General features: G+C 70.3%; 48 protein-coding genes, 3 rRNA genes and 1 riboswitch (2 of these 52 running past the window's edge). Of the genes, 16 read left to right on the top strand and 35 right to left on the bottom strand.

Going from position 1 to position 57,002, the window contains the following annotated elements; all coding sequences use genetic code 11:
- From OG904_RS27070 to OG904_RS27050, 5 genes are all read right to left on the bottom strand, one after another.
- On the bottom strand, positions 1-1,228 hold the 5' portion of the coding sequence (locus OG904_RS27070) for an NAD-dependent epimerase/dehydratase family protein (protein WP_405495270.1). The gene continues 23 nt to the left of window position 1, outside the view; the window shows 1,228 of its 1,251 coding nt (coding positions 1-1,228); it begins with the start codon at positions 1,226-1,228; its stop codon lies off the left edge, out of view.
- Complete coding sequence (locus OG904_RS27065; RefSeq protein ID WP_405495268.1) at positions 1,225-3,255, bottom strand: fatty acid CoA ligase family protein; 2,031 nt, start codon at positions 3,253-3,255, stop codon at positions 1,225-1,227. Before OG904_RS27065 ends, OG904_RS27070 begins: the two co-directional genes overlap by 4 nt.
- A gap of 4 nt (positions 3,256-3,259) precedes the next feature.
- Positions 3,260-4,141 carry a hypothetical protein gene (locus OG904_RS27060; protein WP_405495266.1) on the bottom strand — a complete coding sequence of 294 codons (882 nt, stop codon included), beginning with the start codon at positions 4,139-4,141 and terminating at the stop codon, positions 3,260-3,262.
- A gap of 3 nt (positions 4,142-4,144) precedes the next feature.
- Entirely contained in the window at positions 4,145-5,098 is a 954-nt protein-coding gene (locus OG904_RS27055; protein WP_405495264.1) for a 3-oxoacyl-ACP synthase III family protein, read from the bottom strand.
- A 485-nt stretch (positions 5,099-5,583) separates the two neighbouring features.
- Positions 5,584-6,069 (bottom strand): SRPBCC family protein, encoded by a 486-nt coding sequence (locus OG904_RS27050; protein WP_405495262.1) that lies wholly within the window; start codon positions 6,067-6,069, stop codon positions 5,584-5,586.
- A gap of 63 nt (positions 6,070-6,132) precedes the next feature.
- Here OG904_RS27050 and OG904_RS27045 point away from each other — a divergent pair, with 63 nt between their 5' ends.
- Positions 6,133-6,723, top strand: a complete 591-nt coding sequence (locus OG904_RS27045; RefSeq protein WP_405495260.1) for a TetR/AcrR family transcriptional regulator — start codon at positions 6,133-6,135, stop codon at positions 6,721-6,723.
- 5 nt (positions 6,724-6,728) lie between these two features.
- Here OG904_RS27045 and OG904_RS27040 read toward each other — a convergent pair whose 3' ends face one another.
- From OG904_RS27040 to OG904_RS27030, 3 genes are all read right to left on the bottom strand, one after another.
- The gene (locus OG904_RS27040; protein WP_405495258.1) at positions 6,729-7,148 is read right to left on the bottom strand and encodes a subtilase-type protease inhibitor; all 420 of its coding nucleotides are present in this window, start codon (positions 7,146-7,148) and stop codon (positions 6,729-6,731) included.
- 612 nt (positions 7,149-7,760) lie between these two features.
- Positions 7,761-8,510, bottom strand: a complete 750-nt coding sequence (locus OG904_RS27035) for a GAF domain-containing protein (RefSeq protein WP_405495256.1) — start codon at positions 8,508-8,510, stop codon at positions 7,761-7,763.
- Positions 8,507-9,226: an ANTAR domain-containing protein gene (locus tag OG904_RS27030; protein ID WP_405495254.1), complete on the bottom strand. Its 720-nt coding sequence runs from the start codon at positions 9,224-9,226 to the stop codon at positions 8,507-8,509. Before OG904_RS27030 ends, OG904_RS27035 begins: the two co-directional genes overlap by 4 nt.
- Positions 9,227-9,737: 511 nt before the next feature.
- On the opposite strand from OG904_RS27030, the gene OG904_RS27025 reads away from it, so the two are divergent.
- Positions 9,738-10,151: an STAS domain-containing protein gene (locus OG904_RS27025; protein WP_405495252.1), complete on the top strand. Its 414-nt coding sequence runs from the start codon at positions 9,738-9,740 to the stop codon at positions 10,149-10,151.
- A gap of 61 nt (positions 10,152-10,212) precedes the next feature.
- Here the strand turns inward: OG904_RS27025 and OG904_RS27020 are convergent, their stop codons facing one another.
- Positions 10,213-10,827, bottom strand: a complete 615-nt coding sequence (locus OG904_RS27020) for a cysteine hydrolase (protein WP_405495250.1) — start codon at positions 10,825-10,827, stop codon at positions 10,213-10,215.
- A 199-nt stretch (positions 10,828-11,026) separates the two neighbouring features.
- Between OG904_RS27020 and OG904_RS27015 the strand changes: the two genes are divergently transcribed.
- Entirely contained in the window at positions 11,027-11,452 is a 426-nt protein-coding gene (locus OG904_RS27015) for a pyridoxamine 5'-phosphate oxidase family protein (protein WP_405498293.1), read from the top strand.
- 14 nt (positions 11,453-11,466) lie between these two features.
- Here OG904_RS27015 and OG904_RS27010 read toward each other — a convergent pair whose 3' ends face one another.
- The gene (locus OG904_RS27010) at positions 11,467-12,384 is read right to left on the bottom strand and encodes a LysR substrate-binding domain-containing protein (RefSeq protein WP_405495248.1); all 918 of its coding nucleotides are present in this window, start codon (positions 12,382-12,384) and stop codon (positions 11,467-11,469) included.
- Between the two features lie 74 nt (positions 12,385-12,458).
- Between OG904_RS27010 and OG904_RS27005 the strand changes: the two genes are divergently transcribed.
- Complete coding sequence (locus OG904_RS27005) at positions 12,459-13,415, top strand: DMT family transporter (RefSeq protein ID WP_405495246.1); 957 nt, start codon at positions 12,459-12,461, stop codon at positions 13,413-13,415.
- A gap of 22 nt (positions 13,416-13,437) precedes the next feature.
- Here OG904_RS27005 and OG904_RS27000 read toward each other — a convergent pair whose 3' ends face one another.
- On the bottom strand, positions 13,438-14,769 hold the full coding sequence (locus OG904_RS27000; protein WP_405495244.1) for an aminotransferase class I/II-fold pyridoxal phosphate-dependent enzyme: 1,332 nt from the start codon (positions 14,767-14,769) through the stop codon (positions 13,438-13,440).
- 37 nt (positions 14,770-14,806) lie between these two features.
- On the opposite strand from OG904_RS27000, the gene OG904_RS26995 reads away from it, so the two are divergent.
- Complete coding sequence (locus OG904_RS26995; RefSeq protein WP_405495242.1) at positions 14,807-15,526, top strand: pyridoxamine 5'-phosphate oxidase family protein; 720 nt, start codon at positions 14,807-14,809, stop codon at positions 15,524-15,526.
- On the opposite strand, the gene OG904_RS26990 is transcribed toward OG904_RS26995, so the two are convergent.
- On the bottom strand, positions 15,508-16,572 hold the full coding sequence (locus OG904_RS26990; protein WP_405495240.1) for a DMT family transporter: 1,065 nt from the start codon (positions 16,570-16,572) through the stop codon (positions 15,508-15,510). The genes OG904_RS26995 and OG904_RS26990 overlap by 19 nt on opposite strands.
- 164 nt (positions 16,573-16,736) lie before the next feature.
- Positions 16,737-17,696, bottom strand: coding sequence for an EamA family transporter (locus tag OG904_RS26985; protein WP_405495238.1), 960 nt, complete (start codon positions 17,694-17,696; stop codon positions 16,737-16,739).
- A gap of 181 nt (positions 17,697-17,877) precedes the next feature.
- Here OG904_RS26985 and OG904_RS26980 point away from each other — a divergent pair, with 181 nt between their 5' ends.
- Positions 17,878-18,306, top strand: coding sequence for an SRPBCC family protein (locus tag OG904_RS26980; protein WP_405495236.1), 429 nt, complete (start codon positions 17,878-17,880; stop codon positions 18,304-18,306).
- 118 nt (positions 18,307-18,424) lie between these two features.
- Here the strand turns inward: OG904_RS26980 and OG904_RS26975 are convergent, their stop codons facing one another.
- Together OG904_RS26975 and OG904_RS26970 are read right to left on the bottom strand one after the other, a co-directional pair.
- Complete coding sequence (locus tag OG904_RS26975) at positions 18,425-19,045, bottom strand: PadR family transcriptional regulator (protein WP_405495234.1); 621 nt, start codon at positions 19,043-19,045, stop codon at positions 18,425-18,427.
- A gap of 165 nt (positions 19,046-19,210) precedes the next feature.
- Complete coding sequence (locus OG904_RS26970; protein ID WP_405495232.1) at positions 19,211-19,858, bottom strand: hypothetical protein; 648 nt, start codon at positions 19,856-19,858, stop codon at positions 19,211-19,213.
- 165 nt (positions 19,859-20,023) lie between these two features.
- Between OG904_RS26970 and OG904_RS26965 the strand changes: the two genes are divergently transcribed.
- On the top strand, positions 20,024-20,842 hold the full coding sequence (locus tag OG904_RS26965) for a PhzF family phenazine biosynthesis protein (RefSeq protein ID WP_405495230.1): 819 nt from the start codon (positions 20,024-20,026) through the stop codon (positions 20,840-20,842).
- 21 nt (positions 20,843-20,863) lie between these two features.
- Here OG904_RS26965 and OG904_RS26960 read toward each other — a convergent pair whose 3' ends face one another.
- Together OG904_RS26960 and OG904_RS26955 are read right to left on the bottom strand one after the other, a co-directional pair.
- A complete protein-coding gene (locus OG904_RS26960; protein WP_405498291.1) occupies positions 20,864-21,667 on the bottom strand; it encodes a CPBP family intramembrane glutamic endopeptidase in 804 nt (267 codons plus the stop codon).
- 120 nt (positions 21,668-21,787) lie between these two features.
- Positions 21,788-23,323, bottom strand: a complete 1,536-nt coding sequence (locus tag OG904_RS26955) for a glutamate-cysteine ligase family protein (RefSeq protein WP_405495228.1) — start codon at positions 23,321-23,323, stop codon at positions 21,788-21,790.
- Between the two features lie 514 nt (positions 23,324-23,837).
- Here OG904_RS26955 and OG904_RS26950 point away from each other — a divergent pair.
- Positions 23,838-24,458: a hypothetical protein gene (locus tag OG904_RS26950; protein ID WP_405495226.1), complete on the top strand. Its 621-nt coding sequence runs from the start codon at positions 23,838-23,840 to the stop codon at positions 24,456-24,458.
- A gap of 269 nt (positions 24,459-24,727) precedes the next feature.
- Entirely contained in the window at positions 24,728-24,934 is a 207-nt protein-coding gene (locus OG904_RS26945) for a DUF5999 family protein (protein WP_405495224.1), read from the top strand.
- A gap of 96 nt (positions 24,935-25,030) precedes the next feature.
- On the opposite strand, the gene gcvP is transcribed toward OG904_RS26945, so the two are convergent.
- Positions 25,031-27,916, bottom strand: coding sequence for an aminomethyl-transferring glycine dehydrogenase (gene gcvP / locus OG904_RS26940; protein WP_405495222.1), 2,886 nt, complete (start codon positions 27,914-27,916; stop codon positions 25,031-25,033).
- 198 nt (positions 27,917-28,114) lie between these two features.
- A riboswitch (glycine riboswitch) is annotated at positions 28,115-28,213 on the bottom strand.
- A 118-nt stretch (positions 28,214-28,331) separates the two neighbouring features.
- On the opposite strand from gcvP, the gene OG904_RS26935 reads away from it, so the two are divergent.
- Positions 28,332-28,697: a PRC-barrel domain-containing protein gene (locus tag OG904_RS26935; RefSeq protein WP_405495220.1), complete on the top strand. Its 366-nt coding sequence runs from the start codon at positions 28,332-28,334 to the stop codon at positions 28,695-28,697.
- A 64-nt stretch (positions 28,698-28,761) separates the two neighbouring features.
- On the opposite strand, the gene OG904_RS26930 is transcribed toward OG904_RS26935, so the two are convergent.
- The 13 genes from OG904_RS26930 to OG904_RS26870 form a co-directional block, all read right to left on the bottom strand.
- Positions 28,762-30,351 carry a DNA polymerase IV gene (locus OG904_RS26930; RefSeq protein WP_405495218.1) on the bottom strand — a complete coding sequence of 530 codons (1,590 nt, stop codon included), beginning with the start codon at positions 30,349-30,351 and terminating at the stop codon, positions 28,762-28,764.
- Between the two features lie 110 nt (positions 30,352-30,461).
- On the bottom strand, positions 30,462-31,118 hold the full coding sequence (locus OG904_RS26925) for a MerR family transcriptional regulator (RefSeq protein ID WP_405495216.1): 657 nt from the start codon (positions 31,116-31,118) through the stop codon (positions 30,462-30,464).
- Between the two features lie 180 nt (positions 31,119-31,298).
- On the bottom strand, positions 31,299-31,772 hold the full coding sequence (locus OG904_RS26920; protein WP_007262890.1) for a bifunctional nuclease family protein: 474 nt from the start codon (positions 31,770-31,772) through the stop codon (positions 31,299-31,301).
- Positions 31,773-31,858: 86 nt separating this feature from the next.
- Entirely contained in the window at positions 31,859-32,632 is a 774-nt protein-coding gene (locus OG904_RS26915) for a MerR family transcriptional regulator (RefSeq protein WP_405495213.1), read from the bottom strand.
- 19 nt (positions 32,633-32,651) lie between these two features.
- Positions 32,652-33,194, bottom strand: a complete 543-nt coding sequence (locus OG904_RS26910; protein ID WP_405495211.1) for an FHA domain-containing protein — start codon at positions 33,192-33,194, stop codon at positions 32,652-32,654.
- Between the two features lie 483 nt (positions 33,195-33,677).
- Positions 33,678-34,634: a DUF881 domain-containing protein gene (locus tag OG904_RS26905; protein ID WP_405495209.1), complete on the bottom strand. Its 957-nt coding sequence runs from the start codon at positions 34,632-34,634 to the stop codon at positions 33,678-33,680.
- Between the two features lie 5 nt (positions 34,635-34,639).
- Positions 34,640-34,972 (bottom strand): small basic family protein, encoded by a 333-nt coding sequence (locus OG904_RS26900; RefSeq protein WP_243342106.1) that lies wholly within the window; start codon positions 34,970-34,972, stop codon positions 34,640-34,642.
- Positions 34,969-35,898 carry a DUF881 domain-containing protein gene (locus OG904_RS26895; RefSeq protein ID WP_405495207.1) on the bottom strand — a complete coding sequence of 310 codons (930 nt, stop codon included), beginning with the start codon at positions 35,896-35,898 and terminating at the stop codon, positions 34,969-34,971. Before OG904_RS26895 ends, OG904_RS26900 begins: the two co-directional genes overlap by 4 nt.
- A gap of 129 nt (positions 35,899-36,027) precedes the next feature.
- The gene (locus tag OG904_RS26890; RefSeq protein WP_405495205.1) at positions 36,028-38,523 is read right to left on the bottom strand and encodes a sugar phosphate nucleotidyltransferase; all 2,496 of its coding nucleotides are present in this window, start codon (positions 38,521-38,523) and stop codon (positions 36,028-36,030) included.
- Positions 38,524-38,623: 100 nt separating this feature from the next.
- Entirely contained in the window at positions 38,624-39,214 is a 591-nt protein-coding gene (locus OG904_RS26885; protein ID WP_405495203.1) for a CDP-alcohol phosphatidyltransferase family protein, read from the bottom strand.
- Positions 39,215-39,361: 147 nt separating this feature from the next.
- A 5S ribosomal RNA gene (gene rrf / locus OG904_RS26880) occupies positions 39,362-39,479 on the bottom strand.
- Between the two features lie 73 nt (positions 39,480-39,552).
- Positions 39,553-42,675 (bottom strand): 23S ribosomal RNA (locus OG904_RS26875).
- Between the two features lie 285 nt (positions 42,676-42,960).
- A 16S ribosomal RNA gene (locus OG904_RS26870) occupies positions 42,961-44,485 on the bottom strand.
- The 16S, 23S and 5S rRNA genes sit together here, the layout of an rRNA operon.
- Positions 44,486-45,238: 753 nt before the next feature.
- Here OG904_RS26870 and OG904_RS26865 point away from each other — a divergent pair.
- Together OG904_RS26865 and ptsP are read left to right on the top strand one after the other, a co-directional pair.
- Positions 45,239-45,688: a PTS glucose transporter subunit IIA gene (locus tag OG904_RS26865; protein WP_405495201.1), complete on the top strand. Its 450-nt coding sequence runs from the start codon at positions 45,239-45,241 to the stop codon at positions 45,686-45,688.
- 74 nt (positions 45,689-45,762) lie between these two features.
- The gene (ptsP, locus tag OG904_RS26860; protein WP_405495199.1) at positions 45,763-47,433 is read left to right on the top strand and encodes a phosphoenolpyruvate--protein phosphotransferase; all 1,671 of its coding nucleotides are present in this window, start codon (positions 45,763-45,765) and stop codon (positions 47,431-47,433) included.
- 96 nt (positions 47,434-47,529) lie between these two features.
- Here ptsP and OG904_RS26855 read toward each other — a convergent pair whose 3' ends face one another.
- Positions 47,530-48,447 carry a hypothetical protein gene (locus OG904_RS26855; protein WP_405495197.1) on the bottom strand — a complete coding sequence of 306 codons (918 nt, stop codon included), beginning with the start codon at positions 48,445-48,447 and terminating at the stop codon, positions 47,530-47,532.
- Between the two features lie 69 nt (positions 48,448-48,516).
- Entirely contained in the window at positions 48,517-50,496 is a 1,980-nt protein-coding gene (locus OG904_RS26850; protein ID WP_405495195.1) for an acetoacetate--CoA ligase, read from the bottom strand.
- Between the two features lie 257 nt (positions 50,497-50,753).
- Here OG904_RS26850 and OG904_RS26845 point away from each other — a divergent pair, with 257 nt between their 5' ends.
- Positions 50,754-53,249: a glycoside hydrolase family 31 protein gene (locus OG904_RS26845; protein ID WP_405495193.1), complete on the top strand. Its 2,496-nt coding sequence runs from the start codon at positions 50,754-50,756 to the stop codon at positions 53,247-53,249.
- 117 nt (positions 53,250-53,366) lie between these two features.
- Here the strand turns inward: OG904_RS26845 and OG904_RS26840 are convergent, their stop codons facing one another.
- Positions 53,367-55,088, bottom strand: a complete 1,722-nt coding sequence (locus tag OG904_RS26840; protein WP_405495191.1) for a M1 family aminopeptidase — start codon at positions 55,086-55,088, stop codon at positions 53,367-53,369.
- 188 nt (positions 55,089-55,276) lie between these two features.
- Positions 55,277-55,786, bottom strand: coding sequence for an NUDIX domain-containing protein (locus OG904_RS26835; protein ID WP_405495189.1), 510 nt, complete (start codon positions 55,784-55,786; stop codon positions 55,277-55,279).
- A 29-nt stretch (positions 55,787-55,815) separates the two neighbouring features.
- On the opposite strand from OG904_RS26835, the gene OG904_RS26830 reads away from it, so the two are divergent.
- From OG904_RS26830 to OG904_RS26820, 3 genes are all read left to right on the top strand, one after another.
- Entirely contained in the window at positions 55,816-56,511 is a 696-nt protein-coding gene (locus tag OG904_RS26830) for a M15 family metallopeptidase (RefSeq protein WP_405495187.1), read from the top strand.
- Between the two features lie 13 nt (positions 56,512-56,524).
- A complete protein-coding gene (locus OG904_RS26825) occupies positions 56,525-56,863 on the top strand; it encodes an Mpo1-like protein (RefSeq protein ID WP_405495185.1) in 339 nt (112 codons plus the stop codon).
- Positions 56,864-56,936: 73 nt separating this feature from the next.
- A protein-coding gene (locus OG904_RS26820) for a Zn-ribbon domain-containing OB-fold protein (protein WP_405495183.1) crosses the window boundary here: on the top strand, positions 56,937-57,002 show its beginning. 399 nt of this gene lie beyond the right edge of the window; the window shows 66 of its 465 coding nt (coding positions 1-66); it begins with the start codon at positions 56,937-56,939; its stop codon lies off the right edge, out of view.

The following is a 57,002-nucleotide window of genomic DNA, read 5'->3' as shown; positions in this document are numbered from 1 at the left end:
CGGAAAGGGCGGGTGCGGTGCCGGCGGTGCCCGGCGGTACGGACGCGGACCCTCCCGCGGGCTCGGTCGCCGGCGCGGGCCCGAGTACGGTTTCGCCGGGACGCACGGGCGCGGCGGGGCCGGGCGCGGGCTGGTCGCAGTGCCCGCGTGCGGGCTCGCGCGGACGCAGGGGCGCCGGGCGGGATCCGGGCGCCGGGCGGGTCCAGGCGTCCACCCCGCCGATGTCCTGCACCCACCGCACCAGTTCGAGGACGCCCTGCGCCTGCCCGAGCGGCGCCTCGTAGCCGAGGTCGCGTCGGGCCGCACCGGTGTCGTAGGTCGTGGACCGGGTGAGCAGGGCCATCATGTAGCGGCTCATCGGCGGTGCGGTGTCCTCGGGACCGGGCCGCAGCCGCCACAGCGCCTCCACGGCGCCGGCGAGCGCGCGGCCGACCGGCAGCGGGATCCTCGGTCCCGGCGGTGCGCAGCCGAGGAGCCGGCCGACCTCGGCGAGGAAGGCCCACAGGTCGGTCCGCTCCCGGTCCGCGACGAAGTACGCCCGGCCGCCGACGCGTTCGGCCGGTGCCGTGGCCGCCCGCAGGCAGGCGGCCACGGCGTTGTCGCTGTGGCACAGCGAGACCAGGACCCGCTTGCCGCCCGACAGGTCGGGCAGCCGGCCCGCGTGCATCGCGCCGATCATGCGGGGCAGGAAGCCGGCGTGGTCGCGCGGTCCCCAGATGCCGCGCGGGCGCAGGGCGAGGGTGGTGAACCGTTCGGTGTGGGCCGCCAGTACGTCCTGTTCGGCGCGCGCCTTCGTCTCGCAGTACAGGTTGAAGAAGCGGTCCGGGTAGGGCGTGGTCTCGTCGATGTCGAGGCGGTCGCCCTCGCGGATCCGCATCAGTGCGCTGGGGCTGGAGACGAAGACGAACCGTCCGGCGCCCGCGGCCCGCGCGGCGACCATGAGCCGCCGGGTGCCGGCGACGTTCGCCTCGTGGAACTGGGTGCGGCTGCCGTGGTCGACGACCCGGGCGGCGCTGTGCAGCACGGTGTCGCGGTCCGCGGCGGCCGCGCGCAGCGAGTCCTCGTCCGTCAGGTCGCCGACGGCGAGTTCGACTCCGGGCAGGGAACGCAGCCGTGCGGTGTCGCTGCCCTCGCGCACCAGGACGCGTACGTGGTGTCCCTCGCGCAGGCAGGCGTCGACGAGGTGGCCGCCGAGGAAACCGGTGGCCCCGGTGATCAGGATGTTCACAGGGCCCGCCACCAGGTGGCGCCGTAGAGCATGGTGAGCGCGACGGTGGCCGCCCGCCCGTGTCCGGCCGCCCGGGCGCGGGGCAGCGCGAGGGGGATCTGCGCGGCGTGCACGCCGATGCTGAGGACGGCGTCGATCCACCACAGCCACTGCAGGACGGGAAGCTCGGGTGCTCCGGCGGTCGCGGCCAGGACCGCGCCGCCGATGAGGTAGGCCCATCCGGCGAGCGGGACCAGTTTCGCGGCTCCGGCGCGGGACCACGGGCGCGCCGGGGGCCCGAGGCGGCGTTCGGCCCACCGGCCGAGCTCCTCGCGGCCGATCTTGGCGTTGTGCCGGATGTCGACGGGGAATCCCGCGTGGCGCAGGAACGGCGCGGATCCGAGCACCGGGACGTGCTCGGCGGCCGCTGCGCGCAGCTCGGCGACGAGGTCGCGCCAGGCCTCCGCGTCGAGGGGGCGCTCGGTCTCCACGCAGACGACGGGCTGCTGGGTGCCGGCCGGGCCGATGCCGACCAGTGCGCTGCGGCGGACCAGCGGATGGGCGTTGAAGACGCCCTCGCAGAGCACGGTGTACAGGTCGTTCCCGGCGGTGCGCACGCGCTGCGCCGCTCGTCCGCAGAACCACAGCCGACCGTTGCCGTCGAGGTAGCCGAGGTCCCCGGTGCGGTGCCAGAGGCGGGGCGCGGGTCCGTCGGGCGGTTGGAGGCCCGCGCGGGTCGGGTCCTCGTACGGCTCCTCGGCCACCTTGTGGAGGGCGTCGGCCTGCGGGGCGGCGTGGTAGCGGGGGCTGACGGAGTCTCCGGCCACGAGGATCTCCCCGACGCGCCCGGGCTCCGGGTCCGTGTCGGTCCCGGGGGCGAGGGCCCGCATCGGGCCGTCGGTGACGGGCTCGATCCGCAGGAAGGTGCCGGGTACGGGCCGGCCGACGCAGGTTCCGGCGCCCAGCGCGGCCCGGCCGGCGGTTTCGGCCAGGATCTCCTCGGACTCGATCGAGGTGATCGGGAGGACTTCGGTGGCCCCGTAGGTGACGTGGATCCGCGCCTTCTCGTCCAGGACGTCCCGCAGCGCGGCGACCACGGAGGGCGGCACGGGCGCCCCGCCGGACACCACGCAGTGCAGGTCGGGCAAGGGGTGCGGGTGGGTCTTGAGATGGTCCGCGAGGCGGCGCAGCAGGGCGGGCGAGGCGAACATCGTGCTGACGGCGAAACGTTCCAGCGCGTCGACGAGCAGGCCGGGATCGGCGTGCGCGACCTTCGCCGGGGCGAGCGGGGCGAGGACGACCGTGGAACCGTAGACCAGGTCGAGCATGCCGTAGAAGGGCATGGTGACCAGGGAGACGTCGTCCCGGGTGCGTCCGTGCGTGTCCTCGATCTGGTGGGCGATCGAGAGCGCCATCCGGTGGGTGTACTCGACTCCCTTGGCGGGGCCGGTGGATCCCGTGGTGAAGCCGATCATCAGCAGGTCGTCCCCGCCGACGGCGGGGGGCGCGGTGCGCGGGCCCGGGGCGGACCGCAGGCGCGCGAGGGTGTGGCCGCCCCACAGCCGGTGGCGGCCCAGCGTGACCGGGATCCGTACGGCCTCGAAGGTACGACGCCCCAGGACGCGCACCAGGTGGGCGAGCGGCGGGCCTATGAAGGCCTCGGCGCCCACGGCCCGGTAGCAGTGGAGCATGCGGCGCAGCCCCATGCCGGGGTCGACGACGACGGGGACGGCGCCGATCCTGAAGAGGGCGAAGACCAGGGCGAACAGCTCGGCTCCGGGCGGGGCCATCAGCACCGTCCTGGTTCCCCGGCCGATCCCCGCGTGGGTCAGTCCGTGGGCGAGTCGCTCGACCTCCTGCTGCAACTCCCCGTAGTTCAGGGTGTGGTAGCGGGGGCGGCCGTCGGGTTCGCGGCCGCCGTCGGGGTGGATGACGGCCGGCTTGTGCGGGAAGGCGCGGGCGTTGTCTTCCAGGCGGGAGGCGAGGCCCGCGGCGGCGCCGGCCGCCGGGGCCCAGGTGGTGGTGCGTCGTTGGCTCGCGGTGGTCACCGGATCACCGGCCTTCGGGTCGGTAGCTCGCGCAGGCCGCGCTGGGACCGGCGCCGGCCGTGACGAACAGCAGTTGGTCGCAGTCCTCGGGCAGGCCCGCCGCCAGGGCGTGGAGGTAGCCGAGGACGGGGGCCGCGGTGTGCGGTTCGCCCGTCTCGCCCGGGGGAAGCGCGTCCGCCTCGGTGCCCGGGCCGATCACCAGGGTGCGGTCGAGGTCGAGCCCGTACGCGGCGGCGTAGTCCGCGACGGCGGTGGCGGCGAGTTCGGCGCGGCGGCGGTCGTGGTCCGGGGAGCGCCGCACGGTGATCAGGGTCCGGCCTTCGGCGCCCATGCCGGCGGTGTCCAGGTAGCCCTCCGTGTCGGTGGGACCGTCGCCCGTGTAGTGCCGTACGGGGCCGAATCCGGCATCGGGGTCGGCGCTGCGCTCCAGCAGGAGGGCGCCGGCCAGGTCCGCGTACGGGTAGTCGGGGTCGCGGCGGGCGTCGCCGCCGGGGTGCACGTCGGCGGCGGTGACCAGGAGGCGATCCGTGCTGCCCGTTTCGAGGAGCGCCTGACCGACCTGGACCGCGTTCAGTACGCCGCAGGCGCCGTTCATGAGGTCGAAGGAGAAGCCGGCCGCCGGATCCACGAGGTAGTCCAGACTGATGCCGACCTCCTTCTGCACCAGGGCCGCGAGAGCCGGTTCGAAGGTGTTGGACTCCCGGTAGACGCCCACGTTGACGAGGACGCCGACGCCCGAGGGGGACAGACCGGTCTGGCTGAGGCAGTCGCGGGCGGCCCGGCCGGCGAGCTCCACGGAAGAGGCCGTACGGGCGTCGGTGGCGTCGGTGCCGGTGGCGGGTGTGCCGACGGTGGCGGTGCCCGCGGCGGTGATGATCATTCCCATGGTTCAGACCCCCAGGTTCGTGACGGTGGCCGACAGGGCTCCGGTGACCAAGCCGGAGGCGGCGGGGACCAGCAGGAAGGTGGAACCGCGCCGGGCGGTGCCCGCGGCGAGGTGTTCGCGCAACGTCAGGAAGTGCGAGGTGGTGGCGGTGTTGCCGTACTTCTCGACGACGGCGAGCGAGGTGGGCATCGGCGTGCCGAACTCCGCCTCGCCCGTCTGGTTCACGTAGTCGATGAACCGGGCGCCGACCTGGTGCTGAATGACGTAGTCGAATTCCTCACCCGCGAAATCGCGGCCGTTCTTGGACAGCAGATCGCCGTGGAATCTGGGCCAGAGGGCGAGCCGGTCCTTGTTGTGCATCTTCTTGTTGTCCGTGTAGAGCGCGATTCCCTCGGTGCGATCGCTCGGCATTCCCATGCACAGGTGCGAGTACTCCGCACAGGTCATCAGGTCGATGTAGTGGATCCGGTCGGACTCGTCCACGGACCGGTCCATGATGACCGCGGCGGCGGAGTCGCCGACGGAGAGGGCGGCGAACTGCGCGTCGTAGGAGTCGCCGATCTCACGGGCCGCCGTCTCGGCGACGCGGGTCGCCTGCTCACCGCTGACGACCATGCCGCTGCGGACCGCGCCGGAACGGATCATCCGGTCGAGCACGTACACGCCGGTCATCATTCCGGCGCAGGCGTTGGAGACGTCGAAGTGCAGGGCGGAGCGGGCGCCCATTTCCCGGGCGAGGGAGCCCGCGAAGGACGGTTCGAAGTAGAAGCGGTCAGCGTCCTTGAAGCGGGTGATCGACGCCGATATGACGATGTCCAGGTCGGCGGCCTCGTATCGGGACGCCGCGAGGCAGTCGCGCGCGGCGCGCAGGGCCAGCCCGAACGAGTCCTCGCCGGCCTCGGGACGCGGGTCGTAGACCCGCCTCTCGGCGACTCCGGTGATCCTCTCGACGTCCACGTCCCGCAGATTCGGGGTTCGCCCGGTCAATTCCCGGGTGGTCAGCGTGGTGGCCGGCATATGGGATCCGATTGATTCCATGCGGCTGTGTAAAGTATTCGTGCTCAATTTTCACTCCGTGGTGGGCGCACGCGGGCAGCACTCATGGCTCCGGCGGAAAGGCGCAGTGTTTCGCTGGTGACAGACAGCGAAGTTACCGTAGCGTACGGATTTGCCAGTTCTGTTACGCAGCCACCCGAAGCGGACCGACGGGGCGGATATCGGCCATTCACCCTGGACCGGGCATTCCCTCGCCCCCGAGGCCGCTCGCACCGCACAACGGCCCGCCCTGCGCGCCCTTTCGGGGCTGCGCCACCCCGTCGGCCCGCTCCCCCGCCACACCTGCGCCCGCGCCACCCCCCGGGGTGCAGGCCCTCGAAAACCTGTCCGGAATCACACGGTCCGCCTTGACCGCCCCTCCCCCCGGCCCGCGGTCGGGTACGGCCCTAGCGTTCGAGCCCGCGCAGCAGGCGCACGTACGGAGTCCAGCGGGCCGGGCGGGCCACCCTGCCCGTGCAGGCGAGCTCGGCGCGGTCCAGGCTGTCCTCCAGACAGGCGTCGTGCATCGGGCGATAGGCCGCGGGCCAGGTCAGGCGGGCCAGGCCGCTGGTCTTCATCGCGAGGGTGTGCCGCAGCACGGTGCGCCCTTCGTCGACGGGCAGCACCGCGTACTCGTGGAAACCGTGGAATCCGCGCGGCCCGCCGAAGGCGAAGCGGATCCAGACCCCGGGCACGTACGCGGTGACCGTGTAGCGGACCGGGCCGTGGCCGCCGCTCGCTCCGACCGCCAGTGGACGGTCGAACTCCACCGCGGGCCAGTCCGGGTGCGGCCAGAGCCGGTCCGCCGCGCCGCCGGCCAGGCTGTCGATGAGCGCGCCCACCTCGCTCGCCTTGGCGGCCAGCAGGCGCTCGTGCACGTTGTAGACGCCCATGCGTCCTCCCCTTGAGATTATTAGAGACTGCTCTCTAATAATCTGGAGGGTACTCTCTGATTCATGGCGAGACCACCCCGCTTCGACACCGACCAGATCCTCGACGCCGCCGTCCGGCTGGCCGCCTCCGCCGGACCGACAGGCGTGACCATGTCCGCCGTCGCCCAGGCGATCGGCGCACCGAGCGGGTCCATGTACCACCGCTACCCCGGCCGTACGGCATTGCTCGCCGAGGTGTGGCTGCGTACCGTGGAGGGCTTCCAGGAGGGGTACTTCGCCGCACTGGGCAGCACCCCCGACCCCTGCCCGGCAGCCCGAGCGGCCGCCCGGCACGTCGTCTCCTGGAGCCGCGCCCACCCACAGGAAGCCTCGCTCCTCCTTTACGGCGCCGAGGAGTTCGGCCGCGCCGACTGGTCCGAGGAGCACAAGGAGCGCGCGGATCTGGGCAACCGGCGCGTGTTCGGCCGCCTCCGCTCCCTCGCCGAGGACCTCGGCGCGACGGGCCCCCAGGACCACGAGCGCATCGTCCTGGCCCTGATCGACCTGCCGCTGTCCGTGGTCCGCCGCCATCTGCGCGCCGGACAACCGCTGCCGCCACACGCGGAGGACCTCGCCGAAGAATGCGCAGCGGCTCTGCTGACTGCCGCCGGGTAGTCGGGTCAGAAGGCGAAGACAGGACTGCTGCTCACGGCCGTGGACATGACGCAGGCATTGGAGAAGGTGTGCGTCCAGGCGACGCGGCTCCCCTGCCACACGCCGACCGCGGCGATGGTGACGGGGTCATAGATCATCGGACACATGCGGCGCGCCTGGGGAGCGGCCAGCAGACGGTCGAACGAGCCGCCGGTTGAGTTCAGGGCCGCACAAGCGGCTTTCGGGTCACGGTGAGTGCCCTGCGGGGTCGGTGTACAGCTGAGGGTGGCTGCCCGTAAGACGGTGTCCTCGATGCTGTCCCCTTGGGCAAAGGTCAGGACCATCGCAGATGGGGCGTATTTGTTTGCGGGCTGGGCCTCTGCCGTGCCGGATGCTCCGGTGAGGCAAATCAGTGCGGCGGCCGAGACGACAACGATGCCACGCATAGGGAGACTCGCTTTCGATATCACGCTGAAGGGCGAAATACCCTTTGGGATACATCGCCTCGAATTGGCAGCCGGCACGCAGCACCGGGCCCGGTTTCGGTGCCGAATTGGCGCGATCTGGCACAGAGTTCGCCGGCCGCGCCGATCGGAACCAAGGGTCTGTGTCCGAGCGGCCGGGTGAGGCGGCTTTCAGTGCTGTCGCAGAGCCCCGTCCGCACGGCCGCCCCCTCCCCCGGCGACCGTGCGTATGAGGGCGTGACATCGCGGATCGCGCCCTCATGGGGTGTCCCCACCACAACGGGACCGGGGAGTGCCCCGTCTCGAACGCGGAAAGGACGGAGACTGGAAGGCAGTAAGACTGCGATGGCTCTCCAGCCAGGCCTCGGTGTGTACCGGCTCGGGGGCTGGGAGCCTGGAAGGGCGATGCTTCGCGGGAGATGGACCCCGTCGCCGCTTCCTCGGGTTGAACATTAGGTGGGGGGCACCCGGGAAGATAGACCGCGCGGCGTAGTGATCTTGACATGGTAAGGAAGGCTGAATTACAGGGGGTGCTGCCCCCTCTCGGGCCGACCGTGGTCGGATGGTTTGTCCGGTGAGAATTCGGACGAGGATTCAACGCTTGGCGGCATCTGCCCCTGGGTGGGGGATGGCGGTCGTGTCGAAGGTGCCATCGGCGATTTCGGACGCCAGCTTCGTGAGTTGGCGGTTGTGGGCGCGCGCGTAGGAGCGGAGGGTGAAGAACGCGTCGTCGACGGAGGACTGCCAGCGTTCCGCGAGGATTCCCTTGGCCTGCTCGAGAATGATGCGGCTGGTCAGAGCCTGTTGGAGCTGCGCGTTCTCGATCTGACCGTGGTCCACGGTCCGCTGTTGCAGGATGGCGATGGTCGCCACGTCGGCCAGGGCCTGGGCCAGTGCGATGTCCGCGTCCGTCAGACGGGCGGGGTGCTTCTGGAAGAGGGCGAGGGCGCCGATGACACGGCCGCGCAGACGCAGCGGGAGCACGCTCATCGCCACGAAGCCCGTCCGGGTGGCCCGGGCGGCGAATTGCGGCCAGGGCAGGGTGACCACCGGGTCCGTGAGGTTGATGGCGATGCGGGACTGCCCGGTGTTGTAGCAGTCCACACAGGGTCCCTGGCCGTGCTGGAGGGCGAACAGTTCCAACAGGCGGGTGTGCTCGTCGGAGGCTGCCATCGTTTGGAGGCTGTCGTGCTGATCGGCCAGCAGGATGCCCACCGCGGCGACCTGGAGCAGTTCCGCGCAGCGCACCGACAGGCGCTGAAGGAAGTCGATGAGGTCGAAATCGTCGGTCAGGGAGTCGGCGGCCTCAACGAAGACTTCGGTCATAAGACGTTCTCGGGTCATGGCGAGCCATCCTTGTCTGTAACGGTCGGGGGCGGCCCTGCATGGTCCAGGCGCAGCCGCCGGTCGACGATGTCCTGGGCCGTGTCGGTGAGGGAGCGTCCGCTGCCGTAGGCGTGCGCGCGCAGGCGCAGGAGTGCCTTGGGCAGGGTGAGGGACAGTTGGACGCTGAGCATGCCGGTCGCCTGGTGGACCACTGCCCGGTGCAAGGCGGGCGGGAAATCCGCAGATCTGGCGGCGTCGGTCTGCGGTGTGTCGCCTTGCAGGATGTGTGCGGTGAGGGCCGCGGCCAGGGCGAGGGCGTCACCTGTCTGGCCCGGGGTGAGCGTTCCGGGAGTGTGGCGCAGGGCGGTCAGGACGCCGACGCGGATGACCCCCACACCCATCGGGAAGCAGAACACCGCGCGGACCCCGGTCCCCGAAGCCTCGGCCGCGAGTGCCGGCCAGCGATCCGACCGGACCTCCGCGAGATCGGGCGCCCACACCATCGCGCGGTTGCGGACGGCCTCGGGCCCGGGGCCTTCCCCCAGGGTGAACTGGAGGTCTTCGAACCGGCCGGTTCTCTCGTCGGTGCACCACATGAGTTCACTCGCCTCATCGGTGGTGAGCAGGGACAGGGCCAGGCCGTCCACGCCGAGGAGTACGGCACCGATGGCGATGACGGATTCCACGACATCGGATGTACCGGGCTGATGGAGCAGGGCGAGCGCCTGAGCCATGCGCGAACTGATCATCTGGGACCGATCTCGGGAAGGTTCCCGTGAGCCATGCCGGTGAGGCCTCGCGGCCGGCGTGAAGCGGGTACGACCGGCTCAGTCCCTGGTCACTTCCTTCTTGGCTGCGGTCACGCCAGCCTCACGGACCGATCGGCTCGGTACGCGCGCCGCCAGAGGGTCCGAGTGGAGCCGTCGCCGACGCGGGTGCATTGCCGTGTTTCCCACAGCATAGGCTCACGGATCACCCTCGGACGTGCAGGAACCACAGCTTCAGGCCGCTGCCGGGCACCCGGAACCGCTTGAGGATGTGAACCGGAGCGACCGGACCCGAGCCCACCCGGCTCATCGCGCACGTGTTCGTCAATTCACTCGCCCGGGTTGATCTTTCCTCGCGATACGTTCATTTGCTCCCCGGCCTTCTACCGTCGGGAAAGTCACTCCGGACCCTGGTGTCTGTCCCAATTCTCTGGGCGATCTCGCCATCGCGAGCGCCCGCGAAATCAGGGGGAACCCGATGGGTGACCACATCCGGCTCGACCACGAAGCGGCCCTGTCCCTGCCCCGGCCGGTTCCACCGACGGGGCCCTGCGCACGCAGTCGCCGGGTGAACGGCTTCATCGTGCTCGAGCTCCACGGCGAGATCGACCTGGCGGCCGACCTGCAGGTCAGGGCACACGTCGACGCCGCCACGGAGATCGACGAACCCAGAGTGGTCGTAGACCTGCGCACGGCAACGTTCATCGACTGCTCCGCGCTGCGCATACTGTGCTACGCCCGCAGGAAGGCCCTGGCGAGCCGCGGCGGTATGGGCCTCGTCTGCACATCCCCCCGACATCTGGCCCTCCTCGCAGCAGTCGGGCTGACAGGCGTCCTCCGTCCGGTCGCCACGCTGAAAGCAGCGTACGCAGCAGCCCTGCGCGGCACCTGACCACGGCGGGAACCAAGGGACCGGCCTCGTCCCCCGACAGCAATCGCGCAGGTCACGGGGGTCAGCGTGCGGGAGCCCACTGGGTGATGAGCGCTTCGGCCGTGGTGATGGCGGCGACCAGGGAGAGGGAGTTGCGGATCACCTCGGCGGTGCAGGAGGCCGGCACCCCGGCGATGGCATCGGAGGGCACCACGACCTGGTAGCCGAGGTTCACGGCGTCGAAGACGGTGTTCGGGATCGCGATGTTCGAGGAGACCCCGGTGACCACGAGGGTGCGGATGCCCAGATTGCGCAGCAGGGCGTCCAGGTCGGTTCCGGCCATCGGGGACAGGCCGTGCAGGCGGCGCACCACCAGGTCCTGCTCGGCGACGGTGATGGGGGCGGCGACCTCGACGGCCGGGCTGCCGGTCAGCTGGCGCACCGGGAGCTTCCCGGCGGCCCGGAACAGCCGTGCGTTGGTATTGGCCCCGAGCCCGTCCGGCCGCCGCTCGGCGACCGCGTGCAGCACCTGTACGCCGGCCCCGCGCGCGGCCTCGACCAGGGCCGCGACCCGGTCCAGCATGCCGGAGTCCCGGGCCTCCTTGGCGAGCTCCGGCAGGGCGCTCTCCTCGCCGACGACGCCGCTCTGGCACTCGACGGTGAGCAGTGCGGTGGTGGCGGGATCGAGTTCGGCCATGGCTCCCCCTGGCGTGGTGACGGAAGAGCACGCATGATTCCTGACACACAGTCAGATGTGAAGGGGCGCGGAGCGGATGGACGAGACACGCTTGGACGGGACCCGCTCGGACGGGCCGACCACCGACAGGACGCCCGCCGGCGGGACGCCCGTGGACGGGGCCCGCCCGGACGGGGCGCAGCGGCGGGGCCGGCGCATCATGATGACCCCAGGGGAGACGGACGCCTTCCTGCGCGAGCAGCGCACCTGCCGGGTGGCCACGGTCTCCCCCGACGGCCGCCCGCACGTGGGCGCGCTCTGGTTCGCCTGGGACGGCACCTCCCTGTGGCTGTACTCGATCACCCGCAGCCGGCGCTGGTCCGACCTGCGCAAGGACCCCCGCGTCTCGGTGATCGTGGACGCGGGCGAGGCCTACGACGAACTGCGCGGGGTGGAGCTGTCCGGCAACGCCGTCTTCGTGGGCGAGGCCCCGCGCACCGGCGAGCCGTGCGAGGAACTGGCCGAGCCGGAGCGGATCTTCCCGGTCAAGAACTTCGGCATCGAGGAGATGCCGCACGACGGCCGGCACGCCTGGATCCGGCTGACCCCGGACTCGATCGTGTCCTGGGACTTCCGCAAGATCTGAGCGGAGCCGGCCGCTCAGGCCGCCGCCCCGGCCCCCTCGGCGGACGCGGCCCGCTTCAGGGCCTCGACGGCGGCCCGGATCGAGGGCCGCCGGTCGGCGTCCGCCCGCCAGACCACGTACACGTGGCGGCGGACGCTGTCGCACACCGGGAGCAGCCGGACCCCGGCGGGCACGGGCCCGCGCCCCAGCCGGGGGGCCACGCAGACGCCCAGTCCGGCCTCCACGAAGGCCAGCTGGGTGTGGTGCTCCTCGGCGATGTGCGCGATCCGGGGTTCGATGCCGGTGCCTCGCAGGGTGTAGACGAGCCACTCGTGGCAGAACTGGCCCTCGTTCCAGGAGATCCAGTCGTCCTCGCCGAACTCGGCCAGGGAGATCGCGGCGCGGCCGGCCAGCGGATGTCCGGCCGGCACGGCGATGTCCACGGAGTCGTCCAGGAGGTGCGTGCGGGTGAGCTCGGACGGCACCGGCATCCGCTTGTTGTGCCAGTCGATGGCGAGGGCCATGTCGAGGTCGCCCCGCACCACGGCGGCCATGCTCTCCTCCGGCTCCTGCTCCCGCACGCGGGTCCGCAGTTCGGGGTGGTCGGCGCGCAGAGCGGCCAGCGCCCGGGGCAGCAGCCCGCGCATGGCGGTCGGGAAGGCGCCGATCCGCAGTTCACCGACCGCGCAGCCGCGCCGGGCCTCGACGTCGGCCTGGGCGAGCTCGACCTGGGAGATGATCCGGGCCGCATGGTCGGCCAGGAGCCGGCCCGCGTCGGTGAGCCGGACCCCGCGCCCGTTCTTGGCCAGCAGCGGCTGGCCGATCTCCCGCTCCAGCTTCGCCATCTGCTGGGACACGGCGGAGGTGGTGACGTGGAGGCCGTCGGCGGCGCCGCTGACGGAGCCGTGGCGGGCGAGGGCGTCGAGGGTGCGCAGGCGCTCCAGGTTCAACATGTAAGTGATGCTACGCCGTCACCCCCAACAACTCTCGCTTGTCCTAAGAGGTCGCGGGGGACAAAGTAGCTGTCATGAGCGCACCCGCCACCCCCAGCCCGCCCCTCTCCCCCACTCCCACCCGCACCCCCGCCCCGGTCACGACGGCTCCCGCCGCCGCCCGGCTGGACTGGCGCCTGCGCTTCGCGATCCTCTCGGTCATCTGGGGCTTCAGCTTCCTGCTGATCAAGGTGGGCACGGAGGCCTACGCCCCGTTCCAGGTCGCGCTCGGCCGGGTCTTCTTCGGCGCGCTCGCCCTGCTCACCGTGCTCCTGGTCCGCCGCGAACGGCTCCCCCGCGGCCGGCGCACCTGGGTCCACCTGACGGTGGCGGCACTGCTGCTCAACACCGCCCCGTTCTCGCTCTTCGCGTACTCGGAGCTGAGCATCCCCTCCAGCCTGGCGGGCATCTGCAACGCCACCTCACCGCTGTGGGGCATGGCCCTCTCCCTGATCGCACTGTCCGAGGACCGCCCCACGCGCCGCCGCTTCGCGGGCCTGGGCCTGGGCTTCCTCGGCGTGCTCACCGTCCTCGGGGCCTGGCAGGGCTTCTCGGGCGTCGACGCCAAGGGGACCGCGCTCGCCCTGCTGGCCTCGCTCTGCTACCCGATCGGCTGGATCTACGTGCGCCGCACGCTGGCCTCCACCCCGGGCTCCCCGGTGGCCCTGACCGGTGCCCAGCTCATGGTCTCGACCCTCCAGCTGGCGGCGGTCAGCGCCCTGTTCACCTCGGCGCCGACCTCCTTCCCGCTCTGGCCGACCCTGTCGGTGATCGCCCTGGGCGCACTGGGCACGGGCCTGGCGCTGCAGATGCAGTACGGCCTCGTCACGGAGATCGGCCCGACCACCGCGCAGATGGTCACGTACTTCATCCCGGTGATCGCCACGACGGCGGGCGTCCTGCTCCTGGGCGAAGAGCTCCACTGGAACACCCCGGTGGGCGCGGCCGTGGTCCTGGCCGGCGCAGCCCTCACCCAGCCCCGGCGCCGCTAGGCCGCCCCGCCACGATCCCCGGTCAGTCCAGCCGGCCCCCGCTCGCCGGCCGGACCGCCGCGGCCACCGCGTCCGCCAGCACCGGGACGTCCGGCAGGGACAGCAGCGACACCGTCATCCGCACGGCCGGCCCCGATTCCACCCGGAACCGGGCCCCCGGGGCGACCGCCCAGCCCGCGCCCAGCAGCCCCGTCACCACGGCCGTCTCGTCCGCGACCGGCACCCACACGTTCAGCCCGCTGCGCCCGTGCGCCCGTACCCCCCGCCGGGCCAGCTCCGTGACCAGCCCGTCCCGGCGCTCCGCGTAGGACCGCGCGACCGCGGCGTGGTCGACCGACCCCGCGTTCCACAGCTCCACCACCGTGTACTGCAGCAGCCGGCTCACCCAACCCGGCCCGAGCCGCTGCCGCCCCCGGACCCGGTCGAGCGTGACGGCGTCACCGGTCAGCACGGCGAGCCGCAGGTCCGGGGCGTACGCCTTCGCGGTGGACCGGATGAGGACCCAGTGGCGGGTCACCCCGCCCAGTACGTTCAGCGGCAGGTCCACGATGCCGTGCCCGTGGTCGTCGTCGATGACCAGCACCTCCGGGTACCCGGCCAGCACCGCCCGCAGCTCCGCCGCCCGCTCCGCGCTCACCGCCGCCCCGGTCGGGTTCTGCGCGCGGGCCGTCACGAGCAGCGCCCGCGCGCCCTGCGCCAGCGCCCGGGCCACCGAGTCGGGCACCGGCCCGTCGTCGTCCACGGACACCGGCAGCACCCGCAGCCCCAGTGCCGGGACGAGGTCCAGGACGCTGCCCCATCCCGGGTCTTCGACCGCCACCGCGTCCCCGGGCCGCAGGTGCGCGGCCAGCACCCGTTCGATGCCGTCCAGCGCGCCCGAGGTGACCGCCACCGGCCCGGCCGGCACCCCGTCCGCGTCGAGGCCGGCCCGGGCCAGGCGCGCCAGTTCCGGTACGACCGGGTCGTGCCCGTAGAGCGTGGGTTCCGCGGCGTACCGGCGGGCGGCGCCCGCCATCGCGGCGTCCAGCGCCGGCAGCAGCCGTACGTCGGGGTTGCCGGAGGTGATGTCGCGGACCCCCGCCGGGACGGCCATGCGCAGCTCGTCGCGCGGCGCGGTCGCCGGGCGGGCCCGCACCCGGCTGCCGCGCCGCCCGTCGGTCTCGATGACCCCGCGCTCGCGCAGGGTGTGGTAGGCGGCGGCCACGGTGTTGGGGTTCACCCCCAGCGCCCCCGCGAGCTCCCGCATCGGGGGCAGCAGAGCTCCCGGCGCGAGCGCGCCCGATCCGACGCCCGCTTCGACACTGGCCGCGATTTCCGATGCGCGGCGCCCGCTGATCAGATAGTCTCCTAGCACAAAGCTAAGTATGCACTAATACAACGGAGTCCGCATCATGAGCCTCACTCCCGCCCCGGACAGCACGACGGAGACGGCCACGGCAGCGGCCGCGGATGAAGCGGCCGCCGGGTACGCCCCCACCGACCGCACCGTCCCGACCCGGTCCCGCGACCGCGCGCGCTACGACCGCGAGACCGTCCACTCGATACTCGACCAGGCCTACCTCTGCCACCTCGGCTTCGTCCGTGACGGCGCGCCGGTGGTCCTGCCGACGCTCTTCGGCCGGGTCGGCGAGACCCTCTACGTCCACGGCTCCACGGGCTCGCGCCCGCTCCTCGCGGCGGGCAAGGCCGACCCGGGACTGGCGGTCTGCCTGACCGTGACGCACGTCGACGGCCTGGTCCTGGCCCGCTCCGCCTTCCACCACTCGATCAACTACCGCTCGGTGGTCGTCCACGGCACCGCCTACGAGGTGACCGACCCGGACGAGCGCCGGATGGCCCTCGACGCCCTCGTCGACCACGTGGTCCCGGGCCGCTCCGCCGACTCCCGGCCGGCGAACGCCAGGGAACTGGCCGCCACCGCCGTGATCCGCCTGGACCTGAACGAGGTGTCCGCGAAGCTCCGTACCGGCGGGCCCAGCGACGACCCCGAGGACCTGGGCCTGCCGTTCTGGTCGGGCGTGGTCCCGGTCGCGCCGGCGTACGGGACCCCGGTCCCGGCCGCCGACCTGACTCCCGGCACGGCCACCCCGGACTACCTCAGCGCGCTCTGAGGCGGCACCTCGGCGACGGGGGCGGGCCGGACCTGCGGCCCGCCCGGCTCCGCGGCCGACTCCGCATCCGCCTCCGCGTCCGCGGGCCGCCGCGACTCGGCCGCGATCAGCGAACCCACCGCCGTGAGCAGCAGTACGGTGCCCAGCGCCACCGCGCCGGTCAGCCGCTCCCCGAGCACGAGGACGGCGATCGCAGCGGCGCCGACGGGCTCGATCAGCATGATCACGGACACCGTGGCGGCGCGCACCGCGGCGGCACCGCTGAAGTAGAGGGCGTACGCCAGCGCCGTCGGCACGGTGGCCATGTACGCGAGCAGCAGGAGCACCCGCAGGGGCTCCGCGGTGTGCGGCACCAGCCCCTCCACCGCGGCGAGCGGCAGCAGGCAGACCGTGCCCACCCCGACCGACCAGACGGTGGTGACCAGCGGGTCACCGCCGGCCCCGCGCTGCCCGAGCAGCCTGGCCCGCAGGGTCATCCCGCCGTACCCGGCTGCGGACAGCAGCGCCCAGCCGACCCCGAGCGGCCGGACCTCGCCCCCGCCGCTGCCGAGGACGAGCACGGCCAGCCCGGCCAGCGCCCCGACGACCGCGACGGTCCCGCCCCGGCCGAGCCGCTCCCCCATCCAGTACCGGGCCCCGAGCGCGATGAGCACGGGGCCGGCCCCCAGGGTGACCACGGTGCCGACGGCGAGGCCGGTCTCGCGCACGGCGGCGAAGTACGCGGACTGGAAGAGGGTGAACAGCAGCCCGGTCCCGATCAGCGATCCCACCGAGGCCCTGGCCCGCGGGTCGCGCACCCGGGCCTCCTCGGGCACCCGGGCCCCCTCGGACCGCCGGGACGCGCGGGGCCGCCGGGAGCGGCGTACGGCCAGTACCGCGAGCAGCACCACCAGCCCGCCCGCGCACCGCCAGAACGACAGGGCGACCGGGCCGAGATCACTGGCGAGGAAGAGGAGCGAGGCGGCCGCCCCGGCGGTTCCCCAGGCGGCTCCGGCGATGACGAGATGCAGCAGACTGCGCCCGGTGGCGGGCGAATGGTTCGACACGAGAGGTCTCCGCGCTTGCGTGAAGGATGAGAAGGGGCAGGTCATCGCTTCGCGGGCAGCGCGAACCCGCCCGGGACACGGCCCGGGCCGGTTCTCGTAGGTGGTGGCAGCCGCCCGCGCTAGGCGGCGGGAGGCGGAAGCACGGTCGACGGCATGATCGGATGTTAGACCTTGCTCGGATCGCGGTCCAGGGCGGCAACGGGCTCCGCGACCCCGGGCGCGGCGGGCCGGGAGGTCTGCGCGATGAAGGCCCCGCCCAGCACCAGCGCGCCGCCGACGATCTGCCAGGTCGCGAGGTGCTCGCCGAGCAGCACCCACGCCAGTACGGTCGCCACGACCGCCTCCAGGCAGGCCACCACGCCCGCGACCTGCGGGGACAGCTTGCGCACGGAGACCACTCCGGTGAGGTACGCGAACACGGTCGCGATCAGCACCACCCACCCGAGCAGCACCGGTGCGGGCACCATCAGGTCGCCGACCGCCGCGTCGCCGCCCAGAACCCGCCAGTCGATCTGCCAGGGCCGGGCGATGACGGTCATCACGAGGGTGCCGACGATCATGCCGTGCGCGATCATCCCCATCGGGTCGGGCACGTCGTCCCCGTCGCTGCCCTGGTCGGCGAAGACGAAGTAGAAGGCCTGGCAGCAGGCCGCCGCGAGCCCGAGCAGCACGCCGAGCAGGTCCAGGCTCAGCCCCGACCAGATCTGCACCACGCAGGCGAGGCCCACGACGGCCACGGCCGCGCCGGCCGCCGCGGCCCGGGTCACGGGCTTGCGCTGCACGAACCGGATCCAGCCGAGCAGCAGCGCCGGGCCGAGGTACTCCAGCAGCAGGGCCACGCCGACCGGGATCCGGGACAGCGAGGCGAAGTAGAAGGCCTGGACCCCGGCCACGGCGACCAGTCCGAACCCGGCGAGCAGCAGGGGTTTGCGCCGTACGAGATCGCGATGGCGCCAGGCCAGCGGGGACAGCACGAGCGCCGCCCCGGCCACCCTGAGCCAGACCATGTGGAGCGGGTCCAGACCCGCTTCGATCAGCGGCTTCGCCGCCACACCCGAACCACCGAACGCGATCGCCGAAACGAGGGCGAGGCCCAGTCCGGCGTGTCTCCCTGACGCTTGCATTCGGACATCATGGCAGGGCTCGTCAGGAGCGACGAGGCCGTGACGCCTGTTGAGACGGAGCCGACACCGGCCGTGGTCGCATCCGGGCCGTTCCGCAATATCTGACAGGTCGTCAGTCTTGAATGTTGCGTCCGCCGGGACTACGTTCCGCCGCACGTACCTGACGAGAAGGGGTGGTCGCATGGCTGAAGTCACCGCGGAATCACGCATCGAGGCGTCCGCCGCGAAGCTCTGGTCCCAGCTGACCGACTGGGACGCTTACGGCCAGTGGAGCATGACCCACACCAACTTCCCGAAGGGCGGTCCCGAGACCCTCGCGGTGGGGTCCACCTTCACCGAGAACATGAAGATGATGGGCTTCCCCGCCGAGGTCCTCTGGACGGTCTCGGAGCTGGAGGACGGACACGTCTTCGCCCTGACCGGCAAGGGCCCGATGGGCGTGGCCATCCTGACCCGCTACACCCTGACGCCGGACGGCGGGGCCACCACGGTCCGCATCGACGGGGAGTTCACCGGCGCCGCGGTCGCCCTGATGGCCGGCAAGCTCAAGGACTCGGCCACCGCCGCACTGAACGAGTCGCTCCGCAAGCTCTCCGGCCTGGTCGCCTGAGCGCCTCTCCCGAGCGCGGACACGTCCGTACGGCAGCACCCCGCACGCACGCCGGCGCGCCCCGCGAGATTTCTCGCGGGGCGCGCCGCTTGGTGCGGGAGGTCCCGCCGACGAGGACTCAGTGCTCGTCGGCCAGGATCAGGTAGAGCTTCTTGCGGGCGTCGTTGATGACCGCGAGGGCCTTGTCCCGCTGCGCGGGGGTGCCGGTCTTGAAGACCTGACCGAAGGCTTCCATCAGGCCGAAGCCGGCCGTCCGGATCTCGCTCATCGCCTCGAAGTCGAAGCCGCGGCCCGCTTCCGCCCAGGGGGCGTCCGGGCCGGACCCGGCCTCGGTGCGGCCGGCGTCGGTGAGCGTGAACAGCTTCTTGCCGCCCTCGCTCTCGCTGGTGATGAGGCCCTCGTCCTCGAGCAGCTGGAGGGTCGGATAGACCGACCCCGGGCTGGGCTTCCAGACCCCGCCACTGCGCTCGCCGATCTCCTGGATCATCTCGTAGCCGTGCATCGGCCGGTCGGTGAGCAGCGCCAGGATGGAGGCGCGCACATCACCCCGCCGGGCCCGGCCGCGCGGTCCGCCGCGCCCGCCCCGCCCGCCGAAGGGTCCGCCGCCGAAGGGCGGCCCGAACGGTCCGAAGGCGGCACGCCGCCCCTGGAACTCCTCCCGACGGTCCGGCCCGCAGTGGCCGTGACCCCGTCCGTGCTCATGTCCGTGGTCGTGTCCGTGCTGTCCGTGTGAACGCATGACTGCGCTCCTTTCGCCATTCGGTGATCTGGTTGTCGCTGTTGCGATGTCTCTACTATCGCTGACCCATCGCGATGCGTCAACGATATATCGGAAACTCCTTCAACGAACAGCACACGGGACGGGTGGACGGACGGGCGGCCAGCCCGCGGGGGGGGCGGCGGTCTAGTACGGGCCGCCCCGGAAGAGCACGCTGCCGTGGTGGCGCGGGCGGTCGCCGCGTTCGTGAGCCGCGTCGGAGCGGTCGGCGGGGGCCTGGAGCCGGGCGAGTCCGCGCAGGGTCTCGAGCCCGGCCAGCACCTCGTCACGGCGCCGCCCGGACTTCATCCAGGCCGGCAGCCGGGCGAACATCGCCCTCGTCGGGGAGGCCCGGCGCTCGCGCAGCCGGGCACCCACGTAGGCGGCGAGGGCCTCGACGTGCTCCTCGTCGTAGGCCCACAGGATCCGGCCCGCGCAGCGGGTCTGGAGCCACAGCGGCCGCCGGAAGAAGGGGTCCTCGGTACCACCGGGGACCGCGCCGACCAGAGCGCCGTCCCGCTCCCCGGCCGACCATTCGGCCACCGCGCCGCAGCCCGCGCAGGCGAGGCGGCGGGGCTGGAAGAGCAGGGCGCTGAAGTACTTCGGCTCCGCGAGGCGGGGCAGCGGCACGACGAGCGCGCGGCCACCGCACCTGGGGCAGACGACGAGGATCCGGCCGGTGAACCGGACGAGCCACGTGCCGTGGTCGTGGTGGCGGACCGGGCCCGGCCGCGCCGGCTCGGGGGGCGTTTGTCCGGGACGCGCCGGCTCGGGGTGCGCTGGTCGGGAGTTCATGACGATCACCCTGCCAGTCCCGCGGCACTCGGCCCCCGCCCCGTCCCCACCCCGTCCCTGACCATCCCCACCCCGTCCCTGACCAGGCCTGACCATCCCTGACCAGGCCAGTCATCCCGGATTGGCCTTTGCCGCCCGCTCCGCCGCCTCCCTACGGTCGAGGGCATGCGCATCCGAATCGTCGACGCCTTCACCGACCGCCCCTTCGGCGGCAACCCCGCCGGAGTCCTGCTCCTCGAAGACGGGTTCCCCCGGGACGCCTGGCTCCAGCAGGTCGCCGCCGAGCTCAACCTCTCCGAGACCGCCTTCGCCCACCCCCTCCCGCCCGGCGGCGAGGCGGACTGGGCGCTGCGCTGGTTCACCCCGGCCGCGGAAGTCGACATGTGCGGCCACGCGACCCTCGCCACCGCCCACGTCCTCGTCACGAGCGGTCTCGCGACCGGGACGATCCGCTTCTCCGCGCGCTGCGGCATCCTGACGGTCACGGCCGGGGAGGACGGCACGCTCGTCATGGACTTCCCGACCTCGTCCCTGACCGAGGTCGAGCCGGAGGCCGCCGTGGAGCGCGCGCTCGGCGCCCGGATCGCGTCGGTCCACGACACCTCCGCCCACATCGGCGACCTGATGGTGGAGCTGGCCGACGAGCGGGCCGTGCGCGAACTGCGCCCCGATCTGGCCGCCCTGCGCGGCTACGCCCGGCGCGGGGTGATCGTGACCGCGGCCGCCGAGGACCCCTCGCACGGGTACGACTTCGTCTCGCGCGGCTTCTTCCCGGCGTTCGGCATCGACGAGGACCCGGTCACGGGCAGCGCCCACACCGCCCTGGCCCCCTTCTGGGCGCGGCGGCTGGGCCGCACCGAACTGGTCGGCCTCCAGGGCGGTGCCCGCACCGGCCTCGTCCGGGTCAGGCTGATGGGCGACCGTACGCTGCTGACCGGTCGGGCCGTCACCGTCGTCGACGGGGAGCTCCTCACCGCGCCGTGAGCGGCCGACCCCGCCGGCCGTCTACGGGGTGGGCAGCCAGCCCACCTTGCCCGCCAGCAGGGCGTATCCGCCGAAGGCCACGATGTCGAGCAGCGCGTGCGCGACGACGAGCGGCCCGACCCGGCCCCAGCGCCGGTAGGCGAGGACGAAGACGACGCCCATCACCATGTTGCCGATGAAACCGCCGATGCCCTGGTAGAGGTGGTACGAGCCGCGCAGCACGGAGCTGGCGAGCAGCGCGGCCGTCGGCGTCCAGCCCAGCTGGCCGAGCCGGCGCAGCAGGTAGGCCAGCACGATGACCTCCTCCACCACGGAGTTCTGCACCGCGGAGAGGATCAGCACCGGGAACTTCCACCACACGTCGGGCAGGGCCTCCGGAACCACCGTCAGGTTGAAGCCGGTCGCCCGGGCCACCAGGTAGAAGGCGAGCCCCGCGCTCCCGATGCAGGCGGCGACGAGCGCGCCCCGGCCCAGGTCCCACCAGGGCCGGGTGCGGTCGAAGCCCAGTACCTTCAGCCCGGGGGCGCCCTCGCGGGTCAGCAGGTGCGCGACGAGCAGGACGGGGACGAGCGCGGTCGCGATGCCGAACAGCTGCCAGGCCAGGTCCAGCCAGGGCCGCCCGGGCGCGTACGAACCGTTGAGCGTGGCCGCCTGGTCCTTGAGCCCGCCCGGCTTGGTCAGCGAGCCGATGAAGCTGATCAGCGCCGAGACGCCGCTCGCGCCCAGGGACAGCGCGAGCACGAGCAGCGTCTCGGAGCGCAGGACCCTGCGCCCGTCCAGGCCCTCGCCGAGCTCCCCGACCACCGGTTCCGGCTCCGTCCGCACGCCCGTCTCCCGTCCCGCCACCCGCTGCGCCAGCTCGCGGGGGCATCCCGTTCCGATCACCCCATACTGCCTCCTCGGCGGGGCGGGGGGATCACCGGGCGGGACCGGTCGTGGCCGGGATCAGCCTTCGGCGGCCACCGACGCGCTCACCTCCGCCCCCGCCAGGCCCACCGGCCAGGTGTGCACCGGGTCGCCCTTGTGCATCAGCTCGCTGTAGCGGCGCGTGGTCGCGGCGAGGGCCGCGTCCCGCTCCAGCCCGCCCGCGAGCGCCCGGTGGTACGTGTCCACCTGCCAGGTCGCTCCGTTGACCCGGCGCCGGCACCGCTCCTCGATGATGCCGAGGTAGTGGTCCCGGTCGACGGGCTCGATCCCCCACGCGTCCAGCCCGGCCGCGGCCATCGGCAGCAGCTCGTCCAGGACCAGCCGCACCGCGGGGACGCTCGCCAGTCCCCCGCCGCGTCCCCGGCGCGGCCAGCGCAGCCGGGCGTCGATGCCGTAGCGGCAGGCCGCGTCGAAGTTGGCCTCCGCCTCCGCGAAGGGCAGCCGGCTCCACACCGGGCGCTGCTCGTCCGCGAGGGTCCGTACGAGCCCGTAGTAGAAGGCCGCGTTGGCCACGACGTCGGCCACCGTCGGGCCGGCGGGCAGCACCCGGTTCTCCACGCGCAGGTGCGGTACCCCGTCGGCCACCCCGTAGACGGGCCGGTTCCACCGGTAGACGGTGCCGTTGTGCAGCACCAGCTCCTGCAGGCTCGGCACCCCGCCCTCGGCGAGCACCCGCCGCGGCTCCTCCTCGTCGCAGATCGGCAGCAGGGACGGGAAGTAGCGGACGTTCTCGGCGAAGAGCTCGTACGCCGAGTCCACCCAGCGCTCGCCGAACCAGGTGCGCGGCCGCACCCCCTGCGCCTGGAGCTCGGGCGGCCGGGTGTCGGTGGCCTGCTGGAAGAGCGGCGGCCGCGACTCCCGCCACAGCTCGCGCCCGAACAGGAACGGCGAGTTGGCGCCGACCGCTATCTGTGCGGCCGCCACCGCCTGGGCCGCGTTCCACACGTCCGCGAACCGGGCCGGGGTCACCTGAAGGTGCAGCTGTACGGAGGTGCAGGCGGCCTCGGGCACGATCGAGCCCGAGGTCCAGGTCAGGCGCTCGACCCCGTCGATGTCGAGCGTGAAGTCCTCGCCGCGCATCATCAGGATCTGCTCGTTGAGCAGCGAGTAGCGGTCCACCGCCGAGAGGTTGGCGGTGACCAGGTCGGAGCGGGAGATCGTCGGCAGAATTCCGATCATGACCACACCCGCGTCGATCTCCACGGCCTGGCGGTGGGCGTACCCGAGGCCCGCGCTCAGTTCCTCCGCTAGCTGGTCGAATACCCGGCCGCCGAGCCGGTGCGGGAGTACGTTCACCTCCAGGTTGAACATTCCGAGTTCGGTCTGGAAATCGGTGCTCGCAATGCGTTCGAGCACTTGGGCATTCACCATTCTCGGCAACCCGTCGGAACCCGCGAGATTCAACTCGATCTCCAGCCCCATCATGTTCTTCGGGCGATCGAACCTCTTCTCCGCCAGAAGTCGCTCCAGTACCTCCAGGCACTCGTGAAGCTTCCTCCGGTACCGTTGCCGATCGGACAGGTCGAATCCGCCCGCCACGACCTTCTCCCCCATCGGAGCGTCCCTCCTCGACTGGGCCTGGCCGGCGTGGAAAAGATCCGTCACCCCAGGCGCGCGTTACGGTCGATGATGCCCCGGCGGCGTGATCGATAACGCGAAAGGGGCGTGACTGGCGAGGAGCGCGCGCCGGTTTGGCCGACAGGCGCTTTGGCACATTCACCTGGCAAGGCCCCTTGCGCAAATACAGTGCTGACTTTGCCGGTTATCGATAACCGACGCTTTTCAGCCGAGCCCCCATCCGGTAACCTCCGAGGTCAGCGCGGCATGTTTGGGCGCGCCCGGCATGAATGCCACGTCAGCGGGACCGGTAAGCGCCTTGTCGGCAATGGGCGGGACAGCTACCCGAAACACTGCGTGAACACATGTCATATAAACTCCGCAAACGAGGCAGAGAGTTGGCGCGCGGTCATTGCCCCTCAGCCCCCCTCTGGCCCCAGAATGCGACAGCGCCGTCCACACCCGCACCCGCCCCCGTTCCACAGGTCTCCCAAGTGAGAGGCGACCCACCATGCCGCTGCACGTTCCCCCGGCTCCCGCGCCCGCCCTGCGCTGTGTCCTCGCGGCCCTAGGCTCCCCCAGCGCCGTCCACGAGGCGCACACCCCGGCCCTGCGCGCCCTCCAGGGTCCGCTGACCGCCGAACTGGCGCTGCCCGTCCACGTCCTGGACCGGCTGCACGTTTCCGGCCTCACCGCCGGCGGCCGGCCGCCGCGCACCCGGCTCACCGGCTGGCGGTTCCTGATCCGCAGCGGGGACCGCTACGTCGCGGCGGCCGACACCCGGCTGACCCCGGACGGCTGGACCTTCTCCCACTTCTTCGAGGGCCCGTACGTCGCCGCCACCGAACGCGCGCTGCGCCAGGCCGAGTCCCTGGGCAAGAGCTACCAGCCGCGGCTGCTCTCCGTACCGGAGCTGTACATGCTGACGCTGTGGCTGCACGGATCCGTGGGCGCCGACGCCTCCGCCGGACTGCCGGCCGCGGCCGATCTGCTGGTCCCGCTGGCACCCGCCCCGCCCGGCATCGCCGCGTACCGACCGCACCCCGTGTCCGAACTGCTGCCCGTGCTGACCCACCGGCTGACCCCGACGGCTCCGCCGGTCCCGCCCTCGATGGCCGCACCGGCCGCCTGAGACGGCCCCTGGCCTGTTATGCCCATTCGGCCTAGCCCACTCGGGCCCCCAGCGAACCACCCGAAATGACAGGGGAGTTGACCTGAACCGCCCGCACGGGTGATGCGTCATCAATCTATGAGGACAGCTGCCGCGAAATCCCTCCGGACACCAGGTCGTGGGGGAACACTGGGGACTCTGACCGAGCCAAGTCGTTGATACGGGGGGCGGCCATGAACAACGCATCGAGCCGCAGCACACAGACCACACCGCAGCGAAAGAACGCATCCATGTGCCAGCACAAGCCAGCATGCCCGTCCGCCGACTCCGCCGACCGGGAGGCCGCTCATCCCGTGGCCGTCCACCCGGAACAGGGCTGGAGCCTGCTGTGCAACGGCGTCCTGCTCTTCGAGGACACCGGTGAGCTGCTTCCGGACGGCCAGATCATCGCCCCGCACCGCCCGCTCGCGGCGGCGCACGTGATGAAAGCGGCCTGAGCCGCCAGGCCGACGACAGACGAAAGGGGCCGGTCCAGGAGGAAACCTCCCGGACCGGCCCCTTCTCGTGTCACGAGGGGACGGACGCCCCGGCCCTCAGTTGTCGTACTCGTCCAGCGGCGGGCAGGAACACACCAGGTTCCGGTCGCCGAAGGCGCCGTCGATGCGGCGCACCGGCGGCCAGTACTTCTCCGCGGCCGACACCCCGCCCGGGAAGACGGCCTCGTCACGGCTGTACGGGTGGTTCCACTCGCCGCCCAGCGCCGCGGCCGTGTGCGGGGAGTTGGCGAGCGGGTTGTCGTCGACCGGCCACTCGCCGCCCGCGACCCGCTCGATCTCGGCGCGGATGGCGATCATCGCGTCGCAGAAACGGTCGATCTCGGCGAGGTCCTCGGACTCCGTCGGCTCGATCATCAACGTGCCGGCGACCGGGAAGGACATGGTCGGCGCGTGGAACCCGTAGTCGATCAGGCGCTTGGCGATGTCGTCGATGCTGACACCGGTCGACTTCGACAGCGGACGCATGTCGATGATGCACTCGTGCGCGACCAGGTTCCCCGGGCCGGTGTAGAGCACCGGGTAGTGCGGCTCCAGGCGCTTGGCGATGTAGTTCGCGCCGAGCACCGCCACCTGGGTGGCGCGCTTGAGGCCCTCGCCGCCCATCAGGCGCACGTAGGACCAGGAGATCGGCAGGATGCCGGCCGAGCCCCACGGCGCGGCCGAGATCGGGCCGACGCCCGTCTCGGGACCGGCGGTCGGCTGGAGCGGGTGGTTGGGCAGGTACGGGGCCAGGTGCGCCCGGACGCCGACCGGGCCCACGCCGGGGCCGCCGCCGCCGTGCGGGATGCAGAAGGTCTTGTGCAGGTTCAGGTGCGAGACGTCGCCGCCGAAGTGACCGGGCTTGGCCAGGCCCACCAGGGCGTTGAGGTTGGCGCCGTCCACGTAGACCTGGCCGCCGGCGTCGTGCACCTGGGCGCAGATGTCGGCGACGTGCTCCTCGAACACACCGTGCGTGGAGGGGTAGGTGATCATCAGCACGGCGAGCTCGTCGCGGTACTGCTCGATCTTGGCGCGCAGGTCGGCCGCGTCCACCTCGCCGTCGTCGGCGGTCTTGACCACGACCACCTTCATGCCGGCCATCACGGCGCTGGCCGCGTTGGTGCCGTGCGCGGAGGAGGGGATGAGGCAGACGGTGCGCTGCTCGTCGCCGTTGGCCCGGTGGTAGGCGCGGACGGCCAGCAGACCGGCCAGCTCACCCTGGGAGCCGGCGTTCGGCTGGATGGAGACCTTGTCGTAGCCGGTGACCTCGCAGAGACGTTCCTCCAGCTCGGTGATGAGCGTGAGGTACCCCTCGGCCTGCTCCACCGGGGCGAAGGGGTGCAGCTGGCCGAACTCGGGCCAGGTGACCGGCTCCATCTCGGTGGTCGCGTTGAGCTTCATGGTGCAGGAGCCCAGCGGGATCATGCCGCGGTCCAGCGCGTAGTCCTTGTCCGAGAGCTTGCGCAGGTAGCGCAGCATCGCGGTCTCGGAGCGGTGCTGGTGGAAGACCGGGTGGGTCAGGTACGCGTCCCCGCGCAGCAGCCCCTCGGGCAGCGCGTCGGCCGTGGTGGCGTCGAGCGCCTCGATGTCCGCGGTGACGCCGAAGGCGGCCCAGACGGCCTCGATGTCGGCGCGCAGGGTCGTCTCGTCGCAGGCGATGGAGACGAGGTCGGCATCGACCTGGAAGAGGTTGACGCCACCCTCGCGGGCTGCGGCCACGACCTCGGCGGCCCGGCCGGGAACGCGCGTGGTGAGGGTGTCGAAGTACGAGCCGTGCACGACCTCGACCCCGCCGGCCGTCAGGCCCGCGGCCAGCAGGTTGGCGTAGCGGTGGGTGCGGCGGGCGATCGTCCGCAGGCCGTCCGGGCCGTGGTAGACGGCGTACATGCCGGCCATGACGGCGAGCAGCACCTGCGCGGTGCAGATGTTGCTGGTGGCCTTCTCGCGGCGGATGTGCTGCTCTCGGGTCTGGAGGGCCAGGCGGTAGGCCTTGTTGCCGTCCGCGTCCACGGAGACGCCGACGAGGCGGCCGGGCAGCGAGCGGGCGTGCTTGGCCTGGACGGCCATGTAGCCGGCGTGCGGTCCGCCGAAGCCCATCGGGACGCCGAAGCGCTGGGTGGTGCCGACGGCGATGTCCGCGCCCAGCTCGCCCGGGGAGGTCAGCAGGGTCAGGGCGAGCAGGTCGGCGGAGACGGCGACGATCGCGCCGAGTCCGTGGGCCTGGTCGATGACCGGCTTGATGTCCCGCACGGCACCGGAGGCGCCCGGGTACTGGACCAGTACGCCGTAGACACCGCGCTCGGCGACCTCGGCCGGGATGCCCCCGGACAGGTCGGCGACGACGACCTCGATGCCGATCGGCTCGGCGCGGGTCTCGATCACGGCGATGGTCTGCGGCAGCGCGTCGGCGTCGACGAGGAAGACGTTGCCCTTGGCCTTGCCCACGCGGCGGGCCAGGGTCATGGCCTCGGCGGCCGCGGTGCCCTCGTCGAGCAGGGAGGCACCGGAGGTCGGCAGGCCGGTCAGCTCGGCGACGACGGTCTGGAAGTTCAGCAGGGCTTCGAGGCGGCCCTGGGAGATCTCCGGCTGGTACGGCGTGTACGCCGTGTACCAGGCCGGGTTCTCCATGACGTTGCGCAGGATCACCGGCGGCGTGAAGGTGCCGTAGTAACCCAGGCCGATCATGGAGGAGAGGACCTGGTTGCGGTCGGCGAGCTGACGCAGCTCGGCGAGTACCTCGGCCTCGGTCCGCGCCTCGGGCAGGTTCAGCGCGGCGGTGGTCTTGATCACATCCGGTACCGCGGCGGCGGTGAGTTCGTCCAGGGAGCCGTAGCCCACCTGGGCGAGCATCTTCGCCTGCGCCTCGGCATCCGGGCCGATGTGGCGCTGCTCGAAGGGGATGCCTCGCTCCAGCTGGGAGAGCGGAATGCGGTTGGCGGTCATGTACGGAGGCCTCCTGGTCGTACGACCTGCGAGGGGTGCCTCGGCGCGGGCACCCGGACGGCCTCCCCCTCTGTCATCTCAACCTGAGAGTTTCACCGGGCCGCTCGAGGATCGCTCGTGAGGTCCGGCTTTCACCGTCGGTGAGGAGAGGGACCGGCACTGCGCGCCCGGTACCTGCCCCTGCTTTCCAGAGTGGCCTCACCTCGTGCGGTACGTATGCCTGAGAGATTCCGGGGAGGATTTGCTCCTTCGGCGCCTCCGTCGAGCTCACTCGGAGGACTCTCCCGCACAGGGTCAACAGCCGTCACCCAGCCTACCAGCGAGGATCTGGGCACTCCCTCGAGTGGCCCCCTCTCCGGAAATGCACTTTTGTAGTCATTACGGAGGAGTTGCGACCAAATGGAGGGACCGGACCGTGCAGACCGACATCGATCCGCGCAGCCTGATCGGCCGCAAGGCGTTCGACCGCAATGGCACCAAGATCGGCACCGTGGACGAGGTCTACCTCGACGATGCCACGGGCGTCCCGGAATGGGCAGCCGTACGGACGGGCCTGTTCAGCCGGGACGCCTTCGTCCCGCTGGAGCCCAGCGAGGTGGTGGGCGACACCCTGCGCGTGCCCTTCGAACGCTCCCTGATCAAGGACGCCCCCGACTTCGGCGTCGGCCGCCACCTCTCCCCCGAACAGGAGCTGCAGCTCTACCACCACTACGGCCTGGACCTGGCCCTGCCCAGCGAGTTCCGCCGCGACTTCGGCCACACCCCGTCCGACGAAACCTGACCGGCCTGGCCTGGCCTTGCCTGACCCGCCTGCCCTGACCGGCCCGCCCCGCCCCGGCCGGCCCTCAGGCGTGCTCCGGGGTCGTGGCCCCCGCGGCCGGGGCCCCGACCAGCGGCATCGGATCGGACGGCTCCAGCTCGGGGTCGTCGACCAGGAACGTCCGCACCCGGCCCGGCTCCGAACCGGGCTGCTCGAACCGTACGGTCACCCGCCCGACCCCGCTGCCCTGGACCCACCCGGGCCCGTGCAACGCGTGCCGCACATCACTCCCGGCCGACCAGCGCCGCTCGGCCGCCAACCCGGACGGCCCGGCCCCGCCGCCTTCCGGGTCCTTCCCCGGGTCCGGGACCGGGACCAGGACCGGGACCGCGGCCCGTCCGGGGGTGGGGGCGGCCGTCTCCCCTCCCGGTTCCCCACCGGACGGCGCAGCCCCATCCGCCCCGGCTTCCCCGTCCGTCCCTACGTTCTCGCCCACCCCGTCCGGCCCAGTGGACCCGGCGGACCCACCGCGCCCGCCTTCCCCACCCTCCCCGCCCTCCCCGCCTCCGCCGTCCTCTCCGTCCCCCCGGGCGGCCGCAGCCGCCACCGCGAAGGCGAAGAGGTCCTCCTGCGTGTAGTCCGCGAGCCCGGTCACGCCGACCCCCAGCAGCCGCACCCCGCCCGTGGTGTCCACGGACTCCAGCAGCCGGGCCGCCGCCTCCCGCACGACCGTGGGGTCGTCCGTGGGCCCCCGCAGGGTCTCGGAACGGGTCAGCGTGGAGAAGTCGTAGCGCCGCACCTTGAGCACGATGGTCCGCCCCGAATGCCCCGAGCCCCGCAGCCGCTCCACGCACCGGTCGGCGAGCCGCTGCACCTCGGTGCGGATCCGCACCCGGTCGTGCAGGTCCACGTCGAAGGTGTCCTCCACCGACACGGACTTCGCGTCCCGCTCGGCGACCACCGGCCGCTCGTCCAGCCCCAGCGCCATCCGGTACAGCCCCACCCCGTGCGAGCGCCCCACCATCCGGACCAGTTCGTCCTCACCGGCCTCGGCCAGCTCCCCCACGGTGGTGATCCCGGCCCGCCGCAGGTGCTCCCCGGTGGCCGGCCCCACCCCGGGCAGGGTCCGCACCGACATCGGTGCGAGGTGCTCCCGCTCCGTGCCGACCTCGACCAGCAGCAGCCCGGCCGGCTTGGCCTCCTCCGAGGCCACCTTGGCCAGCATCTTCGACCCCGCCAGCCCCACCGAGCCGCTGAGCCCGGTCGCGGCGGTGATGTCGGCCCGCAGCCGCTCGCCCGTGGCCCGCGCGGTCTCCGCGTCGAAGGCCACGCCGCCCGCCTCCAGGTCCACGAAGGCCTCGTCCAGGCTGAGCGGCTCGACCAGCGGAGACAGCTCCCGCAGGAGGCCCATGACGGTGTCGCTGACCTCGCGGTACAGGCTGAAGCGCGGAATCAGGCACGCGCCGTTCGGGCAGAGCCGCCGCGCCTGGGCCATCGGCATCGCCGAATGCACCCCGAACCGCCTGGCCTCGTACGAGGCGGTGGCCACGACCCCGCGCGGCCCGAGCCCGCCGACGATGACGGCCTTGCCGAGCAGACTCGGCTTCGACGCCTGCTCCACGGAGGCGTAGAAGGCGTCCATGTCCAGGTGCAGGATGGTCGGCGCGGCTCTCACAGCACCGATGCTGCCCTACGCCACTGACAATCGGCCCGAAGCCGCCCGTGCCGCCGGCCGTCGATGCGGTCAGCGGCCTCGGCGTCAGCGGCTTCGGCGCCCGGCGTTCCTCAGACGGCCCGGTTCCGCCGAGCGGCCAGCTCATCGGCCGGGTTGTGCCCGACCACCGTCTCGCCCGTGTCCACGCGCTCCCCGTGCAGCTGCGACAGCGCGTTCTCGACATCGCGCCAGACCACGCCCACGGCGATCCCGAAGACTCCCTGACCGCCCTGGAGCAGGCTGACGACCTGGTCCGGCGAGGTGCACTCGTAGACGGTGGCGCCGTCGCTCATCAGCGTCATGCGCTCCAGGTCCGAGAAACCCCGGTCGCGCAGGTGCTGCACGGCGGTGCGGATGTTCTGGAGCGCCACCCCGGTGTCCAGGAAGCGCTTGACGATCTTGAGGACGACCACGTCCCGGAAGCTGTACAGGCGCTGCGTGCCCGACCCGTACGCGGGACGCACGGTGGGCTCCACCAGCCCGGTCCGCGCCCAGTAGTCGAGCTGCCGGTACGTGATGCCGGCCGCGGCGCATGCCGTCGGCCCGCGGTACCCGACCTGCTCCGGTGCCGACTCGCCACCCTGGGGACCCACCGGCCCCAGGGAAGCGACCGGCGCGGGCTCCGGCTGACGGCGCGCGGAGTTCACCGCACCACCGTGCAGCGGGTACGGCCCACCGTCACTCCGTGCGGGGATGCCCCCGGTCATACCGTCGCCCGTGACTCTCACGCCGACCCTCCGTCCTTGACCTGCCATCTCGAAGGTAGGCAGTCACCAGGGGTGCGTCAACGATCGCCACACTCGGCACGCCGAGTGATAATCACCCTGAGAGTGGTTTCCCGTACCCCATTGCGGGGAAAGGCTACTCGAATGGGCTGAAATTTCAGGGAGGACGGCGCGACCCGCGCCTCACTGCGGGCCGGTGCCGAAGTCCTCCGGAGAGATCTGGTCGAGGAACTCGCGGAACTTCTCCACCTCGTCCTCCTGCTCGTCCGGGATCGCGATTCCGGCGTCGTCGAGGACACCGTCGCTGCCGTAGATCGGCGTCCCGGTGCGCAGTGCGAGGGCTATGGCGTCGGAGGGCCGCGCGCTCACCTCGACTCCACTGGCGAAGACGAGCTCCGCGTAGAAGACGCCCTCCCGCAGATCCGTGATCCGGACCTCGGTCAGCTCCTCGCCGACCGCCTCCAGCACGTCCTTGAAAAGGTCGTGCGTCAGCGGGCGGGCAGGAGCCATGCCCTGCTGCGCGAAGGCAATGGCGGTCGCCTCCCCTGGTCCGATCCAGATGGGGAGGTACCGGTCGCCTCCCACTTCACGCAGGAGCACGATCGGTTGGTTCGAGGGCATTTCCACCCGGACACCCACAACGTCGAGCTCGTTCACACAGCAACCCTAGGACCTGCTCGGCAGGTTTGGGTAGTCGGGCTGCCTTAAGGCTCCCCCGGAACCCGCCGGGAAGGGTCCCCGGCTCAGTGCAGACGCACCCCGAGAGCCGTCTGCACGAGAGCCTCGTGCAGACGTACGGAGAGCCCCGCGAGCTCCTTGAGGGTGGCCTCCGCATGCGCCCTGGTCTGCGGATTGCGGTGCCGGCGCAGCGGCGAGACGACCTGCTCCACCAGACCGGCCTCCCGGTCGGCGGCTGCCTTCATCGCGCGCAGGTGACGCGGCTCCAGGCCGAACCGTCCGAGATCGGCCACCAGACGGGCCACAGTGACCGCCTCGGCGTCGAACCCGCCACCGGGCGCCTCCGCGATCAGCCCGTACGACTCCCACTCGACGAGCTGTACCTCGTCCACCTCGGCGGCGGCGATCAGCTCGGCGCGCCCCACCCGGGCCACGGTCGGCCGCTCCCGGCCCACCTCGCCGTAAAGGGCGACGGGGCTGGCGGGATCGACGGACTCCCCGTTCGCCGTGGGGGCCGGGATGCGGATCTGCTCGCCCCGCGCGAGCGCGTCGAGCTGCTCGCGGATGACCTTCAACGGAAGGTAGTGGTCGCGCTGGAGCCGCAGGATGTGGGCGAGGCGCTCCACGTCGTCGGTGCTGAACTTGCGGTATCCGGAAGGTGTGCGTCGGGGCTCGACGAGCCCTTCCGCCTCCAGGAAGCGGATCTTCGAGATCGTGACTTCGGGGAACTCGTCACGCAGCACCGTGAGCACCGTTCCGATGCTCACCAGCCGTCCGCCCGAGGCGGCGGTGCCGGCGGTGCCGCTCTTGGCGGCACCGCCTGCCGGGATACGCAGCATGGGACCTTCCCTTGAAGGGTCAGTGCCCCCGCAGGCTCGCGTAGAAGACCAGCCGGTACTTGCCGATCTGCACCTCGTCGCCGTTGTGGAGGGAGACGGAGTCGATCGGTTCACGGTTCACGTACGTGCCGTTGAGGCTGCCGACGTCGGCGACGGTGAAACCTCCGTCGTGGCTCCTGCGGAACTCGACATGGCGCCGGGAGACGGTGACGTCGTCCAGGAAGATGTCGCTCTGCGGGTGCCGGCCGGCCGTCGTCAGCTCACCGTCCAAGAGGAACCGGCTGCCGGAGTTCGGACCGCGCCGCACGATCAGCAGAGCGGAACCCGGCGGCAGCGCCTCCACCGCGGCCTGGGCCTCGGGGGACAGCGAGGACGACACGTGCGTCTGTCCCGACACCTCGGCCTCGTAGGCCTCCAGGCCCGAGATCGAGATGGTGGACGTGGTCTCCGAGGCACGCTCCGGCGTCAGACCCGCCCGCAGCGGCGCCCCGCAGTTGGAGCAGAACCGGCTCGCCGCATCGCTGCGGTGCCCGCACCTGCTGCAAATCTGCTCGGCCGACATGGACGGCTCCTCGCGCCGCGGCTGCCCCGCGGAGGCATTGGTGGCATACGGGTCGGAGGTAAACCCTCCACCCGTACTTGAGGTTGATGGTTCACCGAAACCTATGCGTCCGGTACCGGCAGGGTCAACAGTCGACGCGCCCTGCGCGCCCGAAATGTCGCCCGTGCCGGCAACCTCGTCCCGGAAGAGCGGCCGGTCGCCCTGCCCTTCCACGTCTCCATGCCCCGCGCGGTGCCTGGCCGCACCACTTTCCTCGCGGTTCTTCTTGCCGAACAACTTCTCAAACAACTTCACGGGCGATTCCCCTTGACCGAAACAGACCCGCCCGTGGGGCAGGACGAACTCCGAATGCAACACCTGCCGACCCGGACATACTCACAACGTCCGTAACCATCAGACAGTTTCCACCACGTACCGCGACTTCGGTGCGCCGACCCCCCGCAGGCATTCGCCCGCGTGAGCCGGTCTCCCGATCGTCCCCCATCACGACGATGACGACCGAGCGTAGTCAGGCTGCTTCGCAGCCCGCAAGGCATCCACAACGATCTTCGCCGGACGTGTGACGGTGACGACCGCCTGCTCCTTCTCCAGCGACTGGACGACACCACCGGGAATGTTGAGCGCCGGCTCCAGGTCCTGCGGCTTCCCGATGACCTTGAACTCATAAGGCTGTGTGATCTTCTTACCGTCGATCGCGACCCCGTTCCCCTCGTCCGAGAAGTACGAGTCCGCCACGATCCGCACCCCATTGATCTGGATCGCCTCGGCACCGGCGGCCCGCAGCTCCTGCAGCGTGTCCAGCAGCTTGTCCGAGAGCACCTGGCCCTTGGGGTCCGTGATCTTCAGCACGATCCCCGGCCCCTGCGCGGCCACCGTACCGGCCAGGATCCCGAGTTGGCGCTCCTTCTCCACGGTCTGCTTCCGGGCCTCCTCGGCCTGGTTGGAGCTGCTCTCCAGCTCCCTGCGCTGCTCGTCGAGCTTCTGCTTCTCGTCCTCCAGCCGCTTGGTCCGCCCGTCCAGCTCGTCGAGGATCCGTACGAGGTCCTCCTGCCGGGCGCCGCGCAGCGCACTGGAGTCGCTGTTCGACCGCACCTGAATCGCCAGCCCCAGCCCCAGGACGAACAGCAGCACCGCGACGATCAGTTGGGCACGGCTCACCCGGGGCGGCCACAGACCGGCCGCCAGCCGCTGCCGGCCGGTCTGCCCGGGCTCGGCCCGCCCGGGTCCGGGCTGCTCGGACGCGCTCCACGCGGGTCCGGGCTCCTCGTACGCGGACACGGGCTCCGACGCGGACGCGGACACGGACTCCGACTGGGACGTGGACTCGGCCTGGGGCCCGGGAACAGGCCCGGGCACGGGCTCGCCGGACCCGGCCGGCCGCTCCGGCGGCAGCTGCTCCGAGGGCCTCGGCTCCTCGGGCGGGTTGTCGTTCGCACTCATCGGCCTCACGCCCGGAACACGTGCCGGCGGATGGCCGCGGCGTTGGAGAAGATTCGGATGCCCAGGACGACGACCACACCCGTGGACAGCTGCGAGCCGACCCCCAGCTTGTCGCCGAGGAAGACGATCAGCGCCGCCACGACCACGTTCGACAGGAACGACACCACGAAGACCTTGTCCACGAAGATGCCGTCCAGCATCGCGCGCAGGCCTCCGAACACCGCGTCCAGCGCCGCCACCACGGCGATCGGCAGATAAGGCTCCATCACGGCCGGCACTTCGGGGCGGACGAGAAGTCCGACCACCACTCCGACCACGAGGCCCAGTACCGCGATCACGATGCACCCTTCTGCTGCTCTTCTGCTGTAGCCGTACGTACGGTCAGGCTCGACGCGGCCGGAAGCCGAACCTCGGCCTCGGACGACAAGGTGTAGCGGATCCCGTAGTTCTCCTGCAGCACGTGCAGGTACTGGCCGTCCGCGGAGTCCTGGAACACGGTCCCGAGACGCTTCTTGTCGCCGATCGCCAGCACTTCGTACGGCGGCACCAGCGGCCTGTTGTCGACCAGTATCGCGTCACCCGCGGCCCTGATCGCCGAGAGCGACGTCAGCCGCTGCCCGTTGATCGAGATCGCTTCCGCCCCGGACTGCCACAGCCCGTTGACGATCTTCTGCATATCGCGGTCGCGCAGTCGCCCGGTGTCCGAGAAACCGGCGCTCTCGCGCGGCTTCGAGCCGTTCCCGGTCGTCGAGCCCTTCGCGTCGTCCACGGTCAGCTTGATCCCGGGCCCGTGCACCTCGGTGGCCCCGGACAGCAGCGCAACGAGCTGGCCCTGCTCGCCGCCGTGCTGCTTGAGCGCCTCGCGCTGACGGCCGGCGACGGAGTCCCGCAGCCGCTCGATGTCCCGCTCCAGGCCGTCCGCGTGCGCGTCGGCCCGCTCGACCCGGTCGATCAGCTCCTGACGCTCCTTGGCCAGCACCGGCGCCGTGGCCCGCGCCTGAGCGGCCCCGAGGGTGACGACCATGGCGGCGAGCACGAGCCCCGCGGCGAGACCCAGTTTGGCCTTCAGGGTGCGCGGCAGGCCGGACGTGCCCTCGGACTCGCGCCGGGCCGAGGCCTCGGCGTAGCCCTCGTCGAGGGAGTGGTCCATCACGTGCGTCAGCAGCGACATGGAAGCGTCCGGCCGCGCCCGGGGAGTCCCCCGGACGGAGTCGGGGGGAGGCAGAGGACTCCGGTTGTGGGGCGGCTGCGACATGCCGCACATCGTCGCATGTCGCCGCCGCTCACACCGAATGCGAAAGTCCGGCGGACCCGGCGGGACCTTCGCCCCACCCGCCCCGCCGGACTTACGTCCCTACGCCGCTACGTCACTGCGTCGCTGCGTACCGGCCGCTCAGTGACCGGCGCCGTCCACCACCGCTGCCCAGTCGTCCAGTAGCGCCTGCGCGGACGCATCGTCGGGGCCTTCGGCCCACAGGTGCGTGACCGCTTCGGCCGGGTCCGGGAGCACCAGCGCCCACCGCCCGTCGGTCTCCACGACCCGCACTCCGTCGGTGGTGTCCACCTGCCGCTCCCCGGCCGCCTCCACGACCCGCCGCATGACGAGCCCCTTCACCGCCCACGGGGTCGGCACGTCCCGCTTGAGCACGTGCGCCCGCGGAATCCGGGCGTCGATCTGGCTCAGCGTGAGCTGCGTCCGCGCCACCAGCCCGATCAGCTGCACGAAGGCGGCCGAACCGTCGAAGACGCTGCTGAACTCCGGGACGATGAAACCGCCCCGGCCGTCGCCGCCGAAGATGGTGTTCTCCGCGCGGCCCACCCTGGTCAGGTCGTCGGGCGAGGTCGTCGTCCACTCCACCTGCGTGCCGTGGTACGCCGCCACCTGCTCGGCGATCCGGGTCGTGGTCACCGGCAGCGCCACCTTGCCGCTGCGCTTCTCGGCGGCCACCAGATCGAGCATCACCAGCAGCGCCCGGTCGTCCTCGATGATCCGCCCGCGCTCGTCGACGAGGGAGATCCGCTCGCCCACCGGGTCGAAGCGCACCCCGAAGGCGGCCCGCGACGAGGCCACGATCTCCCCGAGCCGCACCAGTCCGGCCCGCCGGGATTCGGCCGTTTCCGTCGGCCGGGACTCGTCGAGCCCCGGATTGACGGTCAGGGCGTCCACCCCGAGCCGGCCCAGCAGGCTCGGCAGCACGAGCCCGGCACTGCCGTTGGAGGCGTCCACGACCACCTTGAGCCCGGAGTCCGCGACCCCGGTGGTGTCCACCCGCCGCAGCAGCGAGCCGGTGTAGGCGTCGAAGACGCTGCCCGGGAACTGCAGGTCGCCGATCTCGCCGGGGAACGCCCGCCGGTACTCCTGGCGCGCGTAGACCCGGTCCAGCTTGCGCTGCTGCTGGAGGGAGAGGTCCGCTCCCCGCTCGTCGAGGAACATGATGTCGACCGAGTCCGGCACTCCCGGCGAGGTCCGCAGCACGATCCCGCCCGCGGTACCGCGGGCGGTCTGCTGCCGCGCCACGGGCAGCGGTACGTTCTCCAGGTCCCGGACGTTGATGGCGCTGGCCTGCAGCGCCGAGATCACGGCCCGCTTGAGCGCCCTCGCGCCCCTGGAGTGGTCACGGGCCGTGGTGACCGTGGCCCCCTTCTTCAGGGTCGTCGCATAGGCCCCGGCGAGCCGGACCACCAGCTCGGGGGTGATCTCCACGTTCAGGATCCCGCTGACCCCGCGGGCGCCGAACAGATGTGCCTGCCCCCGGGACTCCCAGATCACCGACGTGTTGACGAAGGCACCGGCCTCGATCGTCTTGAAGGGGTAGACGCGCACGTTCCCCTGGATGATCGATTCCTCGCCGACGAGGCACTCGTCGCCGATGACGGCCCCGTCCTCGATCCGGGCGGCCCGCATGATGTCGGTGTTCTTGCCGATGACGCAGCCGCGGAGATTGCTGTGCGGCCCGATGTACACGTTGTCGTGCACGACGGCCCTGTGCAGGAACGCGCCGCTCTTGACCACGACGTTCGACCCGATCACGGTGTGCTCACGGATCTCCACGCCGGCCTCGACCTTGGCGTAGTCCCCGATGTACAGCGGCCCGCGCAGCACCGCGTCCGGGCTCACCTCGGCCCCTTCGGCGATCCACACCCCGGGCGAGATCTCGAAGCCGTCCATGTCGACCTGGACCTTGCCCTCGAGGACGTCGGCCTGGGCCTTGACGTAGCTCTCGTGGGTGCCGACGTCCTCCCAGTAGCCCTCGGCGACGTAGCCGTAGATGGGCCGCCCTTCCTTCATCAGCTGGGGGAAGACGTCACCGGACCAGTCCACCGAGACGTCCGGGTCGACGTAGTCGAAGATCTCCGGCTCCATGACGTAGATGCCGGTGTTGATGGTGTCCGAGAACACCTGTCCCCAGGTGGGCTTCTCCAGGAAGCGCTCCACCTGGCCTTCCTCGTCCACGATGGTGATGCCGAACTCCAGCGGGTTCGGCACCCGGGTCAGGCACACCGTGACGAGCCCGCCCTTCTCCTTGTGGAAACGGATGAGGTCGGTGAGATCGAAGTCGGTGAGCGCGTCGCCGGAGATGACGAGGAAGGTGTCGTCCTTCAAAGCCTCCTCGGCGTTCTTCACGCTGCCGGCAGTCCCGAGTGGCTTCTCCTCGTTGGCATAGGTGAGCTCCATTCCGAGCTCCTCGCCGTCACCGAAATAGTTCCTGACGAGCGAGGCGAGGAACTGTACGGTGACCACGGTCTCGCTGAGCCCGTGCCGCTTGAGCAGCCGGAGCACGTGCTCCATGATCGGCCGGTTGGCCACCGGCAGGAGCGGCTTCGGCATGCTTGAGGTCATGGGGCGAAGCCGAGTGCCTTCGCCACCAGCCATCACGACGGCCTTCATGTCGGAAGAGTCCTCCTTGAGAGACGGCGTAAACGCCGACCTCACCCGTCCCCGACGGTGACTGCACAACTCCTCCGCGTCAGTCAGGCGCCGAGCGAGCTCAATCGGCCGTGGCGTCCGCCTTCACCAGCCGGCGGACTTGAACCACGTATAGGACTCCTGCCCACCAATAGAGGGTTGTACCCCATCCGGCGAACGCCCATCCGAAAACTGACCCCGTCCAGGCCAACCAGCCCGACCAGGTACTCACCAGAAGGAACGGGAAGGCGTACATCAGGTTGAAGGTCGCGGCCTTGCCGAGGAAGTTGACCTGCGGCGGCGGATAGCCGTGCCGGCGCAGGATCCAGACCATGACCAGCAGCATCAGCTCACGCGCGAGCAGCGCCCCCGTGAGCCAGAGCGGCAGAATCCCGCGGTACGTGAGACCGAACAGCGTGGACAGGATGTAGAGCCGGTCTGCGGCCGGATCCAGCAGCCGTCCGAGGCTGCTGATCTGATTCCAGCGCCGCGCCAGCTTCCCGTCGAGGTAGTCACTGACCCCACTGAGCATGAGGACGGCAAGAGCCCAGCCGTCGTGCTCGGCCAGGATCAGCCACAGGAACAGGGGTACGCCGGCCAGGCGCGCCATGCTCAGGATGTTCGGAATGGTGAAAATTCGGTCAGTCTGAACCCGAGTCTCCTGGACCTCCACCCGGGGGCCTCCACTGTGACTGTAGAAATGGTTGAACGATGCCCCCTGACCCTACAGGAGCCGGTACGCCGACCCACCTGCCGGTAAACGCAGAAAAGCCCCGCACCGAACCCATAAGGGCTGGTGCGGGGCTTCCCCACAATAATTGTTCGGCGGCGTCCTACTCTCCCACAGGGTCCCCCCTGCAGTACCATCGGCGCTGAAAGGCTTAGCTTCCGGGTTCGGAATGTAAACCGGGCGTTTCCCTAACGCTATGACCACCGAAACACTATGAAGTTAACCAACCGGATATGACACAGTTCGTTACTTCAGAACTAACACAGTGGACGCGAGCAACTGAGGACAAGCCCTCGGCCTATTAGTACCAGTCAGCTCCACCCGTTACCGGGCTTCCACATCTGGCCTATCAACCCAGTCGTCTACTGGGAGCCTTACCCTCTCAAGGAGGTGGGAATACTCATCTTGAAGCAGGCTTCCCGCTTAGATGCTTTCAGCGGTTATCCCTCCCGAACGTAGCCAACCAGCCATGCCCTTGGCAGGACAACTGGCACACCAGAGGTTCGTCCGTCCCGGTCCTCTCGTACTAGGGACAGCCCTTCTCAATATTCCTACGCGCACAGCGGATAGGGACCGAACTGTCTCACGACGTTCTAAACCCAGCTCGCGTACCGCTTTAATGGGCGAACAGCCCAACCCTTGGGACCGACTCCAGCCCCAGGATGCGACGAGCCGACATCGAGGTGCCAAACCATCCCGTCGATATGGACTCTTGGGGAAGATCAGCCTGTTATCCCCGGGGTACCTTTTATCCGTTGAGCGACGGCGCTTCCACAAGCCACCGCCGGATCACTAGTCCCGACTTTCGTCCCTGCTCGACCCGTCGGTCTCACAGTCAAGCTCCCTTGTGCACTTACACTCAACACCTGATTGCCAACCAGGCTGAGGGAACCTTTGGGCGCCTCCGTTACTTTTTGGGAGGCAACCGCCCCAGTTAAACTACCCATCAGACACTGTCCCTGATCCGGATCACGGACCGAGGTTAGACATCCAGCACGACCAGAGTGGTATTTCAACGACGACTCCACCCCAACTGGCGTTGGGGTTTCAAAGTCTCCCACCTATCCTACACAAGCCGAACCGAACACCAATATCAAACTATAGTAAAGGTCCCGGGGTCTTTCCGTCCTGCTGCGCGAAACGAGCATCTTTACTCGTAGTGCAATTTCACCGGGCCTATGGTTGAGACAGTCGAGAAGTCGTTACGCCATTCGTGCAGGTCGGAACTTACCCGACAAGGAATTTCGCTACCTTAGGATGGTTATAGTTACCACCGCCGTTTACTGGCGCTTAAGTTCTCAGCTTCGCCACACCGAAATGTGACTAACCGGTCCCCTTAACGTTCCAGCACCGGGCAGGCGTCAGTCCGTATACATCGCCTTACGGCTTCGCACGGACCTGTGTTTTTAGTAAACAGTCGCTTCTCGCTGGTCTCTGCGGCCACCCCCAGCTCGCGGAGTAAATCCGATCACCAGTGATGGCCCCCTTCTCCCGAAGTTACGGGGGCATTTTGCCGAGTTCCTTAACCATAGTTCACCCGAACGCCTCGGTATTCTCTACCTGACCACCTGAGTCGGTTTAGGGTACGGGCCGCCATGAAACTCGCTAGAGGCTTTTCTCGACAGCATAGGATCATCCACTTCACCACAATCGGCTCGGCATCAGGTCTCAGCCTTATATGAGGGACGGATTTGCCTACCCCTCGGCCTACACCCTTACCCCGGGACTACCACCGCCCGGGCTGGACTACCTTCCTGCGTCACCCCATCGCTTACCTACTACAAGTCTGGTCCGCCGGCTCCACCACTTTCCTTTCCCCGAAGGGTCCGGAACGGCTTCACGGGCTTAGCATCGCCTGATTCGATATTGGGCGTTTCAAAGCGGGTACCGGAATATCAACCGGTTGTCCATCGACTACGCCTGTCGGCCTCGCCTTAGGTCCCGACTTACCCTGGGCAGATCAGCTTGACCCAGGAACCCTTAGTCAATCGGCGCACACGTTTCTCACGTGTGTATCGCTACTCATGCCTGCATTCTCACTCGTGAACCGTCCACAACTAGCTTCCGCTGCTGCTTCACCCGGCACACGACGCTCCCCTACCCATCACAGCGGGCGTTGGCCCTATAGCTGCAATGACACGACTTCGGCGGTACGCTTGAGCCCCGCTACATTGTCGGCGCGGAATCACTTGACCAGTGAGCTATTACGCACTCTTTCAAGGGTGGCTGCTTCTAAGCCAACCTCCTGGTTGTCTCTGCGACTCCACATCCTTTCCCACTTAGCGTACGCTTAGGGGCCTTAGTCGATGCTCTGGGCTGTTTCCCTCTCGACCATGGAGCTTATCCCCCACAGTCTCACTGCCACGCTCTCACTTACCGGCATTCGGAGTTTGGCTAAGGTCAGTAACCCGGTAGGGCCCATCGCCTATCCAGTGCTCTACCTCCGGCAAGAAACACGTGACGCTGCACCTAAATGCATTTCGGGGAGAACCAGCTATCACGGAGTTTGATTGGCCTTTCACCCCTAACCACAGGTCATCCCCCAGGTTTTCAACCCTGGTGGGTTCGGTCCTCCACGAAGTCTTACCTCCGCTTCAACCTGCCCATGGCTAGATCACTCCGCTTCGGGTCTAGAGCGTGCAACTCAATCGCCCTATTCGGACTCGCTTTCGCTACGGCTTCCCCACACGGGTTAACCTCGCTACACACCGCTAACTCGCAGGCTCATTCTTCAAAAGGCACGCAGTCACGACGCATTGAGTAAACTCAATGCGCGACGCTCCCACGGCTTGTAGGCACACGGTTTCAGGTACTATTTCACTCCGCTCCCGCGGTACTTTTCACCATTCCCTCACGGTACTATCCGCTATCGGTCACCAGGGAATATTTAGGCTTAGCGGGTGGTCCCGCCAGATTCACACGGGATTTCTCGGGCCCCGTGCTACTTGGGAGATTCTTAAGCAAGCCGCTGATGTTTCGTCTACGGGGGTCTTACCCTCTACGCCGGACCTTTCGCATGTCCTTCGACTACATCAACGGTTTCTGACTCGCCGACCGGCCGGCAGACCGATCAAAAGAATTCCCACAACCCCGCATGCGCAACCCCTGCCGGGTATCACACGCATACGGTTTGGCCTCATCCGGTTTCGCTCGCCACTACTCCCGGAATCACGGTTGTTTTCTCTTCCTGCGGGTACTGAGATGTTTCACTTCCCCGCGTTCCCTCCACACTGCCTATGTGTTCAGCAGTGGGTGACAGCCCATGACGACTGCCGGGTTTCCCCATTCGGACACCCCCGGATCAAAGCTCAGTTGGCAGCTCCCCGGGGCCTATCGCGGCCTCTCACGTCCTTCATCGGTTCCTGGTGCCAAGGCATCCACCGTGCGCCCTTAAAAACTTGGCCTACAGATGCTCGCGTCCACTGTGTAGTTCTCAAGCAACGACCAGCCACCCATCACCCCCATCCGAAGATGAAGTTCACTGGGGCCGGCATCGCAGAAGGCATGACCTCACGGCCGTACCCTCAGATACCCAACAACGTGCCAAGCACGATCCCCCATCAGTGAGTCACTTTCCACGCCGAAGCAGTACTCGTGATCCATCAAGGAAACCGTGCCAACTAATCAACGTTCCACCCATGAGCTGACCGTGCAGAACATTTGTCTGCAATCGGTACTGTGCTCCTTAGAAAGGAGGTGATCCAGCCGCACCTTCCGGTACGGCTACCTTGTTACGACTTCGTCCCAATCGCCAGTCCCACCTTCGACAGCTCCCTCCCTTACGGGTTGGGCCACCGGCTTCGGGTGTTACCGACTTTCGTGACGTGACGGGCGGTGTGTACAAGGCCCGGGAACGTATTCACCGCAGCAATGCTGATCTGCGATTACTAGCAACTCCGACTTCATGGGGTCGAGTTGCAGACCCCAATCCGAACTGAGACCGGCTTTTTGAGATTCGCTCCACCTCACGGTATCGCAGCTCATTGTACCGGCCATTGTAGCACGTGTGCAGCCCAAGACATAAGGGGCATGATGACTTGACGTCGTCCCCACCTTCCTCCGAGTTGACCCCGGCGGTCTCCTGTGAGTCCCCATCACCCCGAAGGGCATGCTGGCAACACAGGACAAGGGTTGCGCTCGTTGCGGGACTTAACCCAACATCTCACGACACGAGCTGACGACAGCCATGCACCACCTGTATACCGACCACAAGGGGGGCACTATCTCTAATGCTTTCCGGTATATGTCAAGCCTTGGTAAGGTTCTTCGCGTTGCGTCGAATTAAGCCACATGCTCCGCTGCTTGTGCGGGCCCCCGTCAATTCCTTTGAGTTTTAGCCTTGCGGCCGTACTCCCCAGGCGGGGAACTTAATGCGTTAGCTGCGGCACCGACGACGTGGAATGTCGCCAACACCTAGTTCCCAACGTTTACGGCGTGGACTACCAGGGTATCTAATCCTGTTCGCTCCCCACGCTTTCGCTCCTCAGCGTCAGTAATGGCCCAGAGATCCGCCTTCGCCACCGGTGTTCCTCCTGATATCTGCGCATTTCACCGCTACACCAGGAATTCCGATCTCCCCTACCACACTCTAGCTAGCCCGTATCGAATGCAGACCCGAGGTTAAGCCTCGGGCTTTCACATCCGACGTGACAAGCCGCCTACGAGCTCTTTACGCCCAATAATTCCGGACAACGCTTGCGCCCTACGTATTACCGCGGCTGCTGGCACGTAGTTAGCCGGCGCTTCTTCTGCAGGTACCGTCACTTTCGCTTCTTCCCTGCTGAAAGAGGTTTACAACCCGAAGGCCGTCATCCCTCACGCGGCGTCGCTGCATCAGGCTTTCGCCCATTGTGCAATATTCCCCACTGCTGCCTCCCGTAGGAGTCTGGGCCGTGTCTCAGTCCCAGTGTGGCCGGTCGCCCTCTCAGGCCGGCTACCCGTCGTCGCCTTGGTGGGCCATTACCCCACCAACAAGCTGATAGGCCGCGGGCTCATCCTTCACCGCCGGAGCTTTTAACCCCCGCCCATGCAGGCAGGAGTGTTATCCGGTATTAGACCCCGTTTCCAGGGCTTGTCCCAGAGTGAAGGGCAGATTGCCCACGTGTTACTCACCCGTTCGCCACTAATCCACCCCGAAGGGCTTCATCGTTCGACTTGCATGTGTTAAGCACGCCGCCAGCGTTCGTCCTGAGCCAGGATCAAACTCTCCATGAATGTTTACCCGGCTGTGCTTAATTAAAAGCTGCCCGGTTGCACACGCACTTAGAGCGGGACAGTCATGTCGGAATAAGACCGACCGTCCACTGCGTCCTCGCTGTGTAATTGCCTGCAAGCATCACAGCCGAAGCCGCGACCTCACAGGTCTTTTTCAAAGGAACCTCATCCACCGAAATGGACGGGGTATCAACTTTTGGCGTTGATTTTTGGCACGCTGTTGAGTTCTCAAGGAACGGACGCTTCCTTTGTACTCACCCTCGCGGGTTTTCCTCCGGGCGCTTCCTTCGTTCTTGCGTTTCCGACTCTATCAGAGTCAGTCTCGCTTGTTTTCCGCCTTCCGGTTCTTCGCTATTCGCGTTTTCCCTTTCCGGCGAGTCCGACTCTATCAGTCCTTTTCCGTCTCCCTGACCACTCACCGCTTTGCCGAATGGGCATGCGAAAAGGAGTCGAGTATCAAGATCAGTAAAGAAGAGGAGGATGCCCGTCCATCAGCAGTTCGCGAGATGTTCACACGAAGCTTCTTGGCGGGAGTCACGACAGTACAGGCCTACCGGGGCCCAAGCAAATCGATTCAGGCGTATGGTCTAGTCCACCGGTCTAGTCCACTAGTCTCCGTGCCGAAGGACCAGTCCGGATCGGGACCAACACCGGGCGAACCCGAACATCTAGTGACTTATCCTTCTGAAGAGTACGCCGTTCGCGACAGGTAGTGACGGCGACACGAAGAAGCCCCACCCCTGGGAGGCCCCCATGACCAACGTGACGTCCCCACTCGCCGGGCGCGCCATCGGACTCGCGGCAGTGCCCGATCCGGTGTTCTCCGGCGCGATGGTGGGACCGGGCACCGCTATTGACCCTGTGCGTGAGCCCTCGGAGGCGGTGTCCCCCGTAGATGGTGTGATCGTCTCCCTGCACCCGCACGCGTACGTAGTAGTGGACAGTGAGGGCCACGGCGTCCTCACCCACCTCGGCATCGACACCGTCCAGCTCAATGGCGAGGGCTTCGAGCTGCTCGTCAACAAGGGTGACACCGTGATCCGCGGCCAGTCCGTCATTCGCTGGAACCCCGCCGCGGTCGAGGCCGCGGGCAAGTCCCCCGTCTGCCCCGTCGTGGCGTTGGAAGCGACTGCCGACTCCCTCAGCAATGTCGTCGAGACCGGAGACAAGAAGGTCGGAGACGTTCTCTTCGGCTGGCACTGACACCTCCGCCTGCTCGGGCGAACTGGACATCCAACGCGGCGGACGCATCCGCCGCTCAATCGGAGACGGGTGAAATGGAGACAACGCTGCGAGGCGTCGGCGTGAGCCACGGTGTGGCGATCGGCGAGGTTCGGCACATGGGTACGGCGGTTCTCGAGCCGCCGGCGAAGCAGATCACCGCGGACGAGGCGGAGCGTGAACAGGGGCGCGCCCGTCAGGCCGTGGAAGCTGTGTCGGCCGATCTGATCGCCCGGGGCCAGCTGGCCGGTGGCGAGGCTCAGCACGTGCTCGAGGCCCAGGCGATGATCGCCACGGACCCCGAGCTGATGGCTGACGTCGACCGGCGGATCGCCGTCGGGAGCACCGCCGAGCGCGGTGTGTACGACGCGTTCGCCGCCTACCGCGACCTGCTCGCCGGTGCGGGTGAGTACATGGCCGGCCGCGTGGCCGACCTGGACGACGTGCGCAACCGCATCGTCGCGCGCCTGCTCGGCGTGCCGATGCCGGGCGTCCCGGACAGCGACGAGCCGTACGTGCTGATCGCGCGGGACCTGGCTCCCGCCGACACCGCTCTGCTCGACCCGGCTCTGGTCCTCGGCTTCGTGACCGAGGAAGGCGGCCCGACCAGCCACAGCGCGATCCTCGCGCGGGCGCTGGGCGTGCCGGCCATCGTCGCGCTGCCGGGTGCCGGTGAGATCGCCGAGGGTACGGTCATCGCCGTCGACGGCAGCACCGGTGACCTTTTCGTGGAGCCGACCGCCGAGAAGCGGGCCGAGCTGCAGGCCGCGGCCGCCGAGCGCAAGGCCGCGCTCTCCGCGTCGTCCGGTCCGGGCGCCACGTCCGACGGGCACAAGGTGCCGCTGCTGGCCAACATCGGTGGTCCGGCGGACGTGCCGGCGGCCGTCGATGCCGGGGCCGAGGGTGTGGGCCTGTTCCGCACCGAGTTCCTCTTCCTGGACGACAGCAAGCACGCGCCGTCCGAGGAGAAGCAGATCGAGTCGTACCGCAAGGTCCTCGAAGCCTTCCCCGAGGGGCGTGTCGTCGTGCGCGTCCTGGACGCCGGCGCCGACAAGCCGCTGGACTTCCTGACCCCGGCCGACGAGCCGAACCCGGCTCTGGGTGTGCGTGGTCTGCGCTCGCTGCTCGACCACCCGGACGTGCTGCGCACGCAGCTCACCGCGCTGGCCAAGGCCGCCGAGGGGCTGCCGGTCTACCTCGAGGTCATGGCCCCGATGGTGGCCGACCGGACCGACGCCAAGGCGTTCGCGGACGCGTGCCGCGAGGCCGGTCTGCAGGCGAAGTTCGGCGCGATGGTGGAGATCCCCTCCGCCGCGCTGCGGGCGCGCTCGATCCTGCAGGAGGTCGAGTTCCTCTCGCTGGGCACCAACGACCTGGCGCAGTACGCCTTCGCCGCCGACCGTCAGGTCGGCGCCGTATCGCGGCTGCAGGACCCGTGGCAGCCCGCGCTGCTCGACCTGATCGCCATGTCGGCCGAGGCCGCCAAGGCCGAGGGCAAGAGCTGTGGTGTCTGTGGCGAAGCCGCCTCCGACCCGCTGCTGGCCTGTGTGCTGACGGGTCTGGGTGTCACCTCCCTTTCGATGGGTGCCGCTTCGATTCCCTACGTGCGGGCGACGCTCGCCAAGTACACCCTCGCGCAGTGCGAGCGTGCGGCTGCCGCCGCGCGTGCCGCGGACAGCGCCGACGAGGCGCGCGTGGCCGCGCAGGCGGTGCTGTCCGGCGAGTAGCCGGACGGTGTGTTTCCGAGTCGAGGGGCCTTCGCCGGTGGCGAGGGCCCCTCGGCCGTTCCCGGACGCGGGTCCCGGGGCCTCCACCCGTTCGGGTCAGTGGTGGGGGCCCGGTTCGTCCACCTCGTACCCCGGGCAGTACTCGACGCCCGGTTCGGGGGCCACGGGTTCCCCGGTGTCGGCGTCCGTGCAGTAGGCGTTGAAGACGGCCGCCGCCGAGAGGGGTACCAGGCGGCCGCGGTCCAGGCGCCAGCCGTGGACGCGGTCCCGGTGTCCCTCGGTGGTACTGCGCAGGACCAGTCCCCCGGGTCCGCCGAGGGCCAGGCCGGCGGCGAGGACGGTCACGAAGTCCAGGCCGTCGCGGCCGTCCACCCGCGGCGGGCCCTCCGCTCCGGCGTCGGCGTGGAGCACGGCCACGAGCTGTTCGTCCTCGGCGGGGACGCTGCACACCAGGTGGTGGTGGCCCGGTCCGGCCCGGGCCACCAGGTGCTCGAGCACGTCGGCGGCGCGCTCGAAGGAGGCGGTCCCGATGTCCTGCCCGCAGTCGGCGCAGCCGCCCACCCCGGCCAGCAGCGAGGTCGCGTACTCCCGGGTGGCCTGCCGGACCGCTGCGTCGACGAGGAGCGGGAGCAGCTCGTCGACGGGCTGGCCGGCGTACGGGAGGACGCCGCTGGTGCCGGCCAGTTCCGCGGTGAATCGGGTGCGGGCACCTGGGGTGTCCGGATCCAGGCCCCGGTCCGCGCAGTACTCGGCGTACTCCCGCGGGTCGAAGAGGGCGACGGTGGTGTGGATGCCCCGGGCGGCGAGGGAGCGCAGCAGGCGCTCGACGTGGTCCAGGTAGTCGCGGTGGTCGTCGAAGGCGAAGCTGCGGTACCGGCGCATGGCCGCGAAGTCCCCGGCGTCGGCGAGGATGCCGAGGGTGCCGGGGACTTCGCGGCGCAGTGTGCGGTGCCTGCGGGTGCGGGCCGGGCGGCCCGTGGTGGTGCCGGTCCCGGTGTCGTGCGTGCGTGGCATGGTTCCCCCTGAGTGGCGTCATCACTTGCTCACTCAGAGTAATCATGACCACTGACAGTGGCCCCGGGGTCAGCGGCGGGTGCGGGCGAGCTCCTCGTAGAAGCGCAGGAGGTCGAGGTTGTCGACCGAACCGGGGTTGACCGCCTTCTCCATGGGGGCGCCCTGCAGGAGGCGCTTGACCGGGACCTCGATGCGCTTGCCGGTGAGGGTGTGCGGGACGCCCGGGACCTCGATGATCTCGTCGGGGACGTGGCGGGGGGAGAGCTCCTCGCGGATCGTCGCCTTGATCCGGGAGCGGAGGGCCTCGTCGAGGACGGCGCCGGGGGCGAGGTGGACGAAGAGCGGCATCCAGTACCCGCCGTTCGGCTCCTCCAGGCCGATGACCAGCGATTCCTTGATCTCAGGGAGCCGCTCGACGGCCTCGTAGATGTCTGCGGAACCCATCCGGACGCCCTGGCGGTTCAGGGTGGAGTCGGAGCGGCCGTGGATGATGACGGAGCCGTGGTCGGTGATCGTGATCCAGTCGCCGTGGCGCCAGACTCCGGGGAACATCTCGAAGTAGCTGTCGCGGTAGCGGCTGCCGTCGGGGTCGTTCCAGAACCGGATCGGCATGGACGGCATGGGGTTGGTGACGACGAGCTCGCCGACCTCGCCGGTGACGGGCTTGCCCGCGGCGTCCCAGGCCTGGAGGTCGGTGCCCAGGCAGGCGGCCTGGAGTTCGCCGATGTGGACCGGGAGGGTGGGGACGGCGCCGGCGAAGCAGCTGCAGACGTCGGTGCCGCCGCTGACGGAGGCGATCCACAGGTCCTCGGCCACCTCGTCGTGCAGCCAGCGGAACCCGTCGGGCGGCAGCGGGGACCCGGTGGTGGCCACGCACTTGACGGTGGAGAGGTCGAAGTCGCGGGAGGGATGGACCTCCGCCTTGCGGCAGGCCATCACGTAGGCGGCGGAGGTCCCGTAGAGAGTGGCCCCGGTGCGCTCCGCGATGCGCCACTGGGCACCCGTGTCGGGGAATCCCGGGCTGCCGTCGTAGAGCACGACGGTGGTTCCCGTGAGCAGGCCCGAGACGAGGAAGTTCCACATCATCCAGCCGGTGGAGGTGTACCAGAAGAACCGGTCCTCGGGGCCGAGGTCGCAGTGCAGGCCGAGCTGCTTGAGGTGTTCGAGGAGGATGCCGCCCTGCGACTGGACGATGGCCTTGGGCAGGCCGGTGGTGCCGGAGGAGTAGAGGACCCACAGCGGGTGGTCGAAGGGGACCGGCTCGAAGACCGGCTCGGCCTCGCCCGAGGTGAGGGCGGACCATTCCAGGGCGCCCTCCGGGGCCGGCGTACCGAGGAGCGGGATGTGGACGACGGCGCGCAGGGAGGGGAGCTCGGCGCGCAGTTCGGCGACGGTGTCCCGGCGGTCGTGCTCCTTGCCGCCGTAGCGGTAGCCGTCGACGGTGAAGAGGACCACCGGTTCGACCTGCTGGAAGCGGTCCAGGACGCTGCGGGCGCCGAAGTCGGGGGCGCAGGAGGTCCAGACGGCGCCGACGGCGGCCGTGGCGAGGAGCGCGGTGACGGCCTCGGGGATGTTGGGGAGGTAGCCGCTGACCCGGTCGCCGGGGCGTACGCCCAGCGCGCGCAGTTCGGCGGCGAGGGCGCCGACCTGGCGGCGGAGCTCGGCCCAGGTGACGGGGGTGGGCTCGTGGGTCTCGTCCACGTGGAGCAGCGCGGCGTCGGTGGCGCGCGCCGGGTCCTCGGCGGCGCGCAGGGCGTGTTCGGCGTAGTTGAGGGTGGCGCCGGGGAACCAGTGCGCGCCGGGCATGTGCCGGTCCGCGAGGACGGCCTCGTACGGGGTGGTGAAGCGTACGTCGAACCACTCGGCGACGGCCTGCCAGAAGGTGTCCAGCTCGTCGACCGACCAGCTGTGCAGGGCCGGGTAGCCGCCGTCGGCCGGGGCGCCGTGGTGTTCGGCCGCCCAGGCCTGGAAGGCGGTGATCCGGGCCGCGGCGATCCGGTCGGGGCCGGGCGACCAGAGGGGCTCGGACGGTGTGGCTGCTGCGGTCATCGGTCGGCTCCCGGTCACGTCTGCGGCTCGCGCTTCGTGGGCGTGTGGTGTTGTCGTCTGGGCGACGTGTGGCTGTCGTGTGGTGTCCGTACGGTGCCATCGCGCGCGGGGTGTGCGCACGGCGGCTCACAGGGACGATGCCATGTGATCGACATCCGCACCAGAGCCGTCATCGGTGGTCGGCTGTGATCCTTTTGAGAGTGAACGGCAGTTGAACGGCGCCTTCTGGGCCGGGTCGCGGTGGCAGGGTGGGCGCCATGGACGGTCGTGAGCTGATGCGTGCGGTGAAGGAGCTCGGCGGCGAGCGGGGGCGGCGGGCCTGGCGCTCGGCCTGGCGCAACCGGCGCGTGGACGCGGCGGGGCTCGCGCCCCGGGGCGCGGAGCGGGCGCGCGTGCCGGGGCTGCTGACCGGTACGGAGCCGCGGCCGGGCGGTGGCGTGCTCCGGTTCACCCGTTCGGAGCTGCTGGTACGGGTCGCCGTGGGCGGGGCGGTGTTCTGGGGCTGGGACGGGGCCGGGCCGACACCCTCGTACGCGGTGGCGGGCGACGGTCCGGAGCCGGATCCGCGCGCCGTACTGGAACCGGACACCGGGGGCGGCTGGCGGGTGGTGTCCGAACGCGTGACGGTGGCGGTGTCCCGGCACGGTGCGGTGGAGGTGCGTACGCCCGGCGGCACGGTGCTGCGGCGGGAGCTGCCGCCGCGCTGGTGGGAGCCGGTACGCGCTGCGGGCAGCGCGGGCGGTGTGGGCGGTGCAGGTGGTCCGGATGGTGCAGGTGGTCCGGACGGGACGGGCGGTCCGGACAGGGCGGGCGGTCCGGACGGGACGGGCGGTCCGGACGGGGCGGGAGGTGGGGAGGACGCGACCGGATCGGCCGGTGCGGGGCGGGCCCGGTGGCTGCTGCGCAGCGAGGTGCCCGCGGACGCACGGGTGTTCGGGCTGGGCGGGCGGGCGGCGGGGCCGCGGCTGCGGGACGGGAGCTACCGGCTCTGGAACACCGATCCCAAGGGCGGGTTCGGGCGGGTCGAGGACCCCTTGTACATCACCATGCCGGTGCAGCTGGTGGTCGCGGACGCGGGTACGCACCTGGTGTTCCACGACAACTCCTGGGACGGGCAGGTGGTGTTGCGGGAGGGCGAGGAGGGCGCGGGCTCGGGGGCCGACCGGCCGGGCTCCTGCGAACTGCGCATGGAGGGCGGCCCCTTGCGGTGCTGGGTGCTGGTGGGCCCGCCGGGGCGGGTGCTGCAGGGCTGGTCCGGGCTGACGGGAGCGGCGGCCGTACCGCCGGAGTGGGCGCTCGGCTACCAGCACGCGCGGTGGGGGTTCGGGAGCGCGGCGGAGGTGCGCCGGATCGTGGCGGGTTACACCGGGCGCGGGCTGCCGCTGTCGGCCCTCCATCTGGACATCGACCACTACGACGCCCACCGGGTCTTCACCGTGGACCGCGAGCGGTTCCCCGATCTGCCGGGCCTGGCCCGGGAGTTGTCGGAAACCGGGGTCCGGCTGGTCTCGATCGTCGACCCCGCGGTGAAGGCCGGCGACCCCGTGCACACCGCGGGCCTGGCGGTCGGCGCGCACGGGGCCTTCGTACGGGACGCGGCGGGGCGCGAGGTGCGGGGCGAGGTGTGGCCGGGCGAGTGCGCCTACCCGGACTTCACCGATCCGGCGGTGCGGGAGTGGTGGGGCGGCCTGTACGCGGAGCGGCTCGCGCAGGGCTTCGCCGGGGTCTGGCACGACATGAACGAGCCGGTCTCCTTCGCCCCGTTCGGCGACCGGACGCTCCCCCGGTCGGCGCGCCACGCGCTGGAGGGGGCCGGCGGGGACCACCGGGAGGGGCACAACGTGTACGCGCTCGCGATGGCCCGGGCGGGCTGGGAGGGGCTCGTGCGGCTGCGCCCGGCCGAGCGGCCGTTCCTCTTCTCCCGGTCGGGGTGGGCGGGGATGCAGCGGTACGGGGGCACGTGGTCCGGGGACGTGGAGAGCACCTGGGACGGCCTGCGGGCCTCGCTGGCGCTGGTACTGGGCCTCGGGCTGTGCGGGGTGCCGTACTCGGGGCCGGACATCGGGGGCTTCTGGGGGTCGCCTTCCCCGGAGTTGTACCTGCGGTGGCTGCAACTGGGCTCGTACCTGCCGCTGTTCCGCACCCATGCGGCGATCTGGGCCGGGCGGCGGGAGCCGTGGGAGTTCGGGGCCGGGACCGAGGAGGCGGCCCGGGCCGTGCTGGCGGAGCGGGAGCGGCTGCGCCCGTACTTCGTGACGCTGGCCCATCTGGCGCGGCGGACCGGTGCCCCGTACGTGCGCCCGGTGTGGTGGGGGTCTCCGGAGGACCGGGCGCTGCGGGACTGCGAGGACGCGTTCCTGCTGGGCGACGCGCTGCTGGTGGCTCCGGTGCTGGAGTGCGGGTCGGACCGGCGGGCGGTACGGCTGCCGCGCGGCCGCTGGTACGACACGGCGACGGGCGCGGCGCACGAGGGGCCGGGCCAGGTCCTGCTGGATGCCCCGCTGGGCCGGATCCCGGTGCTGGCGCGGGCCGGCTCGCTGCTGCCGGTGCGGGCGGCCGACGGTTCGGTGGCCCTGGAGGCGTGGGCTCCGGCGCGGGGCCGCGCGGGCGGCGGGGTGGTGATCCGCGATCCGGGGCCGGGGTTCGAGCCGGGTGAGGTGGAGCGGTACACGGTGCGGTGGACCGGCGGGGCGGTGGTGGTGGAGGACGAGGCCGGGGAGCCCGTGGAGGGGGTGGTGGTGCGCGGGCTCTAGCGGAGGGATTCCAGCGGGGGTTCCAGCTGGGGCTCCGGCTGGGGCTCCGGCGGCGGGGCCGACGCGCGGAACCCCCGCCGGAAGCCCGTGAGCTCCGGCGGGGGTTCCGGTCCGGTGTCAGCCGTCGATGCGGTGCGTGGTCCAGAACGAGGTCAGGTCCGTGGTCGTGGCGGCCTGGGCGGCCGCCTTGAACTCGGCCGTGGTCGAGACTCCGTACCAGTGCGCGGTGGCGTAGTCCTTCAGGAGCTTGGCCATGGCGGTGTCGCCGAGTACGCGCCGCAGGTCGTGCAGGGCGCACTTGCCGTAGCCGTAGACGACAGTGGAGTACCGGGACGAGTGGGTGTCCCAGTAGGCCATGGAGTTGGTGATCTTCTCGGCCGAGGAGGCCCAGGAGACGCTGTTCCAGCAGCTCGCGCCGGTCTTGTTCTGGGCCAGGTCGGTGGCGTAGTCGGTGAACGACTCGTCCAGCCAGGGGCTGGTGTACTCGTCGTCGCCGACGATGCCGTACCACCACTGGTGGGCGATCTCGTGGGTGAGGGCGGTGGTGCTGACCAGGTCGAGGACGAACCCGGGGTACTCCATGCCGCCGAACCAGTAGTTGTTGTCGATCACCGCGTCCAGCTCGCCGTACGGGTAGGCCCCGAACCGGGCGGAGTGGGCGTCCACGGCGGACTTCGCGGTGGTGAGCATCGACTGGGAGTCGGACGCGCTGATGCCCGAGACGGAGTAGATGTTGACGGGGGTTCCTGCGGCCGAGGTGCCGGAGATCTTGCTGAACGGGCCCGCTGCCCACGCGAAGTCGCGGACCTTGGTGGCGGTGGCCGTGGTGACCGTGCGGCCACTGGTTCCCGGGGTGTCGACCGAGGCGCCCGTGGCGGGTACCAGCAGGGAAGTGGGGTGGTCCAGGGTCACGTTGAAGTCGGAGGCCAGCGAGTAGAACGACTCGCCGTTGTTCGTGTACGGATCAAGGTGCCAGCCCGCTCCGTCCCGGACCGCGAGCACCGGCAGGTCGATCTTGAGTGCCGTGCAGTTGACGGACAGGGCGCCCGCCGTGCCGCCGGTGACGTTGCTGACCACGATGGGCATCGCGGCGCAGGTCCCGTGGTAGTTGTCCCACAGGCGCAGGTACACCTCGCTGAGCGGACTGGCGGAGGCGTTGGTGAAGCTCGCGCTCTCGTGGCCGCTCCAGACGGTGCCGGCCGCGTTACTGCTGAGGTTGACGGTGTACGCGGGGGCGGCCGGGGTGCGCGTGGAGTCCGCGGGCGGGGTGGTGCCGCCGGAGGTGTCGAGGGCTACGTCGTCGACGACGAAGCTCGTCTGCAGGCTGGAGTCCTCGGTGCCGGTGAAGGCGAGGGTGACCGTCTGGCCGGCGAACGCGGAGACGTCGAAGGTCTTCTGCGCGTAACCGGTGTTCTTGTCGAGGTTGGAGTAGGTCGCCAGCGTCGTGGTGCCTATCTTCGCCGTCAGCTTGTCGTACTTGGTCGAGGTGGTGGTCTCGGCGGTGCCGATGTGCAGCCAGAAGCTGAGGCTGGCACTGCTGCAGCCGGAGGGGATCGTGACGCTCTGGGTGAGGGTGTCGGTGTGCGTGCTGCCCACGCCGTTCAGCCAGCCGAAGTAGGTGCCGCCGTGGGCGCTCTGGCCGGCCCGGTTGGTGATCACGCTGGTCTGGGACTGGCTCCAGGGTGAAGTACCGCTCTCGAAGCCGCCGTTGGCGACCACCTGGGCGGGGGTGCAAGCGGTGGGAGCCGCTGCCGCCGAGGTGACGGGTAGGGCGGCGGCGACCAGCGCGGCGATGGCGAAAGCACTTGCGACGAGTGCCTTGTGGGGGGTGGATCTCACACGAAACTCCTTTGAGGCGGCCGGGATTGCGGCCTGCTCGGTGACTGCCCGGCCGGCCTGGGTACGCCGAAGGGCAGCCGCGGGGGTGACGGCTGCCGGGAAGCCTGGCAGATTTGACCGGAGCATGCCATCAGAGGCAGGTAAAGGGTTCGTTCTCCGAACAGCGCGGTCCTATAACTGGTGCCCGCTCAGGCGTACTTCCCTGCGAACCAGGCCCCGGCCACCTTCGTGTGCAGCGGGAAGGCCAGCCGCTCCGGACCGCGCAGGACGTGCCAGCCCGTGGTCTCGTCCGTCGGGGCCGACACCGGAAGGGAATCGGCCGGGCGGACGGGGAGCAGGCCGAAGAGCAAGAGGTGGCCGGCCGGGGAGGTGTGCGCGTCCGCGAGGACCACCTCGGCGGCCGGGACGTGGATGCCGGTCTCCTCGCGCAGTTCGCGGACGACCGACTCGCGCCAGTCCTCGCCGAAGTCCATGAAGCCGCCGGGCAGGGCGACGCCGCCGAGCGCGGGCTCGATGGTGCGGGTGATGACCACCAGCCCGGTGCCGAGCCCGTCCTCGACGGGGAGGAGGGCGACCGCCACCGGGAGGGGGTTGCGGTAGGCGACCGCGCCGCACGAGGAACACGTACGGGGCCAGTCGGTCGAATCGAACAGCGCTCCGCAGGAGGAGCAGTGCGAGTCCTTCAGGTGGGCCGGCATGCGGTGATGGTAAGCCAAGGGGCATGCGGATGACCGTCGTTGCGGGATGGACCGGGGTGCTGGGAGCAATGGGAGTGCTGGGGGCGCCTGCCACTGGCGCCCCGGCGCCGGGCTTCGCCGCGCTCGCGGAGGTCGATCCGGGCATCGGGCAGGAGATGCGGTACGCCACCGCGCACAACTTCACCGGCGCGGTCGTGGACGGCTACGAGGAGCCCGTCTGCCTGCTCGCCCGGCCCGCCGCCCGGGCCTTGCACAGGGCGCAGCGGGAGGCGCTGCGGCGCGGGTACTCGCTCCTGGTGTACGACTGCTACCGGCCGCAGCGGGCCGTGGACCGGTTCGTCCGCTGGGCCCGGGACGGGGCGGACCAGCGGACGAAGGCGGAGTTCTATCCGCAGGTCGCGAAGGACCGGCTGATCCCGGAGGGGTACATCGCCGAGAAGTCCGGGCACAGCCGCGGCAGCACCGTCGACGTGACCCTGACGGACCTCGACCGGGAGCCCCTCGACATGGGGACCCCCTTCGACCACTTCGATCCGCTCGCGCACACCGCCAGCCCCCGGGTGACGGGAGCGGCCCGTGAGCACCGGGAGCTCCTGGGGCGGCTCCTCGGCGGGCAGGGGTTCGTGAACCTGCCCGAGGAGTGGTGGCATTTCACGTACCGGCCGGAGGCGTTCCCGGACACCTACTTCGATTTTCCCGTCTCTGTCGCCTCCGTTCACCGCTGAGTACCGTGCCCGCATGACTTTCGGTTCGTATGAAGAGTTCTGGCCCTACTACGTCGCCATGCACTCCCGCGCCGCCACCCGCTGGGTCCACCTCACCGGCACCCTCACCGGCCTCGCCCTCACCGCCTACGGGCTGGCGCGCGGGCGCGGGCGCTACCTCGCCGCGCTCCCGCTCATCGGGTACGGGACGGCCTGGCCGGCCCACTTCCTGATCGAGGGGAACAATCCGGCCAGCTTCGGCAATCCCGGGTGGTCGCTGCGCGGGGACGCGCAGATGATCCGGATGATGCTGGCCGGGCGGGACGCGGAGCTGGGCGAGATCGCGCGGAAGTGGCTCGCCGAGAACCGGTGACCGGGGGTGCGTTCCCGGGTGTTCCCGTGACAGACTTCTGACGGTTCGTCAGATGCTGCTTTCGGGAGGGGTCTTGGAACGCACACGCACACCCGTCGTCAGCGGGTGGTTCACCGGGGACGGGGCGCAGGGCGCGGAG

This window comes from Streptomyces sp. NBC_00096 (assembly GCF_045041305.1).
Taxonomy (GTDB): Bacteria; Actinomycetota; Actinomycetes; order Streptomycetales; family Streptomycetaceae; genus Streptomyces.
This window is presented reverse-complemented; position numbering and strand designations above follow the sequence as displayed.

Excerpts from the sequence above, each read along its gene's own strand:
- OG904_RS26915 (WP_405495213.1), bottom strand. The coding sequence starts at position 32,632 with ATGCTGCGTATCCCGGCAGGCGGTGCCGCCAAGAGCGGCACCGCCGGC.
- OG904_RS26830 (WP_405495187.1), top strand. The coding sequence starts at position 55,816 with ATGACCGTCGTTGCGGGATGGACCGGGGTGCTGGGAGCAATGGGAGTG.
- OG904_RS27015 (WP_405498293.1), top strand. The coding sequence starts at position 11,027 with ATGATGACCCCAGGGGAGACGGACGCCTTCCTGCGCGAGCAGCGCACC.
- OG904_RS26850 (WP_405495195.1), bottom strand. The coding sequence starts at position 50,496 with ATGACCGCAGCAGCCACACCGTCCGAGCCCCTCTGGTCGCCCGGCCCC.
- OG904_RS26965 (WP_405495230.1), top strand. The coding sequence starts at position 20,024 with ATGCGCATCCGAATCGTCGACGCCTTCACCGACCGCCCCTTCGGCGGC.
- OG904_RS26910 (WP_405495211.1), bottom strand. The coding sequence starts at position 33,194 with ATGTCGGCCGAGCAGATTTGCAGCAGGTGCGGGCACCGCAGCGATGCG.
- OG904_RS26985 (WP_405495238.1), bottom strand. The coding sequence starts at position 17,696 with ATGCAAGCGTCAGGGAGACACGCCGGACTGGGCCTCGCCCTCGTTTCG.
- OG904_RS27050 (WP_405495262.1), bottom strand. The coding sequence starts at position 6,069 with ATGGGCGTCTACAACGTGCACGAGCGCCTGCTGGCCGCCAAGGCGAGC.
- OG904_RS26835 (WP_405495189.1), bottom strand. The coding sequence starts at position 55,786 with ATGCCGGCCCACCTGAAGGACTCGCACTGCTCCTCCTGCGGAGCGCTG.
- OG904_RS27020 (WP_405495250.1), bottom strand. The coding sequence starts at position 10,827 with ATGGCCGAACTCGATCCCGCCACCACCGCACTGCTCACCGTCGAGTGC.
- OG904_RS26865 (WP_405495201.1), top strand. The coding sequence starts at position 45,239 with ATGACCAACGTGACGTCCCCACTCGCCGGGCGCGCCATCGGACTCGCG.
- OG904_RS26825 (WP_405495185.1), top strand. The coding sequence starts at position 56,525 with ATGACTTTCGGTTCGTATGAAGAGTTCTGGCCCTACTACGTCGCCATG.
- OG904_RS26905 (WP_405495209.1), bottom strand. The coding sequence starts at position 34,634 with ATGAGTGCGAACGACAACCCGCCCGAGGAGCCGAGGCCCTCGGAGCAG.
- OG904_RS27040 (WP_405495258.1), bottom strand. The coding sequence starts at position 7,148 with ATGCGTGGCATCGTTGTCGTCTCGGCCGCCGCACTGATTTGCCTCACC.
- OG904_RS26855 (WP_405495197.1), bottom strand. The coding sequence starts at position 48,447 with ATGCCACGCACGCACGACACCGGGACCGGCACCACCACGGGCCGCCCG.
- OG904_RS26975 (WP_405495234.1), bottom strand. The coding sequence starts at position 19,045 with ATGCGTTCACACGGACAGCACGGACACGACCACGGACATGAGCACGGA.
- OG904_RS26890 (WP_405495205.1), bottom strand. The coding sequence starts at position 38,523 with ATGAAGGCCGTCGTGATGGCTGGTGGCGAAGGCACTCGGCTTCGCCCC.
- OG904_RS27045 (WP_405495260.1), top strand. The coding sequence starts at position 6,133 with ATGGCGAGACCACCCCGCTTCGACACCGACCAGATCCTCGACGCCGCC.
- OG904_RS27030 (WP_405495254.1), bottom strand. The coding sequence starts at position 9,226 with ATGGCTCAGGCGCTCGCCCTGCTCCATCAGCCCGGTACATCCGATGTC.
- OG904_RS27005 (WP_405495246.1), top strand. The coding sequence starts at position 12,459 with ATGAGCGCACCCGCCACCCCCAGCCCGCCCCTCTCCCCCACTCCCACC.
- ptsP (WP_405495199.1), top strand. The coding sequence starts at position 45,763 with ATGGAGACAACGCTGCGAGGCGTCGGCGTGAGCCACGGTGTGGCGATC.
- OG904_RS26950 (WP_405495226.1), top strand. The coding sequence starts at position 23,838 with ATGCCGCTGCACGTTCCCCCGGCTCCCGCGCCCGCCCTGCGCTGTGTC.
- OG904_RS26980 (WP_405495236.1), top strand. The coding sequence starts at position 17,878 with ATGGCTGAAGTCACCGCGGAATCACGCATCGAGGCGTCCGCCGCGAAG.
- OG904_RS27060 (WP_405495266.1), bottom strand. The coding sequence starts at position 4,141 with ATGGGAATGATCATCACCGCCGCGGGCACCGCCACCGTCGGCACACCC.
- gcvP (WP_405495222.1), bottom strand. The coding sequence starts at position 27,916 with ATGACCGCCAACCGCATTCCGCTCTCCCAGCTGGAGCGAGGCATCCCC.
- OG904_RS26970 (WP_405495232.1), bottom strand. The coding sequence starts at position 19,858 with ATGAACTCCCGACCAGCGCACCCCGAGCCGGCGCGTCCCGGACAAACG.
- OG904_RS27025 (WP_405495252.1), top strand. The coding sequence starts at position 9,738 with ATGGGTGACCACATCCGGCTCGACCACGAAGCGGCCCTGTCCCTGCCC.
- OG904_RS27035 (WP_405495256.1), bottom strand. The coding sequence starts at position 8,510 with ATGACCCGAGAACGTCTTATGACCGAAGTCTTCGTTGAGGCCGCCGAC.
- OG904_RS26895 (WP_405495207.1), bottom strand. The coding sequence starts at position 35,898 with ATGTGCGGCATGTCGCAGCCGCCCCACAACCGGAGTCCTCTGCCTCCC.
- OG904_RS26995 (WP_405495242.1), top strand. The coding sequence starts at position 14,807 with ATGAGCCTCACTCCCGCCCCGGACAGCACGACGGAGACGGCCACGGCA.
- OG904_RS26955 (WP_405495228.1), bottom strand. The coding sequence starts at position 23,323 with ATGGGGGAGAAGGTCGTGGCGGGCGGATTCGACCTGTCCGATCGGCAA.
- OG904_RS27010 (WP_405495248.1), bottom strand. The coding sequence starts at position 12,384 with ATGTTGAACCTGGAGCGCCTGCGCACCCTCGACGCCCTCGCCCGCCAC.
- OG904_RS26945 (WP_405495224.1), top strand. The coding sequence starts at position 24,728 with ATGTGCCAGCACAAGCCAGCATGCCCGTCCGCCGACTCCGCCGACCGG.
- OG904_RS26845 (WP_405495193.1), top strand. The coding sequence starts at position 50,754 with ATGGACGGTCGTGAGCTGATGCGTGCGGTGAAGGAGCTCGGCGGCGAG.